General features: G+C 55.6%; 56 protein-coding genes, 3 tRNA genes and 1 other annotated feature (1 of these 60 cut by a window edge). Of the genes, 36 read left to right on the forward strand and 23 right to left on the reverse strand.

Annotated features, from left to right (window positions below; all coding sequences use genetic code 11):
* The 5 genes from dnaT to ABIC80_RS12030 all read right to left on the reverse strand — a co-directional run.
* A protein-coding gene (dnaT, locus tag ABIC80_RS12010) for a primosomal protein DnaT (protein ID WP_094419300.1) crosses the window boundary here: on the reverse strand, positions 1-191 show its beginning. It extends 349 nt beyond the left edge of the window; only the first 191 of its 540 coding nucleotides appear in the window; the start codon lies at positions 189-191; the stop codon falls past the left edge of the window.
* Between the two features lie 165 nt (positions 192-356).
* Complete coding sequence (locus tag ABIC80_RS12015; RefSeq protein WP_042715761.1) at positions 357-785, reverse strand: organic hydroperoxide resistance protein; 429 nt, start codon at positions 783-785, stop codon at positions 357-359.
* Positions 786-865: 80 nt separating this feature from the next.
* Positions 866-1,321, reverse strand: coding sequence for a MarR family winged helix-turn-helix transcriptional regulator (locus ABIC80_RS12020; protein WP_042715760.1), 456 nt, complete (start codon positions 1,319-1,321; stop codon positions 866-868).
* 52 nt (positions 1,322-1,373) lie between these two features.
* The gene (locus tag ABIC80_RS12025; protein ID WP_042715758.1) at positions 1,374-1,847 is read right to left on the reverse strand and encodes a threonine/serine exporter; all 474 of its coding nucleotides are present in this window, start codon (positions 1,845-1,847) and stop codon (positions 1,374-1,376) included.
* Positions 1,838-2,614, reverse strand: a complete 777-nt coding sequence (locus tag ABIC80_RS12030; RefSeq protein ID WP_312604620.1) for a threonine/serine ThrE exporter family protein — start codon at positions 2,612-2,614, stop codon at positions 1,838-1,840. Before ABIC80_RS12030 ends, ABIC80_RS12025 begins: the two co-directional genes overlap by 10 nt.
* 528 nt (positions 2,615-3,142) lie before the next feature.
* Here ABIC80_RS12030 and ABIC80_RS12035 point away from each other — a divergent pair.
* Together ABIC80_RS12035 and bglJ are read left to right on the forward strand one after the other, a co-directional pair.
* Positions 3,143-3,874, forward strand: coding sequence for a LuxR C-terminal-related transcriptional regulator (locus ABIC80_RS12035; RefSeq protein ID WP_429177320.1), 732 nt, complete (start codon positions 3,143-3,145; stop codon positions 3,872-3,874).
* A 20-nt stretch (positions 3,875-3,894) separates the two neighbouring features.
* A complete protein-coding gene (gene bglJ, locus ABIC80_RS12040) occupies positions 3,895-4,515 on the forward strand; it encodes a DNA-binding transcriptional activator BglJ (protein ID WP_076770267.1) in 621 nt (206 codons plus the stop codon).
* Between the two features lie 50 nt (positions 4,516-4,565).
* On the opposite strand, the gene ABIC80_RS12045 is transcribed toward bglJ, so the two are convergent.
* On the reverse strand, positions 4,566-5,024 hold the full coding sequence (locus ABIC80_RS12045) for a YbaK/EbsC family protein (RefSeq protein ID WP_429177322.1): 459 nt from the start codon (positions 5,022-5,024) through the stop codon (positions 4,566-4,568).
* Between the two features lie 336 nt (positions 5,025-5,360).
* On the opposite strand from ABIC80_RS12045, the gene ABIC80_RS12050 reads away from it, so the two are divergent.
* Positions 5,361-6,704 carry a PTS sugar transporter subunit IIC gene (locus tag ABIC80_RS12050; RefSeq protein WP_023480312.1) on the forward strand — a complete coding sequence of 448 codons (1,344 nt, stop codon included), beginning with the start codon at positions 5,361-5,363 and terminating at the stop codon, positions 6,702-6,704.
* A 49-nt stretch (positions 6,705-6,753) separates the two neighbouring features.
* Here the strand turns inward: ABIC80_RS12050 and fhuF are convergent, their stop codons facing one another.
* Entirely contained in the window at positions 6,754-7,542 is a 789-nt protein-coding gene (gene fhuF / locus ABIC80_RS12055; RefSeq protein WP_429177324.1) for a siderophore-iron reductase FhuF, read from the reverse strand.
* 102 nt (positions 7,543-7,644) lie between these two features.
* Positions 7,645-8,709, reverse strand: a complete 1,065-nt coding sequence (locus ABIC80_RS12060) for a GGDEF domain-containing protein (protein WP_429177326.1) — start codon at positions 8,707-8,709, stop codon at positions 7,645-7,647.
* A gap of 246 nt (positions 8,710-8,955) precedes the next feature.
* Here ABIC80_RS12060 and ABIC80_RS12065 point away from each other — a divergent pair, with 246 nt between their 5' ends.
* A complete protein-coding gene (locus tag ABIC80_RS12065) occupies positions 8,956-9,195 on the forward strand; it encodes a DUF1435 domain-containing protein (RefSeq protein WP_128483687.1) in 240 nt (79 codons plus the stop codon).
* A gap of 36 nt (positions 9,196-9,231) precedes the next feature.
* On the opposite strand, the gene ABIC80_RS12070 is transcribed toward ABIC80_RS12065, so the two are convergent.
* The 4 genes from ABIC80_RS12070 to rsmC all read right to left on the reverse strand — a co-directional run bounded on the left by ABIC80_RS12070 (position 9,232) and on the right by rsmC (position 10,748).
* Positions 9,232-9,318 (reverse strand) — tRNA-Leu (locus tag ABIC80_RS12070).
* Between the two features lie 31 nt (positions 9,319-9,349).
* Positions 9,350-9,436, reverse strand: a tRNA-Leu gene (locus ABIC80_RS12075).
* A gap of 28 nt (positions 9,437-9,464) precedes the next feature.
* Positions 9,465-9,551, reverse strand: a tRNA-Leu gene (locus tag ABIC80_RS12080).
* Between the two features lie 165 nt (positions 9,552-9,716).
* The gene (gene rsmC / locus ABIC80_RS12085) at positions 9,717-10,748 is read right to left on the reverse strand and encodes a 16S rRNA (guanine(1207)-N(2))-methyltransferase RsmC (protein ID WP_076768941.1); all 1,032 of its coding nucleotides are present in this window, start codon (positions 10,746-10,748) and stop codon (positions 9,717-9,719) included.
* Between the two features lie 444 nt (positions 10,749-11,192).
* On the opposite strand from rsmC, the gene ABIC80_RS12090 reads away from it, so the two are divergent.
* The 12 genes from ABIC80_RS12090 (at position 11,193) to deoD (ending at position 22,146) form a co-directional block, all read left to right on the forward strand.
* Positions 11,193-11,606 carry a DNA polymerase III subunit psi gene (locus tag ABIC80_RS12090; protein WP_042716030.1) on the forward strand — a complete coding sequence of 138 codons (414 nt, stop codon included), beginning with the start codon at positions 11,193-11,195 and terminating at the stop codon, positions 11,604-11,606.
* Positions 11,575-12,015: a ribosomal protein S18-alanine N-acetyltransferase gene (rimI, locus tag ABIC80_RS12095; protein ID WP_042716028.1), complete on the forward strand. Its 441-nt coding sequence runs from the start codon at positions 11,575-11,577 to the stop codon at positions 12,013-12,015. Before ABIC80_RS12090 ends, rimI begins: the two co-directional genes overlap by 32 nt.
* 18 nt (positions 12,016-12,033) lie before the next feature.
* Complete coding sequence (gene yjjG / locus ABIC80_RS12100; RefSeq protein ID WP_042716026.1) at positions 12,034-12,711, forward strand: pyrimidine 5'-nucleotidase; 678 nt, start codon at positions 12,034-12,036, stop codon at positions 12,709-12,711.
* Between the two features lie 91 nt (positions 12,712-12,802).
* Entirely contained in the window at positions 12,803-14,392 is a 1,590-nt protein-coding gene (prfC, locus tag ABIC80_RS12105; protein WP_429177328.1) for a peptide chain release factor 3, read from the forward strand.
* Between the two features lie 378 nt (positions 14,393-14,770).
* Positions 14,771-15,388 (forward strand): molecular chaperone OsmY, encoded by a 618-nt coding sequence (gene osmY / locus ABIC80_RS12110; RefSeq protein ID WP_023480446.1) that lies wholly within the window; start codon positions 14,771-14,773, stop codon positions 15,386-15,388.
* A 127-nt stretch (positions 15,389-15,515) separates the two neighbouring features.
* The gene (locus ABIC80_RS12115; protein ID WP_023480205.1) at positions 15,516-15,677 is read left to right on the forward strand and encodes a DUF1328 domain-containing protein; all 162 of its coding nucleotides are present in this window, start codon (positions 15,516-15,518) and stop codon (positions 15,675-15,677) included.
* 118 nt (positions 15,678-15,795) lie between these two features.
* Positions 15,796-16,866 carry a patatin-like phospholipase family protein gene (locus ABIC80_RS12120; protein ID WP_094419306.1) on the forward strand — a complete coding sequence of 357 codons (1,071 nt, stop codon included), beginning with the start codon at positions 15,796-15,798 and terminating at the stop codon, positions 16,864-16,866.
* Positions 16,863-17,654, forward strand: coding sequence for a TatD family hydrolase (locus ABIC80_RS12125; RefSeq protein WP_429177330.1), 792 nt, complete (start codon positions 16,863-16,865; stop codon positions 17,652-17,654). Before ABIC80_RS12120 ends, ABIC80_RS12125 begins: the two co-directional genes overlap by 4 nt.
* 250 nt (positions 17,655-17,904) lie before the next feature.
* On the forward strand, positions 17,905-18,684 hold the full coding sequence (gene deoC, locus ABIC80_RS12130; RefSeq protein ID WP_124969957.1) for a deoxyribose-phosphate aldolase: 780 nt from the start codon (positions 17,905-17,907) through the stop codon (positions 18,682-18,684).
* A gap of 86 nt (positions 18,685-18,770) precedes the next feature.
* Complete coding sequence (gene deoA, locus ABIC80_RS12135) at positions 18,771-20,093, forward strand: thymidine phosphorylase (protein ID WP_429177332.1); 1,323 nt, start codon at positions 18,771-18,773, stop codon at positions 20,091-20,093.
* A 51-nt stretch (positions 20,094-20,144) separates the two neighbouring features.
* The gene (gene deoB / locus ABIC80_RS12140; protein ID WP_429177334.1) at positions 20,145-21,368 is read left to right on the forward strand and encodes a phosphopentomutase; all 1,224 of its coding nucleotides are present in this window, start codon (positions 20,145-20,147) and stop codon (positions 21,366-21,368) included.
* A gap of 58 nt (positions 21,369-21,426) precedes the next feature.
* Entirely contained in the window at positions 21,427-22,146 is a 720-nt protein-coding gene (deoD, locus tag ABIC80_RS12145) for a purine-nucleoside phosphorylase (RefSeq protein ID WP_023480392.1), read from the forward strand.
* Positions 22,147-22,314: 168 nt separating this feature from the next.
* Here deoD and lplA read toward each other — a convergent pair whose 3' ends face one another.
* Both lplA and ABIC80_RS12155 read right to left on the reverse strand, forming a co-directional pair.
* Positions 22,315-23,331 (reverse strand): lipoate--protein ligase LplA, encoded by a 1,017-nt coding sequence (lplA, locus tag ABIC80_RS12150; RefSeq protein ID WP_429177336.1) that lies wholly within the window; start codon positions 23,329-23,331, stop codon positions 22,315-22,317.
* A gap of 50 nt (positions 23,332-23,381) precedes the next feature.
* Positions 23,382-24,026, reverse strand: coding sequence for a YtjB family periplasmic protein (locus ABIC80_RS12155; RefSeq protein ID WP_263753301.1), 645 nt, complete (start codon positions 24,024-24,026; stop codon positions 23,382-23,384).
* A gap of 118 nt (positions 24,027-24,144) precedes the next feature.
* On the opposite strand from ABIC80_RS12155, the gene serB reads away from it, so the two are divergent.
* From serB to nadR, 3 genes are read left to right on the forward strand one after another with little or no spacing between them, the layout of a single operon-like run.
* Complete coding sequence (gene serB / locus ABIC80_RS12160) at positions 24,145-25,116, forward strand: phosphoserine phosphatase (protein ID WP_042716000.1); 972 nt, start codon at positions 24,145-24,147, stop codon at positions 25,114-25,116.
* An 8-nt stretch (positions 25,117-25,124) separates the two neighbouring features.
* Positions 25,125-26,507 carry a DNA repair protein RadA gene (radA, locus tag ABIC80_RS12165; protein ID WP_042716040.1) on the forward strand — a complete coding sequence of 461 codons (1,383 nt, stop codon included), beginning with the start codon at positions 25,125-25,127 and terminating at the stop codon, positions 26,505-26,507.
* Positions 26,508-26,536: 29 nt separating this feature from the next.
* The gene (gene nadR / locus ABIC80_RS12170; protein ID WP_023480307.1) at positions 26,537-27,763 is read left to right on the forward strand and encodes a multifunctional transcriptional regulator/nicotinamide-nucleotide adenylyltransferase/ribosylnicotinamide kinase NadR; all 1,227 of its coding nucleotides are present in this window, start codon (positions 26,537-26,539) and stop codon (positions 27,761-27,763) included.
* On the opposite strand, the gene ABIC80_RS12175 is transcribed toward nadR, so the two are convergent.
* Together ABIC80_RS12175 and ettA are read right to left on the reverse strand one after the other, a co-directional pair.
* The gene (locus ABIC80_RS12175) at positions 27,713-28,297 is read right to left on the reverse strand and encodes a LuxR C-terminal-related transcriptional regulator (protein WP_429177337.1); all 585 of its coding nucleotides are present in this window, start codon (positions 28,295-28,297) and stop codon (positions 27,713-27,715) included. The two genes, nadR and ABIC80_RS12175, sit on opposite strands and share 51 nt — an antisense overlap.
* Positions 28,298-28,615: 318 nt before the next feature.
* Complete coding sequence (ettA, locus tag ABIC80_RS12180) at positions 28,616-30,283, reverse strand: energy-dependent translational throttle protein EttA (RefSeq protein ID WP_042715999.1); 1,668 nt, start codon at positions 30,281-30,283, stop codon at positions 28,616-28,618.
* Positions 30,284-30,498: 215 nt separating this feature from the next.
* On the opposite strand from ettA, the gene sltY reads away from it, so the two are divergent.
* On the forward strand, positions 30,499-32,439 hold the full coding sequence (sltY, locus tag ABIC80_RS12185) for a murein transglycosylase (protein WP_429177339.1): 1,941 nt from the start codon (positions 30,499-30,501) through the stop codon (positions 32,437-32,439).
* A gap of 75 nt (positions 32,440-32,514) precedes the next feature.
* A complete protein-coding gene (gene trpR / locus ABIC80_RS12190) occupies positions 32,515-32,844 on the forward strand; it encodes a trp operon repressor (protein ID WP_023480369.1) in 330 nt (109 codons plus the stop codon).
* Here the strand turns inward: trpR and yjjX are convergent.
* Complete coding sequence (gene yjjX, locus ABIC80_RS12195; protein ID WP_200134276.1) at positions 32,835-33,350, reverse strand: inosine/xanthosine triphosphatase; 516 nt, start codon at positions 33,348-33,350, stop codon at positions 32,835-32,837. The genes trpR and yjjX overlap by 10 nt on opposite strands.
* A gap of 99 nt (positions 33,351-33,449) precedes the next feature.
* Here yjjX and gpmB point away from each other — a divergent pair, with 99 nt between their 5' ends.
* A complete protein-coding gene (gene gpmB, locus ABIC80_RS12200; RefSeq protein WP_042715995.1) occupies positions 33,450-34,097 on the forward strand; it encodes a 2,3-diphosphoglycerate-dependent phosphoglycerate mutase GpmB in 648 nt (215 codons plus the stop codon).
* Here gpmB and robA read toward each other — a convergent pair.
* Positions 34,094-34,966, reverse strand: a complete 873-nt coding sequence (gene robA / locus ABIC80_RS12205) for an MDR efflux pump AcrAB transcriptional activator RobA (protein WP_094419316.1) — start codon at positions 34,964-34,966, stop codon at positions 34,094-34,096. The two genes, gpmB and robA, sit on opposite strands and share 4 nt — an antisense overlap.
* 218 nt (positions 34,967-35,184) lie before the next feature.
* On the opposite strand from robA, the gene creA reads away from it, so the two are divergent.
* From creA to creD, 4 genes are read left to right on the forward strand one after another with little or no spacing between them, the layout of a single operon-like run.
* Positions 35,185-35,658 carry a protein CreA gene (gene creA / locus ABIC80_RS12210; RefSeq protein ID WP_288874739.1) on the forward strand — a complete coding sequence of 158 codons (474 nt, stop codon included), beginning with the start codon at positions 35,185-35,187 and terminating at the stop codon, positions 35,656-35,658.
* Between the two features lie 11 nt (positions 35,659-35,669).
* Positions 35,670-36,359, forward strand: a complete 690-nt coding sequence (creB, locus tag ABIC80_RS12215) for a two-component system response regulator CreB (protein WP_042715991.1) — start codon at positions 35,670-35,672, stop codon at positions 36,357-36,359.
* Positions 36,359-37,783: a two-component system sensor histidine kinase CreC gene (gene creC, locus ABIC80_RS12220; RefSeq protein ID WP_429177341.1), complete on the forward strand. Its 1,425-nt coding sequence runs from the start codon at positions 36,359-36,361 to the stop codon at positions 37,781-37,783. The genes creB and creC overlap by 1 nt, the downstream gene beginning before the upstream one ends.
* A 57-nt stretch (positions 37,784-37,840) precedes the next feature.
* Complete coding sequence (gene creD, locus ABIC80_RS12225) at positions 37,841-39,220, forward strand: cell envelope integrity protein CreD (RefSeq protein WP_429177343.1); 1,380 nt, start codon at positions 37,841-37,843, stop codon at positions 39,218-39,220.
* Between the two features lie 42 nt (positions 39,221-39,262).
* Here the strand turns inward: creD and arcA are convergent, their stop codons facing one another.
* Positions 39,263-39,979 carry a two-component system response regulator ArcA gene (gene arcA, locus ABIC80_RS12230; RefSeq protein WP_023480336.1) on the reverse strand — a complete coding sequence of 239 codons (717 nt, stop codon included), beginning with the start codon at positions 39,977-39,979 and terminating at the stop codon, positions 39,263-39,265.
* A 94-nt stretch (positions 39,980-40,073) separates the two neighbouring features.
* Between arcA and yjjY the strand changes: the two genes are divergently transcribed.
* The 6 genes from yjjY to thrC all read left to right on the forward strand — a co-directional run bounded on the left by yjjY (position 40,074) and on the right by thrC (position 46,339).
* Positions 40,074-40,214, forward strand: a complete 141-nt coding sequence (gene yjjY / locus ABIC80_RS12235) for a protein YjjY (protein WP_086870418.1) — start codon at positions 40,074-40,076, stop codon at positions 40,212-40,214.
* 397 nt (positions 40,215-40,611) lie between these two features.
* Entirely contained in the window at positions 40,612-41,298 is a 687-nt protein-coding gene (locus ABIC80_RS12240; protein ID WP_312277818.1) for a tRNA/rRNA methyltransferase, read from the forward strand.
* Positions 41,299-41,507: 209 nt separating this feature from the next.
* Positions 41,508-41,576 carry a thr operon leader peptide gene (gene thrL / locus ABIC80_RS12245; RefSeq protein ID WP_124971581.1) on the forward strand — a complete coding sequence of 23 codons (69 nt, stop codon included), beginning with the start codon at positions 41,508-41,510 and terminating at the stop codon, positions 41,574-41,576.
* Positions 41,515-41,632: a sequence feature (Thr leader region), on the forward strand. (Overlaps the previous gene by 62 nt.)
* 23 nt (positions 41,633-41,655) lie before the next feature.
* Positions 41,656-44,118: a bifunctional aspartate kinase/homoserine dehydrogenase I gene (thrA, locus tag ABIC80_RS12250; protein WP_429177345.1), complete on the forward strand. Its 2,463-nt coding sequence runs from the start codon at positions 41,656-41,658 to the stop codon at positions 44,116-44,118.
* 1 nt (position 44,119) lies between these two features.
* The gene (gene thrB, locus ABIC80_RS12255; RefSeq protein WP_042713418.1) at positions 44,120-45,049 is read left to right on the forward strand and encodes a homoserine kinase; all 930 of its coding nucleotides are present in this window, start codon (positions 44,120-44,122) and stop codon (positions 45,047-45,049) included.
* Between the two features lie 3 nt (positions 45,050-45,052).
* Entirely contained in the window at positions 45,053-46,339 is a 1,287-nt protein-coding gene (thrC, locus tag ABIC80_RS12260; RefSeq protein WP_042713419.1) for a threonine synthase, read from the forward strand.
* A gap of 42 nt (positions 46,340-46,381) precedes the next feature.
* On the opposite strand, the gene yaaA is transcribed toward thrC, so the two are convergent.
* Positions 46,382-47,155: a peroxide stress protein YaaA gene (gene yaaA, locus ABIC80_RS12265; RefSeq protein WP_429177347.1), complete on the reverse strand. Its 774-nt coding sequence runs from the start codon at positions 47,153-47,155 to the stop codon at positions 46,382-46,384.
* 74 nt (positions 47,156-47,229) lie between these two features.
* Positions 47,230-48,666 carry an alanine/glycine:cation symporter family protein gene (locus tag ABIC80_RS12270; protein ID WP_200134210.1) on the reverse strand — a complete coding sequence of 479 codons (1,437 nt, stop codon included), beginning with the start codon at positions 48,664-48,666 and terminating at the stop codon, positions 47,230-47,232.
* Positions 48,667-48,965: 299 nt separating this feature from the next.
* Here ABIC80_RS12270 and tal point away from each other — a divergent pair, with 299 nt between their 5' ends.
* From tal to ABIC80_RS12285, 3 genes are all read left to right on the forward strand, one after another.
* Positions 48,966-49,919, forward strand: coding sequence for a transaldolase (tal, locus tag ABIC80_RS12275; RefSeq protein WP_023480402.1), 954 nt, complete (start codon positions 48,966-48,968; stop codon positions 49,917-49,919).
* A 106-nt stretch (positions 49,920-50,025) separates the two neighbouring features.
* The gene (gene mog / locus ABIC80_RS12280) at positions 50,026-50,613 is read left to right on the forward strand and encodes a molybdopterin adenylyltransferase (RefSeq protein WP_305206888.1); all 588 of its coding nucleotides are present in this window, start codon (positions 50,026-50,028) and stop codon (positions 50,611-50,613) included.
* Positions 50,614-50,735: 122 nt separating this feature from the next.
* A complete protein-coding gene (locus ABIC80_RS12285) occupies positions 50,736-52,043 on the forward strand; it encodes an MFS transporter (RefSeq protein ID WP_263753290.1) in 1,308 nt (435 codons plus the stop codon).
* A gap of 27 nt (positions 52,044-52,070) precedes the next feature.
* Here ABIC80_RS12285 and ABIC80_RS12290 read toward each other — a convergent pair whose 3' ends face one another.
* Together ABIC80_RS12290 and satP are read right to left on the reverse strand one after the other, a co-directional pair.
* Positions 52,071-53,489, reverse strand: coding sequence for a hypothetical protein (locus ABIC80_RS12290; protein WP_429177349.1), 1,419 nt, complete (start codon positions 53,487-53,489; stop codon positions 52,071-52,073).
* Positions 53,490-53,618: 129 nt separating this feature from the next.
* Positions 53,619-54,185, reverse strand: a complete 567-nt coding sequence (gene satP, locus ABIC80_RS12295) for an acetate uptake transporter (protein WP_076768923.1) — start codon at positions 54,183-54,185, stop codon at positions 53,619-53,621.
* 298 nt (positions 54,186-54,483) lie between these two features.
* Between satP and dnaK the strand changes: the two genes are divergently transcribed.
* Positions 54,484-56,409 (forward strand): molecular chaperone DnaK, encoded by a 1,926-nt coding sequence (gene dnaK / locus ABIC80_RS12300; protein ID WP_124969893.1) that lies wholly within the window; start codon positions 54,484-54,486, stop codon positions 56,407-56,409.
* Positions 56,410-56,464: the final 55 nt, after the last annotated feature.

The following is a 56,464-nucleotide window of genomic DNA, read 5'->3' on the forward strand; positions in this document are numbered from 1 at the left end:
GGCGGGCGCGAAAGCTGCGCTTCCAGCGCCAGTAGCTGCTCAAGGCGCTCGGCGGTGAGCGCGTAAAACGCGGGGCTGTTATTTGCAAATACGGCGACGGTACCGCCTTCCGCGCGCGCCAGTATCGCGGCGTTATCACGCATAAATTCATCAATGCCGATAACATTCGACGTCAGGATTCTGGAAGACATAACACGTTCTCAAACAGGGTAACGACAGAAAGAGTGGCGGGCGCAGTAGAGGCCGCCGACAGAAAGGCACATAGTAACACAGCGCGCGGAAAGGGGAGCACAGCACGAAAAAAGCCGGGTTGCCCCGGCTTTGTCATTTCCCAAACGTGCTGGCTAAAAAACGCGCTACGCGATAATGTTCAGCGTAACGTCGATGTTGCCACGGGTGGCATTGGAGTAAGGGCAGACGATGTGCGCGGCGTCGACCAGTTTTTTCGCTTCGTCTGCGTCCATCCCCGGCAGGTGAATGTTCAGTTTGGCTTCAATACCAAAACCGGTCGGCAACGGGCCGATACCCACTTCACCTTCGATAAAAGCCTCTTTCGGCATGCTGATTTTGTCGCGGCCCGCCACGAACTTCATCGCGCCGAGGAAGCAGGCAGAGTAGCCTGCGGCAAACAGCTGCTCCGGGTTGGTGACTTCACCGCCCGCGCCGCCCATCTCTTTTGGCACACCCAGTTTGACGTCGAGGACGCCGTCAGAAGAGGTTGCGCGGCCGTCACGGCCTCCGGTTGCTTTGGCTTTGGCAGTGTAAACCACTTTTTCTAAAGACATGACAGATTCCTTATCATCTTGATTGTTTGCTATAAAATAGCGTGCGATTTATATATCAGCATAAATCCCCGAAAGGGAATTTATGCCTGGTGAAACTGTTGGCGAAACTGCTCCAGCTGCTTTTTGACGTCATTCAGCGTTGCATCATCGCAGGCCACCGCGCAGCGTATCGCTTCCGGGATGGCTTTTGCCTGCTGCTGTAACTCACGACCACTTTCGCTCAGGGTGATAACCACCTGGCGTTCATCATGGCGCGAACGCTGGCGATCGATCAGCCCGGCGCTTTGCAGACGTTTTAACAGCGGCGTCAGCGTGGCGGAGTCGAGGAACAGACGCTCGCCAATCTCCGACACGGTAATATCATCTTTCTCCCACAGCACCAGCATGACCAGATACTGCGGATAGGTCAGGTTCATCGGCGTTAACAACTGCCGATAAAGCTTATGCAGCGCCAGGTTTGTTGAGTAGAGTGCAAAACAAAACTGGTTATCTAGCGCGAGCTGCTCATTCGCGGTGGATGTTGAGCTTTTCTTCATGTTTTTAAATATAGGTAGTGTGCGATTTAATTGCAAGATATTTTTAGGCGACTCAAACACGCGGCCGTCGGCGGTAGATCCATAACCCCGGCAGCGATAATCCAATCGACAGCGCACCGACGATCGAGCAGGCCTTCAGGAAGTTGGTCAACAGCAGGATCATTAATGCTTCACTGTAGCCAACGTGACTAATTTTTACCGCCGAGATCATTGCCGTGTAGGCTGAAATGCCCGGAAACATGGGAATAACCGCTGCCACAGTAAAGACCTTGGGGTGCGCCAGATACCAGCGCGACCAGCGGATGCCGATGCAGCCTACCAGCATTGAGGCGACAAACGTCGACCACTCAATATTAAAACCCCAGTGCATCATGGCAAAACGCGAGCCGTGGCCGATGGCGCCAAGCAGTCCGCACCAGCGCAGCGCGCGGTGAGGGACGTTAAACACCATCGCAAAGCCCACCGCCGGAATCGCGGCCAGCAGCATATCTTGTGCCAGTGCGTAGAAGAACGAGATTATATCCATCCGCGCAGCCCCCAGAGTGTCATCGCCATCACCACGCCGATACAGGTCGCGAGCGTTAACAGGCTGGCAATCGCCCAGCGCGCCAGCCCGGTATTAATATGTCCTTTAAACATGTCGGCCACAGCGTTAATAAGTGGAAAACCCGGCACCAGCAGCAGCACGCTGGCGGCCATCGCCACCGTTGAGGAGTGCAGAAAAACGGGCAGGGTGAGCAGCAGCCCGGAAACGGTGGTGGCGACAAAAGCGGTAATACAGAAGTTGATTTGCGGATGCATATGTCTTCCTGCCAGCAGCAGACGGACATACATCGCGATGCTGCTGGCGCAGAAGGTGATAAACGCACCGTCCCAGCCGCCGCGATTGAGCTTGCAGAAGCAGGCGCAGGAGAGACCGACCATCAGCGTCACCAGCCAGCGCGGATAGCGCAACGGTTTTAGCTGGGTGAAGCGCTTCTCTACATCCTGAAGATCCAGCAGCTTATGCTCAGCGAGAATGACGATATGTTGCACTTCCGTCACCATATGCATGTTGATACCGCGATCGCTGCTTTTACGTGTTGAGGTCAGACAGTGGCCATCTTTAATGGTGGTTAACACGATGGCATTTGAGGAGATGAGGCTCTCGACTGTGTCCATGCCAAGCGCTTTCCCCAGGCGCGTCGACAGCTCCTCCACCAGCGCACTCTCTGCGCCGTGCTGTAACAAAAAAAGGCCGCACTGAATACACAAGCGCGTAATGGTTCGCTGCGTTGAGTGGTCTGTTTGCATGCTTGCCCTGGTTATCTGGTCACGCCGCTCGCAAAGGGGGAACGGAACACCTCTTTTTAGCACAGGTGCGGGGGAGGCTGGCGCTAACGCAGATCAAGAAGTGTGCAATAAATTCGGATAATGATTTCGCTATGATTATTTACCATATCAATATTTCTAGGAATATTATTATAAAGGCCGTGTAAATTACGGCGACATATTACGGATAATCCTGGTAAGCGTTAATATTCCTGGTTTACATCTGCGATTAAATATTTATTAAGGTTATTGATCTTTTATTAACTATATACAATTTGATTATATTCTTTTAATTATTTTATTTTTAATAAGGCACTAAGTATTTGAAGAGTCGTTGTGCTATGTTGTCACGCACGTTGGCAATATTATGATTTTAAATATTTATATTAAATTGCTAATCATAAATTCCAACAATTCTTATAACGGCTGGTTCGGAACATTATTGTTAATTTACGCATTATTGGTACCGATTGAGTAAATACTCATTACGAGGATTGATAGAGAGCGCAAATGGAAGCGGAGGTTTTTATGCTATCACCAGGCGGCAATCACGGGATTATTATTAGCCAGGCTCCCGTACTTAGGGCCGGTATTGGCAGCATATTTGAGCATCATTTTCCTGAGTATCCGGTAACGCATTACGCCACGATAGAGGAGGTCACGCTGCCGCAGTTAGCGGATAGCAGCTTGGTTATCATTGATTTCTCCGGTGGGTTGCGGTCTGCGCAGCAGCGCTGTGAACACTACTACACCTTGATCTCGCAATGCGATAAAACGCGCTGGCTCTTCTTTATTTCCCCGGAATTTTATCCTGATGCGGTGGACTTTTTAATCCAGCCGCAAACCATGCTACTCGCCGATATTGAGCCTATCGACAGTGTGGTTAATGCGCTACGCGGCGGAGAAGAAAACGCTCCTAAAGTGAGCCCAACGCTACTTTCTGCGGTACGGCAGCACTGTGCAGAGACGCCAGCGCCGCGAAAATTACTCACCTTTTCGGAAAGGAAAGTGTTACGCCTTCTTGGAAAGGGGTGGGGAATAAATCAAATCGCCATGTTGCTCAAAAAAAGCAACAAAACCGTCAGCGCGCAGAAAAATAGCGCAATGCGACGATTATCACTGCGCAGTAATGCAGATTTGTACACGTGGATTAGTAGCCATCAGGGTATGAAAGAGCTGAATTTAGGATCAGCATATGGAGACCATAATGAATGGAAAACATTAGCCAAGCGGGACATGTAGCCATCATTGAAAAATGCATGATGAGTCGGGAAGGGTTGCAGAGTTTATTCAGCGAGCCCGTTTTTGCAAACTACTCTTTTCATTTTTTTAAGGATCATATTGCCTTTCGGCAGGCATTAAAAAAGTCTGCCTATTTCTCGGTCATCTATTCGCTTTTTGGTCAGCGTAAAGAGCGGCGCGAATGCCTGATGTGTCTGCATCTGCTCTCGCTCTCCTGCCCGGACGTTCAGCGCATCGTGCTGGCGGGAGATGACAGAGAAGCGCGGCTGGTGGGGCACCTCTCCCCGTCGCGGCTGCACGGCATCTTAAGTAAATCATCAGAGTTGCCGATGCTGCTTGAGCAACTCACCACGCTGCTTGGCGAAACCCGGCGGGTTAACGAGAACATGATCAATCATGGTTACGTCAGCCAGTTTCGTATGCTAAGCCCAACCGAAAGGGAGATTTTGCACTATATGACGCGGGGCTTTTCCATTGCAGAGATCGCCTCGCAGCTGGACCGCAATGTGAAAACCATCCGCGCGCACAAATTTAATGCCATGACAAAATTGGGCGTGACATCCGATGTCGGTTTACTTGATGCCGCGGATATTTTGACCTGGATTCCGCCCAGCACCCGGGCGGCATCAGAGCTGATGTAACGCTCGCTTCATTGCGCGTAAGCGCCAGGACCGGGCCTGGCGCAGCAACACTACAGGCAAACGTCAATCCACTTTGCGGAGGTCAGCGCCGCCATGCGTTCCGGTGAGATACGCACCGCGCTATGAATCGCGCCCGCCGCCGGCAACACTTCCGGATACTGTTTGAGCGAGACATCGCAATAGACCGCCAGCGGAGTTTCCAGCCCAAAAGGGCAGACGCCGCCGACCGGATGACCGGTAATCGTGACCACTTCATCACTGCTCAACATCCGCGCTTTTGCGCCGAAGGTGTTTTTCAGTTTTTTATTATCAAGCCGGGCATCACCTTTTGCGACAACCAGAATGACCTCGTTTTGCACCTTTAACGACAGCGTCTTGGCGATCTGGCCCGGCTCGACACGATGGGCCGCCGCCGCCAGCGCAACGGTTGCCGTACTTTGATTGAGTTCAATAATATCGATATCAGGGGCGTTATCGGCAAAGAATTGCCGCACGGACTGCAAACTCATGATGTTCTCCTGCGAAAGACCGCAGCTAATCTGTCACAAGCGAGTTATCTCTGTAAATAATCCATCATGACAAACCGCTTACATTACGTTTCTCGATCCCCTTCACAATCGCGGAAACCGGTTACATGAACCAGTTGCAGTGTTCTCAGGGCAGGTTAATACTCATTTTGTCACTCCCCCTGACCCTAAAATAAAAAGAGCCTCTTATGAAACCTACCCTACTCAGTTGTAATGCTGGTCCGCTCATCAGCATGGTTTCAACCATCCGAAACCGATCGCGGCACGGCTGCACCGCTGCTGTTGCCATAACCTTGCAACTCTGACAGGAGATCGACGATGTCTGCTAACCATGCTGCGTTTAACCTTATCTTTCGGTTTATTGAAAACTATGTCAGCCCGATAGCCGGGCGTATCTCTTCCCAGCGCCACGTTATGGCCATCCGCGACGGCTTTATCTCCGCGATGCCCTTTATGATCGTCGGTTCGTTTTTACTGGTGTTTGCTTATCCCCCTTTTTCGCCGGATACCACGTGGGGTTTTGCCCGCGGCTGGCTGGATTTGGCGAAGCAGTATGAAGGGCGGATCCTTACACCGTTTGATATGACGATGGGGATCATGTCGATCTACATTTGCGCCGCTATCGCCTACAACCTCGGCAAGCACTACGCGAAGTCATATCAGCTTGATCCCTTTATGTGCGCGATGCTCTCGCTGATGGCGTTTTTACTGGTTGCCGCACCGAAAACCAGCGGTACGCTGCCGGTGGACAGCCTGGGCGGCACGGGGATTTTCACCGCCATCCTTGTGGCAATCTACTGCGTGGAGATGATGCGTTTTCTGAAGGCGCACAACATTGGCATCCGCTTGCCGGACCAGGTGCCGCCGATGATCAAGAACTCCTTCGATCTGCTGATCCCGGTGCTGGTGGTGGTACTGACCCTCTATCCGCTCAGCCTGCTGATTCAGTCCCAGTTCAATATGCTCATCCCGCAGGCGATCATGGCGCTGTTTAAACCGCTGGTGTCGGCGGCAGACTCGCTGCCTGCGATCCTGCTGGCGGTGATCATTGGTCATCTGCTCTGGTTTGCCGGTATCCACGGCGCAGCCATTGTCTCCGGCATGCTGCAGATGTTCTGGCTGACCAACCTGGGTATCAACCAGAGCGCGCTGGCGCAAAGCGCGCCGCTGCCGCACATCTTTATGGAGGCGTTCTGGACCTTCTTTATTGTCATCGGCGGGTCGGGTGCGACGATGGGGCTGGTGTTCTGCTACCTGCGTAGCCGCTCGGTCCATCTACGATCGATTGGCCGTCTCAGCGTTGTGCCGAGCCTGTTTAACATTAATGAACCGGTGATTTTCGGCACACCGATTGTGATGAACCCGGTGTTCTTTATCCCCTTCCTGCTGGCACCGACGCTCAATGCGATCATTGCCTGGGCGGTGATGAAGATGGATCTGATTGGCCGCGTGATTTCGGTTGTACCGTGGACCGCGCCCGCGCCGATTGGTGCCGCGTGGGCATTAGGCTGGGATTTCCGCGCTGCCGTGCTGGTTCTGCTCCTCGCCGCGATCTCGGCGGTTATCTACTACCCCTTCTTCAAGGTGTATGAGAAGCAACTGCTGGAGCAGGAGGCGGAAGAGGCGCGTCGCGCAGAAGAGGAAAATCGGCAGGTTGCCTGATACAACAAAGGGGCGAATCATCGCCCCTTTGCTATTCCAGCGTACGACGCTATTTCAGCGTGCAATCGCCACACTGCTGAACATCCGGCAGGCGATAGCGTTGGCAGCATGTCCGACGAACCAGCGCGCCGTCGCGCAGCACGACCGTGCGCCATAGCGGGTTGTCGCTGCCGTCGGCAAGCGCTTTTTCGAAAAAGCAGATCTGGCGCAGGGCGGCCAGCCGGGCTTCGCCGATAAGCGGCATCATTTCGCCCAGATACCAGTTAATCAGGTAACCGGTGTTGCTCCAGATAAGTTTGCCATTGATGTCGCCCGTCGCTTCCAGCGCCTTTATTACCGGCTGGATGGTATGGATGACCAGGGCGGCAATACGTTCGGCATCATTCTTCAGCGTCAGGCTGTGATCCTGCTGAACATCGATCCAGAAGCAGGCGGCGCGCCCGCTTTCGTGAAATTCAACGTGGAAGTTGTCGGGGTCTAAATCCAGCGCGCTCTTTTGCGTTAGCAGCGTCAGCAACAGCGGCGGCACCATCAGCCCGAGATACCATTGCGCCCACAGCGAGAGCAGCGGTTTGCTTTCACGCGGCTCTGTGGGGTTGTTACGGTAAATATGATCGGAGTAGGTGGCAATCAGCGAGCTTAGCGCCGTCGGGCGCGACCACTCCGCCAGCGTCATTGCCTGATGAGGCGCATCTTCATTAAGGCGCAGGAAATCGAGCAGATGGGCCCGCGTGCTGGCAATGGCGTCCCGCATGGCAGTCGCCAGCGAGTCGCGCTCATCATGAAGCGGGTTTTGCCAGATAACATGTTGCGTAATCGATGCGGTACGGTATGCCATAGCCCCAGCTGGAGAAGGAATCTAAATGATAATGATTGCCAATCCTATCCAGAGGCCAAACCGATAGCAAGTTGTTTATCGTAAAGTTAGCGCCAGCGCACGTCAGGCGAGCTGTAAGTCTCCGCTGACCAGAATACTGTTACGGCCTAAATGCTTGGCTTCATACAGCGCTTTATCCGCCTGCGTCAGCGCGGCATCAATATCGTTATTCTGCAACGGCGCAATGCCGATACTGACGGTGACATTGGTGGCGACGCTTTCATTAAACATATGGGGGATCTTCAGATCGTAAACCCGCTGGCGGATATGCTCTGCGGCCATCCGCGCCTGATCCTGATCGATGTTATTCAACAAAATCATAAACTCTTCGCCACCGAAGCGCGCCACAATGTCCCGCGAGCGCACTGCGTCGCGCAGCTCAGCAGAGACGCGGATAAGCGCCTGGTCGCCCATCATGTGTCCATAATGGTCGTTATAGGCTTTGAAGTGATCGATATCCAACAGCAGAACAAAACGGCTGCTGTCGTCGACGGCAAGCAGGTTATCGAGTTTATGCTGCAATCCGCGGCGGTTATAGAGACCGGTGAGCGGGTCAAGCATGCTCAGGTCGTTAAGCGTCTTGCGCTCCTGCATCAACCGCTGCATCAGGGCGCGGGCAAAACTATCGTTACGCTTCTGAATCGCATGCTGAATGGCAATCCCGATAACGGGCAGAGAGAAGCTATAGATGAGTCGCATGCAGCTCTCAGACTCATTCAGCCATAAGCTGGTTACAAAAAGCGGCAGAGAGTGGAGCAGGAAGGCGATGATATTATTGGAGAAGGCGATAGTGCCGATAAACAGAACGCTAAGCAGCGCGATTAACAGATAGGCCGAAGCATCATCCCCTATCAGTTTCGCTTTAAGAACAACATGCCACGCCCAGAGACAGCCAAACAGGAGTGAGATCAGTGTGATGTTGATTTTGCTTCTGGGGTAAAATTTGTGCCACGCGGGTAACACCGCGCTGAGCGTGAAGATCGCGCAAACCGGCACGGTCACGGCGTGCAGATTATAGAGCGGCACCAGCATAGAAAAGAGTGCTGAAATGGCGTTAAGCAGTAAAAAGAGACGTAGGGACAATCGATATCTCTTATTACAAAGAGATTGCCATGTTTGTGATGTCATACCTATAAGTCGTATTTATCCGCAGTTTTTCAGTGCGTTATGAGTCGTAAAAAAGCGTTGCGCAATGAAATGGTCATCGCGAAATATTAGTAATAAGAATTTTTATTTAAGCGGTGCTTAATTTATCACCTTACTCAATGGCTGTCATTAGAAGATGCAGAATCTTCCGGCACGACGACCTCGCTGACAGATGAGAAATTTTATCATATGATATTGGTTATCATTCGTGATTGAAGAGATGAAACCATGCTGCAGCGCGCGTTGGGAAGTCGTTGGGGGATCGTTTTTCCGGGCATGATTGTGGCCGCATTAGTGCTGGCAGACCTGTCGGTCAACAGCTGGCGCGCGGTGATTTTACTGGGTTTGTTATTGACGCCAGTGATGCTTTACCACAAGCGATTACGCCATTACGTTCTGTTGCCATCAAGCATTGCTCTGATTGGCGGTGTCATTTTGATGCTGCTGAATTTGAAAATGATGGTGTAAAAACAGAGGGGCATTAAGAGGGGTGAGCAAGATATCTGGTGCGAGGGGGGGGACTTGAACCCCCACGTCCGTAAGGACACTAACACCTGAAGCTAGCGCGTCTACCAATTCCGCCACCTTCGCACAGTCATCTTACTTGTAGATATCGCCTCGTTGGTGCGAGGGGGGGGACTTGAACCCCCACGTCCGTAAGAACACTAACACCTGAAGCTAGCGCGTCTACCAATTCCGCCACCTTCGCACAGTGCGAGCGATATCTGCGTGGTTTATGGTGCGAGGGGGGGGACTTGAACCCCCACGTCCGTAAGGACACTAACACCTGAAGCTAGCGCGTCTACCAATTCCGCCACCTTCGCATACCATCGATACCAGAAGTATCGTTACCACGGAGGCGCATTCTAGATGTTTTCAACTTTTCGTCAACAGTTAATTGCGCGCAGAGTCGTCGATTGCTGCAAAAATGGGCGTCGGCTAACAGGTGGGGAAATTCACCCGGCGAGCAGGCCCGCCGGGAAGATGACTTATTTTTTCAGCGCCTGGCGCGTCATCACGGTGCGGTAGACCTTGAAGCGTCCGGTCTGCGCGATAACTTCATGGAAGCCGAAGGTCTGATCGAGCACGTCCGGATAGGGCAGGAAGGCGTTCGCCACAATGCGCAACTCGCCGCCGCTGTTGAGATGACGAACCGCGCCGCGAATCAGCGTTTGCGCCGCTTCGAGGCTGGTTTGCAACCCGTCATGGAACGGCGGATTGGAGATGATCATATCGAAGCGACCAGTCACCTCAGAGAAGACATTACTGGCGAAAACCTCGCCTTCAAGGCCGTTCGCCGCAAGCGTTGCGCGGCTGGCTTCGATCGCCGGGGCCGAAACATCACACAGGGTCAAACGCACTTTCGGCGAATGGCTTGCCAGCGCCGCTGCCAGCACGCCCGTGCCGCAGCCAACATCCAGCACTTTGCCTTTGGTATGCGGCGTCAGCGTGGAGAGCAGCAACTGGCTGCCAACATCCAGCCCATCGCGGCTAAAGACGCCCGGCATGGTTTTAATCGTCAGAGAGTCCAGCGCGTACTCGCCCCAGAAGCCGTCAGGATCAAAGGCAGGGTTTTTATCGAGGCGGCCGTGATAAAGCCCACAGCGACGCGCGCTGTCGATTTTATTCAGCGTGCAATACTCTGCCAGCATCTGCTCGGCGCTGCGCACGCCGCTGCGGTTTTCGCCAACCACAAAAATATCCGTTCCCACCGGCAGCAGCGAGAGCAAATTCATCAGCTGGAACAGCGCTTCCGGCTTATTTTTCGGCCAGTAGTAGATAAGCGTATCGCTCTCGCCAATCATCGCGCTATCCGCCACCAGGCTAAAACTGGCGCGCTCGCCCATCTGCTGGCTCAGGGTTTGCCACTGGTGGAACTGTTGGGTCCAGGCACGGCTCCCGGCACTCTCAAGACGCGCGGGCAGGTCATCCTGCAGATCACCGGCAAAAAGAATATGGTTAGATTCGAAATCATCACTGTGGCGCAGCAAGACTTCACTTGCCGGGGTAAAAGCAGACATTACGTGTTCCTCTTTAAACTGAGCCGGCGATTATACACGTTATCCTTCGCGCTGCCTCTTTGTTGGCTGCGTCTTCATACCCCAGTCACTTACTTTTGTAAGCTCCTGGGGATATTCATCCTTGCCGCCTCGACGCAACACGAATGATTTTGTGTAACACGTTATCCTGCGCGCTGCCTCTTTGTTGGCTGCGTCTTCATACCCCAGTCACTTACTTTTGTAAGCTCCTGGGGATATTCATCCTTGCCGCCTCGACGCAACACGAATGATTTTGTGTAACACGTTATCCTTCGCGCTGCTTCTTTGTTGGCTGCGTCTTCATTATCTTTAAGCAGGCGATTCTGTTCTCTTCCAGTCACTACTTCTGGCTGGATAACCGCGTGTTGATGGCGCATTTTCGACGAGTTTGTTATATTTGCGCGCCTGATACAGGAGTGTTTCACGATGACTTCCCGACGCGACTGGCAATTACAGCAACTGGGTATTACCCAGTGGACCCTGCGCCGCCCGACGGCGTTACAGGGCGAGATCGCCATTTCGCTGCCCGCGCACATTCGTCTGGTAATGGTCTCGCCGGCGCTGCCTGCATTAAACGATCCGCTTGTCACCGACGTGCTGCGTGCCCTGACCGTAACGGCAGATCAGGTACTGCAACTCACTCCGGATCGCGTGGCGATGCTGCCGCCGGAGAGCCATTGCAACAGCTGGCTGCTGGGCATTGATGCGCCGCTGCCGCTGTCGGGCGCGCAAGTCTCGACGCCCGCTGTTGATGAGCTACGCGCAAACCCTGCGGCACGCGCCGCGTTATGGCAACAAATCTGCGAACATGAACACGATTTCTTCCCTCAGCACGACTGATCTGCCCCGCGCTTACGACATAGAGACCCGGGCGCACGCCTTTCCCTGGAGCGAAAAAACGCTCGCCAGTAATCAGGGGGAGCGCTACCTCAACTATCGGCTGATGGTGGGTGACGAGATGGCGGCTTTCGCCATCACGCAGGTGGTGCTTGATGAAGCCACACTGTTCAATATCGCCGTCGATCCCGCCTGGCAGCGCCAGGGGCTGGGCCGCCAGCTGCTTGAACATCTGATCAGCGAGCTGGAAAAGCGCGATGTGTTGACGCTGTGGCTGGAGGTTCGCGCCTCTAACCAGCCCGCCATCGCGCTGTATGAAAGTTTAGGTTTTAACGAAGCGACCATTCGGCGCAACTACTATCCCACGGCCCACGGGCGTGAGGATGCCATCATCATGGCGCTTCCTCTGTAATTGAATAAAGGTGATGTAATGAAATGGGACTGGATACTCTTTGACGCTGACGAAACGCTCTTCACCTTCGACGCGTTTGGCGGCTTACAACGGATGTTTCTTGACTATAGCGTGACATTCACCGACCAGGATTTCGCAGAATATCAGTCCGTTAACAAGCCGTTATGGGTCGATTACCAGAATGGCGCGATCACCGCGTTGCAGTTGCAGCATAAGCGTTTCCAGAGCTGGTCCGAGCGGCTGGATGTGCCGCCGGGCATGCTTAATGAGGCGTTTCTCAATGCGATGGCGGAAATCTGCGCGCCGCTGCCGGGCGCGGTGTCGCTGCTCGACAGCCTGAAGGGCAAAGTGAAAATCGGCATCATCACCAACGGTTTTACCGCCTTGCAGCAAATTCGCCTGGAACGCACCGGCCTGCGCGACTATTTTGATCTGTTAGTGATTTCTGAACAGGTTGGCGTGGCTAAACCGGATCCGCGCATCTTTGAGTACGCACTGAAGCAGGCGGGTAACCCATCCCGCGATCGCGTCTTAATGGTTGGCGACACGGCGGAGTCGGATATTCTGGGCGGCATCAACGCGGGGCTCTCGACCTGCTGGCTCAATGCCCACAACCGCGCGCTGCCTGAAGGTATCAACCCGACCTGGACGGTAACGTCCCTGAACGAACTGGAGCAACTCCTGTGTAAACATTGATTGTCTGCACTCAACCGTTGAGTACAATAGCCGCATTTTTCGTCTTTAACGCGGGGCTCAGTGCCGCGCAATTACACAGAAGATCTCAATTATGACGTTGTCTCCTTATTACCAAGAGGTGGCGAAGCGCCGCACGTTCGCTATCATCTCGCACCCCGATGCCGGTAAAACTACCATTACCGAAAAGGTGCTGCTGTTCGGACAGGCGATCCAGACCGCCGGGACTGTAAAAGGCCGTGGCTCCAACCAGCATGCAAAATCTGACTGGATGGAGATGGAGAAGCAGCGTGGTATCTCCATCACCACCTCCGTGATGCAGTTCCCGTACCGCGAGAACCTGATCAACCTGCTCGACACCCCGGGGCACGAAGACTTCTCCGAAGATACCTACCGCACTCTAACCGCCGTTGACTGCTGTCTGATGGTGATCGATGCGGCGAAGGGCGTCGAAGATCGTACCCGCAAGCTGATGGAAGTGACCCGTCTGCGCGATACGCCGATCCTCACCTTTATGAACAAACTCGACCGTGACATCCGCGATCCGATGGAGCTGCTGGATGAAGTTGAGAGCGAGCTGAAGATCACCTGCGCGCCGATCACCTGGCCGATTGGCTGTGGCAAGCTGTTCAAAGGGGTTTACCATCTCTATAAAGATGAAACCTACCTGTATCAGACCGGTAAAGGCCACACCATCCAGGAAGTGCGCATCGTCAAAGGGCTCGATAACCCGGAGCTGGATGCCGCTGTCGGCGAGGATCTGGCCCAGCAGCTGCGCGATGAGCTGGAGCTGGTGCAGGGTGCCTCCAACGAGTTCGACCAGGAGCTTTTCCTGAGCGGCGCGCTGACGCCGGTCTTCTTCGGCACCGCGCTCGGTAACTTTGGCGTCGATCATATGCTGGATGGCCTGGTTGAATGGGCACCAGCACCGATGCCGCGTAAAACCGACGTGCGCGAAGTGAAAGCGGACGACGAGAAGTTCACCGGCTTTGTCTTTAAGATCCAGGCCAACATGGATCCGAAGCACCGCGACCGCGTTGCCTTTATGCGCGTGGTTTCCGGGCGCTACGAAAAAGGGATGAAGCTGCGCCAGGTGCGTACCGGTAAAGATGTGGTGATCTCCGATGCGCTGACCTTTATGGCGGGCGACCGCTCTCACGTTGAAGAAGCCTACCCGGGCGACATCATCGGTCTGCACAACCACGGCACCATTCAGATTGGTGACACCTTTACGCAGGGTGAAATGATGAAGTTCACCGGCATCCCGAACTTTGCACCTGAACTCTTCCGCCGTATTCGCCTGCGCGACCCGCTGAAGCAGAAACAGCTGCTTAAAGGTCTGGTTCAGCTTTCAGAAGAGGGCGCGGTGCAGGTCTTCCGCCCGATTGCCAACAACGATCTGATTGTCGGCGCGGTCGGCGTACTGCAGTTTGATGTGGTGGTTGCGCGTCTGAAGAGCGAATACAACGTCGAAGCGGTCTATGAGTCCGTCAACGTCGCAACCGCGCGTTGGGTAGAGAGCAGCGATGTGAAGAAGTTCGAAGAGTTTAAGCGTAAGAACGAGATCCAGCTGGCGCTTGATGGCGGCGATAACCTGACTTACATCGCGCCGACCATGGTTAACCTCAACCTCACACAAGAGCGTTACCCGGAAGTGACCTTCCACAAAACCCGCGAACACTAATCCCTCTACGGAGCGCGGCAGACGCTGCGCTCCGGCCTCTTTTCTACCCTGCCGTTTCTTGCGGAAAGTTCTTAAAACCCTCGCTTTTTCTGTCTGTTGCTCGCTTTTTACGCACTCCAACAGGATCTTTGTCGAGAGTGATCTATATTTAACAAAGTGATGACAAGGTGTGTGGCTGAAAGTACTGCTCAATGCGTGTTTAATGGTCTTTTATCCACTCAACTAATCACCAGATAACATTAACAACTGCATCAGCGCAGCGATTTGCCGGAATGTGATCGCAACCATTGACGTTGATACGGTGAGTTTCACCGCAGCAGTTGGCAGCTTCTTGCTGCTTCAGCCCAAATGGTGGGCAAACATACAGGAATAACATCGATGACTATGACAAAGCTGACTCTTTCTAAAACCCTGCTGGCTATTACGCTGGGCTCTGTTCTGACCACGGGTTCTGCCCTGGCGGCGGAAACCACCACTGATAAAGCGCAAAGCACCGCGTCCAGTGCAGGGGACAAAATTGATAGCTCTATGAATAAAGTCGGTGGATTCATGGACGACAGTACCATTACTGCAAAAGTTAAAGCAGCGCTGGTCGATCATGAAAGCATTAAAAGCACCGATATCTCCGTGAAAACGGACAAAAAAGTGGTAACCCTGAGCGGTTTCGTCGAAAGCCAGAAACAGGCTGAAGAGGCGGTTTCCGTGGCGAAAGGTGTAGAGGGTGTGGCTTCTGTAAGCGACAAACTGCACGTTCGCGATGCGAAAGAGAGCACTGCAAAAGGTTACGCGGGTGATACCGCCACCACCAGCGAAATCAAAGCGAAGCTGCTGGCCGATGAAAACGTCCCGTCCCGTATGGTGAAAGTGGAAACCACTGACGGCGTTGTTCAGTTATCCGGTACGGTGGAATCCAAGGCTCAAAGTGAGCGCGCTGAAAGCATCGCCAAAGCAGTTGATGGCGTGAAAAGCGTGAAGAACGACCTGAAAGTTAAATAAGAGTACGTGAAAAAATCCGCGCCTGGCGATGTCCGGGCGCGATAGATACTTAGCAGGAAACATCGCGGATGGGCATCTGAGAGCCCATCGCTTGCGGTCGACATTAACTATGGTTAAGGAGAGTTTTATGTTTCGTTGGGGCATTATTTTTCTGGTTATCGCGTTAATTGCCGCCGCTCTGGGCTTTGGTGGTTTGGCAGGTACAGCAGCCGGTGCGGCGAAAATCGTCTTCATCGTTGGTATCGTTCTGTTCCTGGTCAGCCTGTTCATGGGTCGTCGGCGCCCGTAGCGTTTAATACGCTTAAACTTCGGTTACATTAAAGCCAGTCCTCGTGACTGGCTTTGCTGTTTCAGGGACTTAAATATTGCGCTACTTTGTTGTGACATTTGCTTAAAAGGAAAACGAAGTGGGGCAACATATTCCCATCACGCTCGGCAATATTGCGCCGCTGGCGCTGAAACCGTTTCGACCGGGACGTCTGGCACTGGTGTGCGAAGGCGGCGGTCAGCGCGGCATCTTTACCGCGGGCGTGCTGGATGAGTTTATGCGCGCCGACTTCAACCCTTTCGATCTCTTCTTTGGCACCTCTGCCGGCGCGCAAAACCTGTCGGCGTATGTCTGCAACCAACCGGGTTACGCGCGTAAAGTGATTATGCGCTACACCACGCGACGGGAATTTTTCGACCCGCTGCGCTTCGTGCGCGGCGGCAACCTTATCGATCTTGACTGGCTGGTTAACGCCACTGCGACCGAAATGCCGCTGGCAATGGATCATGGTGTACGCGCCTTCGACGCCGGAAAAGCCTTTTACATGTGCGCCTGCCGCCAGGATGATTATTCGGCGGAGTATTTTTTACCTAATCACCAGACATGGCTCGACCTGATCCGTGCCTCAAGTGCCATTCCAGGCTTTTATCGCACCGGCGTGGCGCTGAGCGGCGTCAACTATCTGGACGGTGGCGTCAGCGACGCCATCCCGGTGCAGGAAGCCGCGCGTCGCGGGGCCGATACCATCGTGGTGATCCGCACCGTCCCGTCGCAGATGTACTACACGCCGCAGTGGTTTAAGCGTATGGAGCGCTGGCTCGGCGAAAGCAGCCTGCAGTCGCTGGTCAACCTGGTGCAGCATCATGAGAAGAGCTATCTCGCCACGCAGCAGTTTATCGAAACGCCGCCGGGCAAGCTGCGCATCATCGAAATCTACCCGCCGAAGCTGTTAAAAAGCATGGCGCTCGGCAGCCGTTTACCGGCGCTGCGGGAAGATTATAAAATTGGCCGCTTATGCGGACGCTACTTCCTGGCGACGGTGGGTAAATTGCTGGCCGAGACGCCGCCGCTGCTGCGCTATACGCCGGTGGTAGCGCCGACAACGCGCGTGGTGCCGCCCGCCGAGGTGGCGAACGACGCGCTTGATCTGCCGCTGGTGACCGCGCCGGAGGCCAATGATATTTCGCTCAATAACGAGGACAGCGCGTGAGTTTTCGCTTTATCGATACCCACTGCCATTTCGATTTCGCACCCTTCAAAGGCGATGAAGCGGCCAGTATCGCCCGCGCGGCAGAGGCGGGCGTTGAGCGCATTATTGTGCCCGCCATCGCCGCCCGCTATTTTGACCGCGTCTGCAACCTGGCGCAGCAGCATCACGCGCTCTATGCCGCGCTGGGCCTGCACCCGATTGTGGTGGAGGAGCATACACAGCAGAGTCTGGACGAGCTGGATGCGCTGCTCGCCACCCGGCCTGAGAAGGTGATCGCCATCGGCGAAATCGGCCTCGACCTCTATCGCGATAATCCGCAGTTTGAGCGCCAGCAGGAACTGCTTGATGCGCAGCTAAAAATGGCGAAGCGCTATGATTTGCCGGTTCTTCTTCACTCCCGCCGCACCCATGACAAGCTGGCGATGCAGCTGAAAAAGCATAACCTGCCGCGAACCGGCGTGGTGCATGGCTTTGCGGGTAGTCTGCAACAGGCACAGCGCTTTATCGATCTGGGCTATTGCATCGGTGTTGGCGGCACGATTACCTATCCGCGCGCCAGTAAAACCCGCGATGTGATGGCACAACTGCCGCTCGCCTCGCTGCTGCTTGAAACCGACGCACCCGATATGCCGCTCAACGGTTTTCAGGGGCAGCCCAACCGTCCGGAGCGGGCGGCAAATGTATTTGCAACCCTCTGCGAACTGCGCCCGGAAAAGCCGGATGTGATTGCTAACGCGCTGTTTCACAATACCCAACGGCTCTTCGCTCTGCCTGATTCACGGCTGTAACGCTTTTTCATCGGCAGGCACACTCTCCTGTGTTAAAATTCTCACATTCAAATGGCGTGGGCTTGCTGCAGCTGCCTCCACGCGTGGTTGCCTTTCTGTACCAGAATAATTTGATCAATGTCGCGTTATGGTTATGCAAGCATGAACAAACTTTTTGCTAACTGTGATGCGTGTCGAAGTGTAATTGTGGGTGAATGTTAGAATACTCACAAAACCGAACTAAAACCGGCATTATGCCGTCGGAGAGAATATGACTGATTTAACTGCCAGCAGCCTGCGCGCGCTGAAACTGATGGACCTGACCACCCTGAATGATGACGACACCAATGAGAAAGTCATTGCGCTGTGCCATCAGGCGAAAACCCCGGTCGGCAATACTGCCGCGATCTGCATCTATCCGCGTTTTATCCCGATTGCGCGTAAAACCCTGAACGAGCAGGGGACGCCGGAGATCCGTATCGCCACCGTCACCAACTTCCCGCACGGTAATGACGATATCGGGATTGCGCTGGCGGAAACCCGCGCGGCTATCGCCTACGGCGCGGATGAAGTGGACGTCGTTTTCCCTTACCGCGCGCTGATTGCCGGTAACGAGCAGGTCGGTTTCGATCTGGTGAAAGCGTGTAAAGAGGCTTGTGCAGCGGCGAATGTGCTGCTGAAAGTGATTATCGAAACCGGTGAGCTGAAAGAGGAAGCATTAATCCGCAAAGCTTCTGAAATCTCTATCAAAGCCGGGGCTGATTTTATTAAAACGTCCACCGGTAAAGTGCCGGTCAACGCCACGCCTGAGAGCGCGCGCATCATGCTGGAAGTGATCCGCGATATGGGCGTGGAAAAAAGCGTTGGTTTTAAACCGGCGGGCGGCGTGCGCACGGCGGAAGATGCGCAGCAGTACCTGGCGATTGCCGATCAGCTGTTTGGCGCCGACTGGGCCGATGCGCGTCACTACCGCTTTGGCGCGTCCAGCCTGCTGGCGAGCCTGTTGAAAGCGCTCGGCCACGGCGACGGCAAAAGCGGCAGCGCTTACTGATGATTGCCTGATGGCGCTGCGCCATCATTAGCCATATTGCCGGGCTGAATCCATTGCCCGGCCCTCTCTATCCTCAGGGGGTTACCTTGTTTCTCGCTCAAGAAATTATTCGTAAAAAACGCGATGGCATCGCGCTGAGTGATGAAGAAATCCGTTTCTTTATCAACGGAATTCGCGATAACACCGTTTCTGAAGGGCAAATCGCCGCGCTGGCGATGACCATTTTCTTCCATGATATGACCATGCCGGAGCGTGTCTCGCTGACCATGGCGATGCGTGATTCCGGTACCGTGCTTGACTGGAAAAGCCTCGATCTTAATGGCCCGGTGGTGGATAAGCACTCCACCGGCGGCGTTGGCGATGTGACATCGTTGATGCTCGGCCCGATGGTGGCGGCCTGCGGCGGCTATATTCCGATGATCTCCGGGCGCGGCCTCGGCCACACGGGCGGCACGCTCGATAAGCTGGAAGCGATTCCGGGCTTTGATATTTTCCCCTCCGACCAGCGTTTTCGCGACATCATCAAAGAGGTTGGCGTGGCGATTATCGGCCAGACCAACTCGCTGGCACCGGCAGATAAGCGCTTCTACGCCACCCGCGATATCACCGCCACCGTTGACTCCATTCCGCTGATCACCGCCTCGATCCTCGCCAAAAAACTGGCGGAAGGGCTTGATGCGCTGGTGATGGATGTGAAGGTGGGCAGCGGGGCGTTTATGCCGACCTATGAGCGTTCAGAACAGCTGGCGGAAGCGATTGTGGGCGTTGCCAACGGTGCAGGCGTGCGTACGACCGCGCTGCTGACCGATATGAATCAGGTGCTGGCATCCAGCGCCGGTAACGCGGTGGAAGTGCGCGAAGCGGTGCAGTTCCTGACGGGCGAATACCGTAATCCGCGTCTGTTTGAGGTGACAATGGCCCTCAGCGCCGAAATGCTCATCTCCGGCAAACTGGCGAAAGACGACGCTGATGCACGCGCGAAATTGCAGGCGGTGCTGGATAACGGCAAAGCGGCCGAGATTTTCGGGCGCATGGTCGCCGCGCAGAAAGGCCCGCAGGATTTTGTTGAGAACTACGATCGCTATTTACCGACGGCGACCCTGAGCAAAGCGGTTTACGCCGACGATGAAGGGTTTATCAGCGCAATGGATACCCGCGAACTGGGTATGGCGGTGGTCTCCTTGGGCGGCGGTCGTCGCCAGGCGTCCGATACTATTGATTACAGCGTTGGCTTAACCGATATGGTGCGCCTCGGCGAGCAGGTTGACGGCCAACGTCCGCTCGCCATTATTCACGCCAAAGATGAAGCCAGCTGGCAGAGTGCCGCACAGGTGGTGAAAGAGGCAATAAGTGTGAGCGACCGCGCACCAAAAGAGACACCGACGGTCTATCGCCGCATAACTGAATAGCGGTATACTGATCTGATCGCTTTTTTTCAAAGCACAAGGTACGGAGAACATATGAAACGTGCATTTATCATGGTGCTGGACTCTTTCGGCATCGGCGCGACAGAAGACGCGGATCGCTTCGGCGACGCGGGTTCCGACACTCTCGGCCACATCGCTGAAGCCTGTGCGAAAGGTGAAGCAGATACCGGGCGCAAAGGTCCGCTTAATCTACCGAATCTCACTCGCCTCGGGCTTGCGAAAGCCCACGAAGGCGCAACCGGCGAGATCCCTGCCGGTATGGACGGCAACGCCGAGATTATTGGCGCGTATGCCTGGGCGCATGAACTCTCTTCCGGGAAAGATACGCCGTCAGGACACTGGGAAATCGCCGGTGTACCAGTACTTTTCGACTGGGGCTACTTCAGCGATACCGATAACAGCTTCCCGCAGGAGCTGCTGGACAAGCTGGTTGAGCGCGCTAACCTGCCGGGTTATCTCGGCAACTGCCACTCCTCCGGGACGGTCATTCTTGACCAGCTCGGCGAAGAGCATATGAAAACCGGTAAGCCGATTTTCTATACCTCTGCCGACTCGGTGTTCCAGATTGCCTGCCACGAAGAGACCTTTGGTCTCGATAAGCTATATGAGCTGTGCGAAATTGCCCGCGAAGAGCTGACCGAAGGCGGCTACAACATTGGCCGCGTTATCGCGCGTCCGTTTGTAGGCGACAAAGCGGGTAACTTCCAGCGTACCGGCAACCGTCACGATCTGGCCGTTGAGCCGCCGTCCGCGACGGTGCTGCAAAAACTGGTCGAGGAGAAGGATGGGCAGGTGGTCTCCGTCGGTAAAATCGCCGATATCTATGCCAACTGCGGTATCACTAAAAAAGTGAAGGCAACCGGCCTTGACGCACTGTTTGATGCCACCATTACCGAGATGAAAGAGGCGGGTGATAAGACCATCGTCTTTACCAACTTCGTCGATTTTGACTCCTCCTGGGGCCACCGCCGCGATGTCGCCGGTTATGCGGGCGGGCTGGAATTGTTCGACCGCCGTCTGCCGGAGCTGATGGAGCTGGTGGGGGAAGATGATATCCTGATCCTTACCGCCGACCACGGCTGCGATCCGACCTGGAAAGGCACCGATCATACCCGCGAACACATTCCGGTACTGATCTACGGCCCGAAAGTAAAAGCAGGCTCGCTGGGACACCGCGAGACCTTCGCTGATATTGGTCAGACGATCGCCCGCTACTTCGGCGTCTCTGATATGGAGTATGGCAAAGCCATGTTCTGATGTTTTTGGGCGGGGTCTTTCCCGCCCTCCATTTTCTAACAAGTCAAAGGAAGCAACGATGGCAACCCCACATATCAATGCAGAAATGGGCGATTTCGCGGACGTCGTACTGATGCCGGGCGACCCGCTGCGCGCAAAGCACATCGCCGAAACGTTCCTCGAAGATTATCGTGAAGTGAACAACGTGCGCGGCATGCTGGGCTACACCGGCACCTACAAAGGCCGCAAAATCTCTGTAATGGGTCACGGTATGGGTATTCCATCCTGCTCCATCTACACCAAAGAGCTGATCACCGATTTTGGCGTCAAAAAGATTATCCGCGTCGGCTCCTGCGGTGCCGTGCGTATGGATGTGAAGCTGCGTGACATCGTCATCGGTATGGGTGCCTGCACCGACTCCAAAGTGAACCGTATGCGTTTCAAGGATCACGACTTCGCAGCGATCGCGGATTTCGACATGGTGCGTAACGCGGTTGACGCGGCGAAAAACCTTGGCGTCGATGCGCGCGTAGGTAACCTCTTCTCTGCCGATCTCTTCTACTCCCCGGATGGCGAGATGTTCGATGTGATGGAGAAGTACGGCATTCTCGGCGTGGAGATGGAAGCGGCGGGTATCTATGGCGTTGCGGCAGAGTTCGGTGCGAAAGCGCTGACAATCTGCACCGTTTCCGACCATATCCGCACCCACGAGCAGACCACCTCCGATGAGCGTCAAACCACGTTCAACGACATGATCAAAATCGCGCTGGAATCTGTCCTGCTGGGCGACAACGCGTAATTTTGCCTGCCGGGCGGCGGTAAGCTTGCCCGGCATTTTACCCCTTACTATCTATTCATCTTTTGCTGCATATCTGCATGCTTTTCTTTTTAAATCAATAGAGTAGTTATTGAGAATCTATTCACGTATCTATTCACACCCGATACGCACAGCGCCAGGCATACTGCTCTATCGCACGGCCTGCACAATCCAGGCCGACAGTTCGCGCAGCTCCTGTTGCTGCTGCGGGAAATCTACCAGTAGCGCGTCGCATGCCTGCGCCAGCATATCGGCGCGATAGAGGCAGCCCTGCAAACGTGCCGCCAGCGCTTCCAGCGGTGCCGGGTTCAGGCTGTCGGTAAAGATCTGCGCGCGGGTGATATGCCCCTTTTCGACATCGAAGTGCAGCTCCACGCCGCCCCAGGTAAAACGCTCATCCAGCAAATGGCTGAAGGCCGGGGCCTGGCCAAAGTTCCACTCCCAGCTGCTCTGGCGGGCAAAAGTTTCGGCAAAGTTCGGCAGGTCCGGGGTTTTGTCCGGCGAGATAACCTCTGCCTCGACACGTTCGCCATAGTGCTCAAAGAAGGCCTCGGTGACGGCGGCGCAAATCTGCTCATGAGTGATGTCCGGCAGCAGATCGACCAGATTCGCCACCCGACCGCGCACGGAGGTGATGCCTTTGGCCTGCAACTTCTTCTTATCCGGGTTGAGATAGTTCGCCAGACGACTGAGATCGGCGCTAAGCAGCAGCGTGCCGTGGTGAAAGCCGCGATCCGGCGTTTCGCGATAGGCCGAGCCGGAGATTTTACGATCCCCCTCGGGGGTTTTGACTACCAGGTCGTTGCGCCCGGAGGCTTCCGCGTTAATGCCCAGCGCCTGTAGCGCACTGAGCACAATGGTGGTGGAGACGGTTTTGTCATACTCCGGCTTGCCGGCCATAAAGGTAAAACAGGTATTACCGAGATCGTGGAACACCGCGCCGCCGCCGCTGCTGCGCCTTGCCAGCCGTACGTTGTCCTCTTCCATGCGGCGAGTGTTGCACTCCTTCCACGGATTCTGCGCCCGGCCAATCACTACCGTATCGGCGTTACGCCAGAGAAACAGCACCCGCTGCGTAGCGGGCATCTGGCGGAAGATCGACTCCTCAACCGCCAGGTTAAACCAGGGATCGTAAGAGTCGGAGATAAGAAGACGAAGCGTCGACATAGGCGATATCCTTGCTAAAAAATCAGGGAGCGTACAGAAAGCCGCTGCGGCTACTCTCGCTTTTCCTGCTCATCCTCTTCCGGCACCGCTTTATTGGCCGTCAGCAGGAAGGGGGACTGTTGCCAGCGGGTGCGTTTGCCCTGCAACAGGGTGCGCGTCAGCACCACGCCGATGGCCAGGGAGAGCAGCAGCATCAGACGCAGAATATTGGTGGTGTTATCCACCTGTTTGGCTTCCGTCGCCAGCGTATGGGTATCCAGCGTCAGGCGCAGATAACCCAGCGGGCCGCTTTTGCCCTGGATTGGCTCAACGATCTGCTGATTGAAGTAGGCACCCGCCTTTTTGCCATCCAGCGCCAGTCGGTCACGCACCTCAATACTTTCACCGGCGCTCGCCACCAGGTCGCCCTGTGCGTCATAAACGCCGGCATCGAGAATGCGGCTCTCTTCCGTCAGCGGGCTTAAGATGGCGGCGATGCGTTTTTCATCGGGCGTTTCGGTGCGCATCAGCGGGGTAAGGTTGATCGTCACCTGGCGTGCGAGGGTTCTCGCCAGCTCTTCAAACTGCGGATTTCGCTGGCGCTGATGCTTCTGGCTGAACCAGGAAGCACCCTGCATCAGCGCGACCAACAGCGCCAGACAGATAAGGACAATCACGGCGCGATGCAGCCGAAATTTAAGTTTTGCGCGACTCATGTGTCACCTGTTGTAAATTTGATGCTTAATGTTGCCAGAAGCGTTGATTACAAGGTAGCCTCTTGCGTTATTTTCCCCTCCGGTGCTTTCTGGCGCGAACGTTTTTACAGGAGCTTTAATGCCTAACAGTCTGACCTGGTGCGACCTGCCCGATGATGTTTCTCAGTGGCCGGGATTGCCGCTCTCTCTCAGTGGTGATGAGGTGATGCCTCTGGATTATCACGCTGGTCGCAGCGGCTGGTTGCTCTATAGCCGGAGCCTTGATAAGCAGCGTCTGACCACCTATCAGCGCAAGCTGGGTGCCGCGATGGTGATTGTTTCCGCCTGGAGCGTGGATGAGTATCAGGTGATTCGCCTGGCAGGCTCGCTGACGCCGCGCGCGACGCGCCTGGCGCACGATGAGGGCATGGATGTCGCGCCGCTCGGTAAAATCCCGCACCTGCGCTCGCCAGGGCTGCTGGTAATGGATATGGACTCCACCGCGATCCAGATTGAGTGCATTGATGAGATCGCCAAACTGGCCGGCACCGGCGAACAGGTCGCTGAAGTGACCGAGCGCGCGATGCGCGGCGAACTCGATTTCACCGCCAGCCTGCGCAGCCGCGTGGCGACCTTAAAAGGCGCGGATGCTGCTATCCTGCATCAGGTGCGCGAAAATCTGCCGCTGATGCCGGGCCTGGTGCAACTGGTGTTAAAACTGGAAACCCTCGGCTGGAAGGTGGCGATTGCCTCCGGCGGCTTTACCTTCTTTGCCGACTACCTGCGCGACAAGCTGCATCTGACGGCAGCGGTGGCGAATCAGCTGGAGATCGTCGACGGCAAATTTACCGGCCAGGTGCTGGGGGATATCGTCGATGCGCAGTACAAGGCGAAAACGCTGAAGCTGCTGGCGGAAGAGTATGAGATCGCCCCGGATCAGACCGTGGCGATTGGTGATGGCGCCAACGATCTTCCGATGATCAAATCCGCCGGGCTTGGTATCGCTTTTCACGCCAAACCGACTGTGAATGAGAAGGCGGAAGTGACTATTCGTCACGCCGACCTGATGGGCGTATTTTGTATCCTTTCCGGCAGTATTAATAAGAAGTAGAGGTGAATGTGGCGAAAGCTCCAAAACGTGCGTTTGTCTGTAATGAGTGCGGCGCTGATTATCCGCGCTGGCAGGGGCAATGCAGCGCCTGTCACGCCTGGAACACCATTACCGAAGTGCGCGTGGCCGCTTCGCCAACCGTTGCGCGCAACGAGCGCCTCTCCGGCTATGCGGGCAGCGCGGGCGTGTCGAAGGTGCAAAAGCTCTCCGACATTAGCCTCGAAGCGCTGCCGCGCTTCTCCACCGGTTTTAAAGAGTTTGACCGCGTCCTCGGCGGCGGCGTAGTGCCTGGCAGCGCCATTCTGATTGGCGGTAACCCGGGTGCGGGTAAATCGACGCTGCTGTTACAGACGCTCTGCAAGCTCGCCGAGCAGATGAAAACCCTTTATGTCACCGGCGAAGAGTCACTGCAGCAGGTGGCGATGCGCGCCCACCGTTTAGGGCTGCCGACCACTAACCTGAATATGCTCTCCGAGACCAGCATCGAGCAGATCTGCATGATTGCTGAAGAGGAGAAGCCGCGTCTGATGGTGATCGACTCCATCCAGGTGATGCACATGGCGGATATCCAGTCCTCGCCCGGCAGCGTCGCGCAGGTGCGCGAAACCGCGGCGTATCTCACCCGCTTTGCCAAAACCCGCGACGTGGCGATTGTAATGGTCGGCCACGTGACGAAAGATGGTTCGCTGGCGGGGCCGAAAGTGCTGGAGCACTGTATTGACTGTTCGGTACTGCTGGACGGCGATGCCGACTCCCGCTTCCGCACGCTGCGCAGCCATAAGAACCGCTTCGGCGCGGTCAACGAACTGGGCGTTTTCGCCATGACCGAGCAAGGGCTGCGCGAAGTGAGCAACCCGTCGGCCATCTTCCTTAGCCGCGGGGATGAAGTGACCTCCGGCAGTTCAGTAATGGTGGTCTGGGAAGGTACGCGCCCGCTGCTGGTGGAGATCCAGGCGCTGGTCGATCACTCCATGATGTCGAACCCGCGCCGCGTGGCGGTAGGGCTTGAGCAGAACCGGCTGGCGATTTTACTGGCCGTGCTGCACCGCCACGGCGGTTTGCAGATGGCGGACCAGGATGTGTTTGTCAATGTGGTCGGCGGGGTGAAAGTGACGGAAACCAGCGCCGACTTAGCGCTGCTGCTGGCGATGGTCTCCAGCCTCCGCGATCGCCCGCTGCCGCAGGATTTGGTGGTGTTCGGCGAAGTCGGCTTGGCCGGTGAGATCCGCCCGGTGCCGAGCGGCCAGGAGCGTATCTCGGAAGCGGCGAAGCACGGTTTTCGCCGGGCGATTGTTCCGGCGGCAAACGTGCCGAAAAAGGTGCCGGAAGGCATGCAGATCTTTGGCGTGAAGAAGCTCGCCGATGCGCTAAGCGTCTTTGACGACTTATAATTGGCTTATCACTTTTGCAGGAGGCAACGATGTCGTCATTCGACTACTTAAAAACCGCCATTCGCCAGAAGGGCTGCACGTTGCAGCAGGTCGCGGATGCCAGCGGCATGACCAAAGGCTACTTAAGCCAGCTGCTGAATGCCAAAATCAAAAGCCCCAGCGCGCAAAAGCTGGAGGCGCTGCACCGTTTCCTCGGGCTGGATTTCCCGCGTCGCGAGAAAAATATCGGCGTGGTGTTCGGCAAGTTTTACCCGCTGCACACCGGTCATATCTACCTGATCCAGCGCGCCTGTAGCCAGGTTGACGAGCTGCATATCATCCTCGGGTATGACGAAACCCGCGATCGCGCGCTGTTTGAAGAGAGCGCGATGTCGCAGCAGCCAACGGTGAGCGACCGTCTGCGCTGGCTGCTGCAAACCTTTAAGTACCAGAAAAATATCCGCATCCATGCGTTCAACGAAGAGGGGATGGAGCCCTATCCTCACGGTTGGGACGTCTGGAGCAATGGCATCAAAGCCTTTATGGCGGAAAAGGGCATTACGCCGAACTGGATCTACACTTCTGAAGCTGCGGATGCGCCGCAATATTTGCAGCATCTCGGCACGGAAGCGGTGCTGGTCGATCCCGAGCGCACCTTTATGAACATTAGCGGTTCACAAATTCGTGAAAACCCGTTCCGCTACTGGGAGTACATTCCGACGGAAGTGAAGCCCTTCTTTGTGCGCACGGTGGCGATCCTTGGCGGTGAGTCGAGCGGGAAGTCGACGCTGGTGAACAAGCTTGCCAATATCTTCAACACCACCAGCGCCTGGGAGTTTGGTCGCGATTACGTCTTCTCCCATCTCGGCGGGGATGAGATTGCGCTGCAATATTCCGACTACGACAAAATTGCTCTAGGCCATGCACAATACATTGATTTCGCGGTGAAATACGCCAATAAAGTCGCCTTTATCGATACCGACTTTGTGACCACCCAGGCTTTCTGTAAAAAGTATGAGGGGCGCGAGCACCCCTTTGTGCAGGCGCTGATCGATGAGTATCGTTTCGATCTGGTGATCCTGCTGGAAAACAACACGCCGTGGATCAACGACGGTTTGCGTAGCCTCGGCAGCTCTGTCGATCGCCGTGAGTTTCAGGACCTGCTGGTCTCGATGCTGGAAGCGAATAATATCGACTATGTTCGCGTTGAAGAGGCCGATTACGACTCACGCTTCCTGCAGTGTGTTGACCTGGTAAAACAGCTGATGGGCGCGTAGCGCGCGCTCTCTGGCCGGTCTGGCGCATGCGCCCTCCGGCCAGAAACAGCGCAGATGAGAGAGCGTTTTCCAGCGCATATGCACCTGCGCCAGCGCGGCAATCGATCGCAGGTTCACTTTGCGCAGCAGATTGTATTTGTGGGTACTCAGGGTTTTGCTGCCCAGCTCGCCATAATCAAAAATCCCGTTTTGATACTCGCTGTTCATCACATACGTCAGCAGCGCCCGCTCTTTGCGCGTGAGGGGCGGTGATGGCGGGGTATATTTACGCTGCCGCCAGGGGCGGTATTTCAGCTGAAGCGGTAACGCTTTTATAGCGATGCGCTTTTCGATTTTAAAAAAGGGCTGTAATAAAAAACGCTCAAAAGATTGGTCGCCAGACATAATCGTTTTTAATGTCGGTAGCGTAGTAATAATCAGAAAGTGATTATCGAAATCGACGATAACGTCCTCTTCGGCAAGATTAAAGATTCCCTGATCAAACAGCGCCCGCAGCCCGCACGCCAGGAAGCGATCGTCTGTAATGATGTGCATAAGAGGGCTCCGTTTACTGCCTGTTACGAGGAAGCAAAATGGTAGCGACTGGGTGTAGCGTTATTCAAGATGCGGCTTTTTTAGCGAAAGCTAAAACAGATATTCTGCCGATAGACATTGCGCAGTGATATCTGCTTTGGATTAGCGTCGTCTGATGCGGTTTATTTTTATTTTATTTCCATGGCGAATATAACGAGGTGGCTTATTCGTCCTGAATAACAGAAAAACAAAAATACTTTTTTAGTGCGGGAAAGAAGAGGAATTTGCTGAGGGTTTGCGGGAAAAAAAGCGAATGGGTCTCCCCATTCGCTCTGCTTATTACTTGGTAATACGTTTGTACTTGATACGCTTCGGCTCCAGCGCATCGGCGCCCAGCGTGCGTTTCTTGTACTCTTCGTATTCGGTGAAGTTACCTTCGAAGAACTCCACTTTACCCTCATCCTGGTAATCCAGAATGTGGGTGGCGATACGGTCAAGGAACCAGCGGTCATGCGAGATAACCATCGCGCAGCCCGGGAACTCCAGCAGGGCGTTTTCCAGCGCGCGCAGGGTTTCGATATCCAGGTCGTTGGTTGGTTCATCGAGCAGCAGCATGTTGCCGCCAACCTGCAGCAGCTTCGCCAGGTGCAGACGACCGCGCTCACCACCGGAGAGTTCGCCAACGCGTTTGCCCTGGTCGGTGCCTTTAAAGTTAAAGCGGCCAACGTAGGCGCGGCTTGGCATCTCGGTGTTGCCGATACGCATGATATCCAGCCCGCCGGAGACTTCTTCCCAGACGGTCTTGTTGTTATCCATCGCGTCACGGAACTGGTCAACAGAGGCCAGTTTCACCGTTTCACCGAGCGTGATGGTACCGGCATCAGGCTGCTCCTGACCGGACATCATGCGGAACAGCGTCGATTTACCGGCGCCGTTCGGGCCGATAATGCCGACGATGGCTCCCTTCGGTACGGAGAAGGAGAGGTTATCGATCAGCTGGCGGTCGCCGTAGGCTTTGCACAGGTTGCTGACTTCGACCACTTTATCGCCCAGACGCGCGCCTGGCGGAATAAAGAGTTCGTTGGTTTCGTTACGTTTCTGGTACTCGGTGCTGTTAAGTTCTTCAAAGCGTGCCAGGCGGGCTTTGCCCTTCGACTGACGGCCTTTCGCGCCCTGGCGAACCCACTCCAGCTCTTTCTCAATGGATTTACGGCGAGCCGCTTCCTGAGAGGCTTCCTGCGCCAGACGCTGATCTTTCTGCTCCAGCCACGAGGAGTAGTTGCCTTCCCATGGAATACCTTCACCGCGGTCAAGCTCCAGGATCCAGCCCGCAACGTTATCGAGGAAGTAACGGTCGTGGGTAATCGCCACTACGGTACCTTCAAAGTCGTGCAGGAAGCGTTCCAGCCAGGCAACGGATTCGGCATCCAGGTGGTTGGTTGGTTCGTCGAGCAGCAGCATGTCCGGCTTTTCCAGCAGCAGACGGCACAGCGCGACGCGGCGGCGTTCACCCCCGGAGAGAGTGGCGATTTTCGCATCCCACTCCGGCAGACGCAGCGCATCGGCGGCGCGCTCAAGCTGCACGTTCAGGTTGTGACCGTCGTGCGCCTGGATAATCTCTTCCAGCTTGCCCTGTTCGGCGGCGAGCTTGTCGAAATCCGCCTCCGGCTCAGCGTAGAGTGCGTAAACTTCATCCAGACGTTTCAGCGCGTTAACCACTTCAGAAAGGGCTTCTTCAACCGATTCACGAACCGTCTGCTCAGGATTGAGCTGCGGCTCCTGCGGCAGGTAACCGATTTTAATACCCGGTTGCGCGCGCGCTTCCCCTTCGATGTCGGTATCAATACCGGCCATGATGCGCAGCAGCGTCGATTTACCGGCACCGTTAAGGCCGAGTACGCCGATCTTTGCGCCAGGGAAGAAACTGAGGGAGATATTTTTCAGAATATGACGTTTCGGCGGAACAACTTTGCCGACACGGTGCATGGTATATACGAATTGAGCCACGGTGGACTTCGCCTCTTTGTTATGAGTAGTGCATTTAACAGCGGAGTGTAGCCGTTTTCGCGCGCTAATCCCAGCCAGCGACGCTCACACTGTTAAATCACACCAGAAAGGTAAAAAAGTGTGCGTAACGTGGCGCGTTACGGCATGCCCGGTTAGCATTAACCCCTGTATGCGGCATGATGCTGTAAAAATGTGACAGATAAGAGGAAAGAGCTGTGCAGAGAGCTAAACATGCCGCCTGGCGGTTAGCGGCGGCCTGCGTGTGTTTGCTGTCCTTCAGCAATGCGGCGCGGGCGGACTCACTGGATGAACAACGCGATCGGTATGCGCAAATCAAAAGCGCCTGGGACAACAACCAGATGGACGTTGTGCAGCAGCTAATGCCGACGCTGCAAACCTATCCCCTTTACCCCTACCTGCAATACCGGCAGATCACCGACGATTTGATGAGCGAACCGGCGCTCACTGTCACCCAGTTTGTGCAGCAGTATCCGACGCTGCCCGCCGCGCGGACGCTGAAAAACCGCTTTGTGAATGAGCTGGCGCGGCGTCAGGACTGGCAGGGTTTGTTGGCCTTTAGCCCGGACAAACCCACGACCACCGAGGCGCAGTGCAACTACTACTTCGCCAAATGGAACAGCGGCCAGGCGGATGAAGCCTGGGCGGGCGCGAAAGATCTCTGGCTGAGCGGTAAAAGCCAGCCCAACGCCTGCGATCAGCTGTTTGGCGCCTGGCGCGCGTCGGGCAAACAGGATCCGCTCGCTTACCTGGAGCGGATCCGCCTGGCGATGAAAGCCGGTAATACGCGGCTTGTTACGCTGCTGGCGAGCCAGATGCCGCCCGATTACCAGACCATCTCGTCGGCGATTGTGACGCTGGCCAACGATCCGATGACGGTGATGAGCTTCGCTACTACCACCGGGGCGACGGACTTTACGCGCCAGATGGCGGCTGAAGCGTTTGAAAGCGTGGCGCGCCAGGATATGGAGAATGCCCGGCTGATGATCCCGTCACTGGCCCAGGCGCAAAAACTCAACGAAGAGCAGACGCAGCAGCTGCGTGAGACGGTCGCGTGGCGGCTGATGGGCAATGATGTTACCAGCGAGCAGGCGCGCTGGCGCGACGATACGATTATGCGTTCGCAATCCGTTTCACTGCTGGAGCGGCGTGTTCGTATGGCGCTCAGTAATGGCGATCGCCGCGGGCTGAATACCTGGCTCTCGCGCCTGCCGATGGAGGCGAAAGAGAAAGATGAGTGGCGCTACTGGCAGGCCGATCTGCTGCTGGAACGCGGGCGTGAAAACGACGCCAAAGAGATCCTCCATGCGCTGATGCAGCAACGCGGCTTCTACCCGATGGCCGCCGCACAGCGTCTCGGCGAAGCGTATCAGTTGAAGATAGATAAGGCTGATGGCAACGTCGATCCGACCCTGTTGCAGAGTACAGAGATGGCGCGCGTGCGCGAGCTGATGTACTGGAAGATGGATAACACCGCGCGCGGCGAGTGGGCGAATCTGGTCTCCAGCCGCAGCCAGCAACAGCAGGCGCAGCTGGCGCGCTATGCTTTTGAGCAGCAGTGGTGGGATCTGAGCGTGCAGGCGACGATCAGCGGCAAGCTGTGGGATCAGTTAGAGGAGCGCTTCCCGCTGGCGTATCGCGATCTCTATACGCGCTATACCAGCGATAAGCAGATTTCGTCGAGTTATGCGATGGCTATCTCTCGCCAGGAGAGTGCGTGGAACCCGACGGCGCGCTCGCCGGTCGGCGCGAGCGGGCTGATGCAAATTATGCCTGCCACCGCCACGCATACGGTGAAGATGTTTTCGATCCCGGGCTACAGTAACTCCAGCCAGCTCTTCGATCCGGAAACTAACATCAAGATCGGCACCAGCTACCTGCAGTATGTCTACCAGCAGTTTGGCGATAACCGTATTTTCGCCTCGGCGGCTTATAACGCCGGGCCGGGAAGGGTGCGTAGCTGGCTGAATAACAGCGGCGGCAAGCTGGATGCGGTGGCGTTTATCGAGAGCATTCCTTTCTCGGAAACGCGCGGTTATGTGAAAAACGTGCTGGCTTATGATGCCTACTACCGTTACTTCCTGCAGGACGAGAAAGCGACCATCCTCAGTGACGCTGAATGGCAGCGCCGTTACTGATTAGTGTGGTTTATGCTATGCTGCGTACTCATGCACGAGTACGCAGCATAAAAATCCCTAACACGGCGACAAACTATGACTCAGCAATCCCCCTATTCAGCGGCGATGGCCGAACAGCGCGAGCAGGAGTGGCAACGCTTTGTTGATCTGCTCAGGCAGGCGTACGACAACGAACTGCATATCCCATTGCTTAACCTGATGCTTACGCCGGACGAGCGTGAAGCGCTGGGCACGCGGGTGCGTATTATCGAAGAGCTGTTGCGCGGCGAGATGAGCCAGCGCGAGCTGAAAAACGAGCTTGGCGCGGGCATTGCGACCATCACGCGCGGCTCCAACAGTCTGAAAGCCGCGCCGACGGATTTGCGTCTGTGGCTGGAAAAAGCGTTACTTAACGCTCAACGATAAACGGCGTTATGGAACGGGCTGAGCGCTAAAATCACCGCCTGGTGATAGACGCTTTCGCGGGTCAGCGCCCCGGCGGTAAAGACGCCAATGGCTCCCTCTTTGCGGCCAATCTCATCAATGCCGGTATAGCGTGACATCACCGGTCCCAGCGCTTCGCCAGCGTTCACATCGCGCAGAATCACCTCCGGCAGCGGCAGCGTTGCCGAGCGGGATTCGCCGGTTAACTCGCCACTCTCAATCACCACCCAACTGAAGGTGCTCCCTTCATCAATACCCGCTTCGATCGCCACCCAAAAATCCGCGTTCGGCTGCGCCGCACGCGCGTTTCGCACGCGGTTTCGTGCGCCAGCTCGCGTTTCTTCACTGCCGAAGGGTTGTTCCGGGACGCCGCTCTCGACGGAAATAGCGTCAATATGGCAGCATCCTTCGCCGAAAATCTGGTTAAAAGCGTGCAGAATCGCCCGAATTTTGGCGGGATTGGTGGTAGCGCAGACAACTTGGTGCATAATCATCTAAGGCATGTCCGAGAGGAAACTGCTTTTCCCATGCGGACTTGAGCCTTCCTCAGAGAAATAAATTCATCGCAGTATAATGGATAACAATACATGTTACAGGTATACCTTGTTCGCCACGGTGAAACCCTTTGGAACGCCGAGCGTCGTATTCAAGGCCAGTCTGACAGTCCGTTAACCGACAAGGGCGAAACACAGGCCCGTCAGGTGGCGGAACGCGCGAAAGCACTGGGCATCACCCACATTATCACCAGCGACCTGGGGCGTACGCGCCGCACGGCGGAGATTATCGCGGACATTTGCGGCTGCGACGTAACGCTGGAACCGCGCCTGCGCGAGCTCAATATGGGCGTGCTGGAGCGACGCCCCCTTGACTCTTTAACCGAAGAGGAAGAGGGCTGGCGTCGTCAACTGGTCAACGGCACCGCAGATGGCCGCATTCCTGAAGGGGAGTCGATGCAGGAGCTGAGCGAGCGTATGCACGCCGCGCTGGCAGCCTGTCTCGAATTGCCAGAAGGCAGCCGTCCGTTGCTGGTAAGCCACGGCATGGCGCTGGGGTGTCTGGTGAGCACGATTCTTGGCCTGCCGGCCTACGCCGAGCGCCGTTTGCGCTTGCGCAACTGTTCCATCTCCCGCATCGACTATCAGCAGAGCCCATGGCTGGCGTCAGGCTGGGTGGTGGAAACCGCAGGCGACGTCTCACATCTGGACGCCCCTGCGCTCGATGAGATGCAGCGCTAACGGCGGATAGGGATCAGATACTCGCAGCGAATGTGCGTCGGCGGTTCACGATCGTTGGTGGCGTTACGCTGCGGGTAGAAGTGTTCGATATCCTGGCCTTTACGGCGCGTCAACTGCAGCATCGGCATGCAGGTGCCGTAGACGGTCAGGATAAACTCCTGCAACCCTTCCGGTGCGCCATCATAGGAGAAGGCAACATAGTCTCCCCCTTCCAGCGCGACCGGCTGAGCGTTGCTCAGGTAACCATTCGCCTGCTCCGGCGTCAGGGCGGTGGTGTAAAAGACTTCCTGCTCGTCATCTTTTTCCTGGCTTGGCCGCGGCTCGTGCAGGCCGTACAGCTCATCCGGGATGGTAGGCGCATTGCTTAAAAACTCGCGCCAGAACTGGATACGCATCTGGTTACGAAAATCGGAGATCTCCTCCAGCGCGCAGGTGTAACTTTGCGTGGTGCCGATAAGTTTCATCGGCGGCAGCGTGACAAAGCTGTGCGTCGGTAAGGCGAACTCGCCCAGACGCAGCGGCGGCCGGATGCCAAACGAGTTCCAGTCCGGTGAACGGCGATAGAGCGCTGGGGTAACGGCAAACTGTTTTTTAAACGCGCGGGTGAACGTTTGTTGGGAATCGAAGCGATACTGTAGCGCGATATCAAGAATCGGGCGGGCGGTGAGACGCAGCGCAACGGCGGATTTCGACAAACGGCGGGCGCGGATATAGGCGCCGATAGCGTGGCCTGTGACATCCTTGAACATCCTTTGCAAATGCCACTTGGAATAACCCGCTTTTGCCGCCACATTATCTAACGACAGCGGCTGATCGAGATGGCCTTCCAGCCAGGCAAGTAAGTCGCGAATGATGCCAGCCTGATCCATAAAATATCCTCTTCCATAGCACAGCAGCGGTGAACGCTTGATATCAGGGGAGGGATAATAGCGGGTTTTAAGGGGTTTAGCATGCAGTGTTTTTTTTGCGCTGACCCGCGCATTGTGACTGATTTTAATCATAAATTTTGTAAATGGGTGATCTGCAAACAGTTTCTCATATGAAAACTGAATAGTTGCGTAACGTAATATTCAAAAATGGTAACAATATGAAATATACAAAGTTTGTTATTCCTGCTCTCCTGTTGACCTCGCTAGCTTCCGCACAGGCGGAGCAGATTGGATCGGTGGATACGGTGTTTAAGATTTTCGGCCCTGATCACAAAATCGTGGTGGAAGCGTTCGACGATCCCGATGTGAAAAACGTTACCTGTTATATCAGCCGGGCGAAAACCGGCGGTATCAAAGGCGGTCTTGGTTTAGCAGAGGATACCTCCGATGCGGCAATCTCTTGCCAGCAGGTAGGGCCGGTTGAGCTGAGCGATAAAATCAAGAACGGCAAAGCGCAGGGCGACGTCGTGTTCCAGAAGCGCACCTCGTTAGTTTTCAAAAAGTTACAGGTGGTTCGTTTCTACGATGCCAAACGTAACGCGCTGACCTATTTAGCCTATTCCGATAAAGTGGTCGAAGGTTCACCGAAGAACGCCATCAGCGCGGTGCCGATCATGCCGTGGGGTAAATAAGCAACGTGTCTATGCCGCAACCGCTGATTTGGCTGGTGGAAGATGAAGCCAGCATCGCTGAAACCTTACTCTATATGCTGCAACAGGATGGGTTTGCCGTCACCGCGTTTGAGCGGGGATTACCGGTACTGGATGCAGCGGCGCAGCGGTTGCCCGAATTGGTCATCCTTGATGTTGGCCTGCCGGATATCAGCGGCTTTGAGCTGTGCCGGCGTCTGCTGGCGCGCGCACCCGCGCTGCCAGTGCTGTTTCTGACCGCGCGCAGCGAAGAGGTCGACAAACTGCTGGGGCTGGAGATGGGCGCGGATGACTATATTGCCAAACCCTTCTCGCCGCGCGAAGTGTGCGCCCGCGTGCGCACCGTGTTGCGTAGGTTGCAGAAAGCATCGCTGCATAGCGACCGTATCCGCGTCGGCGAGTTTGAACTGGATGAAACCGCGGCGATTATCCTCTGGTGCGGCGAAACGCTGAATCTGACGCGGTATGAATTCCTGTTAATGAAAACACTATTGCAGGCGCCGGGGAGGATCTTTTCGCGCCAGCAGTTGATGGACCAGGTGTGGTGCGATGGGCAAGAGAGCTTCGATCGTACCGTCGACACCCATATCAAAACGCTGCGCGCCAAGCTGCGCGCAATCAATCCTCAACTGACGCCGATCAATACCCATCGCGGCATGGGTTACAGCCTGGGGCTGCGCTGATGCGTATCGGCATGCGCCTGCTGCTGGGCTACTTCCTGATTGTGGCGGTGGCCGCCTGGTTTGTGCTGTTTATCTTCGTGCAGGAGATCAAACCCGGCGTGCGGCGAGCAACGGAAGGCACGCTGATTGATACCGCGACATTGCTGGCAGAGTTTGCCCGCGAGGATCTGCGCAGCGGGCATGCACAGGATGGGCGGCTGGCGCAGGCCTTTGCCACCCTTCATCAGCACCCGATTAACGCCCATATCAACGGCATTCACAAAGTGCGCAATGAGTACCATGTCTATATGACGGATGCGAGCGGGCGCGTGGTATTTGATTCGACGGGCAAGGCGCTGGGCGAGGACTATTCGCGCTGGAATGATGTCTGGTTAACGCTGCGCGGGCAGTATGGCGCGCGTAGCTCACCCTTGGTTGCGGGCGATCCGCAAAGTACGGTGATGTATGTCGCTGCGCCGGTGACGGATGCGGGGCGGATCATTGGCGTGGTAAGTGTCGGTAAACCCAACAGTGCCATGGAACCGGTGATAAAACGCAGCGAACGGCGCATTTTGTGGGCTGGTGGCGCACTGCTCGGCATTGCGCTGCTGATTGGCGGGGCGATGGTCTGGTGGATCAACCGCGCGATCGGCAAGCTCGCTCGTTATGCGGATTCGGTAACCGAAGACCGCCCGGTGCCACTGCCCGAGCTGGGCAGCAGCGAGCTGCGCAAACTGGCGCAGGCGCTGGAGAGCATGCGCGTCAAGCTGGAGGGGAAAAACTATATTGAGCAGTATGTTTATGCCCTGACCCATGAGCTGAAAAGCCCGCTGGCGGCGATCCGCGGCGCGGCAGAGATCCTGCGTGAACATCCTCCCCAGCCAGTCGCGACCCGCTTCACGGAGAATATTCTCGCGCAGAATAGCCGTATGCAGCGCCTGGTTGAGAAGTTGCTGCATCAAGCGAAGCTGGAGAACCGTCTGGAGATCGCCTTTGCGCCTGTTGAGATGAGTGCGCTGTTTCAGCAATTGCAGGAGGAGCGAAGCGCGGTGGCAGCGGCAAAGGCGCTAAACCTTGTTTTTGAAGCCAATGATGCGGTGGTGGCAGGTGACAAAGAGCTGCTGGCGCAGGCGGTGGGAAACCTGCTGGATAACGCCATCGCCTTTACACCTGCTGGCGGCAATATTGTGCTGCGCGCCGCAGAGGAAGGCGACAAGGTGGTGATTACGGTGAGCGACAGCGGCGCCGGTATTCCTGATTACGCGCTGCCGCGCATCTTTGAGCGCTTCTACTCCCTGCCGCGCGGAAACGGGCAGAAGAGCAGCGGATTAGGGCTGGCATTTGTCCAGGAGGTCGCGCGCTTGCATCACGGCGCTATCACTGTTTACAACCGTGCGGAAGGCGGTTGCGAAGCCCGTCTGACACTTCACCCTCACTTCACATAACTTCAAATGCTTCACACATAGCCTCGTTATGCTGCGCGCATCACTAAGGAGAAGGCTATGTTGAAATCCCCCCTGTTCTGGAAAATGGTTACGCTGGCAAGTTGCCTGTGTGTGTTACTTATCCCGCTGACAATGCTCAGCAGCCTGATTGGCGAGCGCGCCGATTATCGACATGACGTGACCGATACGCTGCGCCAGAGCAGCGCCGGCTCGCAAAAATTGATTGGCCCGCTGATCGCCATTCCGGTGACGGAAACCACCGTATCGCTGGAGAGCAGCGGCGAAAACGAACCGCCGAAAGAGATACGCCGCAAGCAGAGTTTCATCCGCTTATGGTTGCCGGAATCGCTGATGGTCAACGGTAATCAGCAGGTTGAAACGCGCAAAATCGGTATCTATGACGGGCAGATCTGGCACAACAACATTGATATTAACGCCGAGTTCGACCCGAAGCGGCTGGATATCAAACCGAGTGAAAATGTGACGCTTGGCGAACCGTTTATCGTGCTGGCGGTAAGCGACTCACGCGGTATTGGCCTGGTGCGCAGCACAAGCGTGAATGGCGAAGCGCTGCGCGTCGAGCCGGGGACCGGGTTGACGAGCGATCTGCAGGGCGTGCATATGCCGCTGGCGATGGAGAGCCTGCAAAAACCGCTCAAGCTGGCGATGTCGTTCAATCTGAGTGGAACCGGTGAATTTTCCGTGGTGCCGCTTGGCCGTAATAGCGAGATGGCGCTAAAGGGCGACTGGCCGCACCCGGGTTTTATGGGCGATTTCCTGCCGGAAAAACGTGAAGTGAGCGGGAGCGGATTTCAGGCGCACTGGCAGAGCAGCTGGTTTGCCAACAATCTGGACAGTAAAGTGCGCGATATGACCGTGCTCTCCAGTAAGAACAACTGGGAACTGCCGGCGTTCAGCGTCAATATCGTCACCCAGGCGGATCAGTATCAGCTGACTGACAGAGCGATAAAGTACGCCATCTTGCTGATCGTGCTGACTTTCCTGGCCTTCTTCGTGTTTGAAAGCCTTACCGCGCGGCAGATGCACCCGATGCAATATCTGCTGGTTGGTCTGTCGCTGGTAATGTTTTACCTGGTATTACTGGCGCTCTCTGAACATACCGGATTTACCGTCGCGTGGATTATTGCCAGCCTGCTCGGTGCGCTGTTGAACGGCTTCTATCTGCAGGGCGTAATGAAAAGCTGGCGTGCCAGTCTGGGCTTTACCGCCGCGCTACTGCTGCTTGATGGGGTGATGTGGGGGCTGCTCAACTCTGAGGATAATGCGCTCTTACTGGGAACCGGCGTGCTGTTTGTGGCGCTAACTGCGGTGATGTTCCTGACACGTAAATTTGACTGGTACGCACTGTCAGCGGCAGGGATAAAACGGATCGCAGCAGAGCCTGCGAAGGAAGATGAGTTAAGGATCTGGAAATAAAAAAAGCGGCGCACTGTGCGCCGCTTTTTCGTTTGCGTTCGTTTATTCCTGCAGATCGCCGCAGAAGCGGTAACCTTCGCCATGAATGGTGGCGATAATTTCTGGCGTATCCGGCGTTGATTCAAAGTGCTTACGGATACGGCGGATGGTGACATCCACGGTACGATCGTGCGGTTTCAACTCACGCCCGGTCATTTTTTTCAGTAGCTCAGCACGCGACTGAATCTTGCCCGGGTTTTCGCAGAAGTGCAGCATCGCGCGGAACTCGCTGCGCGGCAGCTTATACTGCTCGCCGTTCGGGCTAATCAGCGAACGACTGTTGATATCCAGCTCCCAGCCATTGAATTTGTAGCTATCGACGCTGCGGCGCTCTTCGCTGATGGTACCGAGATTCATGGTACGGGACAGCAGGTTGCGCGCGCGGATAGTCAATTCACGCGGGTTAAAGGGTTTGGTGATGTAATCGTCAGCGCCAATTTCAAGACCGAGGATCTTATCGACCTCATTGTCGCGACCGGTCAGAAACATCAGCGCGACATTTGCTTGCTCACGCAGCTCACGCGCCAGTAAAAGACCGTTTTTACCCGGCAGATTGATATCCATAATCACCAGGTTTACATCGTGTTCAGAAAGGATCTGATGCATTTCAGCGCCATCAGTCGCTTCAAAGACATCGTAGCCTTCTGCTTCGAAAATGCTTTTCAACGTGTTGCGTGTTACCAACTCGTCTTCAACAATAAGAATGTGCGGGATCTGCATGTTTGCTACCTAAATTGCCAACTAAATCGAAACAGGAAGTACAAAAGTCCCTGACCAGCCTGGTGCATGTCGAAAATTAACATGACGGCATAACATGACTAAAGTACGTAATTGCGTTCTTGATGCACTTTCCATCAACGTCAACAACATCATTAGCTTGGTCGTGGGCACTTTCCCTCTGAACCCGACAGTGTCAAAAACGGCTGTCATCCTAACCATTTTAACAGCAACATAACAGGCTAAGACGCAAATGACACCCAATAAAACTACGCTTCGTTGACATATATCAAGTTCAATTGTAGCACGTTAACACTTTAGCGAAATTCTGATAGCCAGCTGCTAGCTTCTATTACAAATTTTCAATAAACCAAGTAGTTGCGTGCGCTAATTGATAAATAGCCTGAATCCAACACAGGCAGACATTTCTGTATTAAAATGCCAAGAAGAAACAGAGGGATATGCCCGTTCTGTTAACATCTTAACAGGTAATATTGCTGATAAACAGTTTAGCTTTTTTTAAGCGTAGAGATGGGTCCGATCGGCGATTAGTGTTATGTAATTGTAAATTCGCTCCGCGTAATATGTTGATTGATGTCACATTTTTTCAGCGGGCATGAAAAAAGAAGGTTTCGATGGAACTGGCAATTGTTCTTGTCTCCCCCGCGCGAGCGGAAAACGTCGGCGCAGCGGCGCGTGCCATGAAAACGATGGGCTTTACTGATTTACGTATTGTCGACAGCGATGCCCATTTACAGGAAGCCGCACGGCGTGTTGCGCACGGTTCAGGAGAGATCCTGGATAACGCGAAACATTACGCGACGCTCGCCGACGCGCTGGCCGATATTCCTTTCACCATTGCCACCACTGCGCGTAGCCGGGCGAAATTTCACTATTACGCGACGCCTGAGCAGCTCGTGCCGTTATTAGAGGAAAAAAGCGCCTGGCTTAGCGGCGCGGCGCTGGTTTTTGGGCGTGAGGATTCCGGGCTGACCAACGATGAGCTGGCGCTGGCAGATATTTTAACCGGCGTGCCGATGGCGGCAGATTACCCTTCGCTTAATCTCGGCCAGGCGGTAATGGTATTTTGCTATCAATTATCTGCGTTAATGCAAAGTGCGCCGCAAACCATTTCTCAGGTTGATAATAACCAGTTAAGCGCACTGCGTTTACGGGCACATAATTTACTCAAAAAATTAGACGTGGTTGACGATATGAAAATGGTCGACTGGCTGGACCAGCGGCTGGGCTTACTTGAGCAGCGCGATACCGCCATGTTGCACCGTTTGCTTCACGATATCGAAAAAAAGCTTATCGAGTAACGCGCTGTAATAAGATTCTTTTATAGCTGAAGATGCTGCGATATCGATTTCCCATCGCCCTGATCGGGCTGTAAACGGCTCCGCTTTTAGCGCAGACGGGAATTGAATAAATTCTGCATAAATAAAAAATAAATTGACTTAAGCAGGCAGATACTTTAACCAATATAGGCATACAGCACAGACAGATAATAATACAGAGCACAACATCCATGGCACGCATCTGCACGATTACCACTATTACAACCATCACCATTACCACAGGTAACGGTGCGGGCTGACGCGTACAGGAAATACTGAAAAAAGCCCGCACCTGAACAGTGCGGGCTTTTTTTTCGAGCAAAAATCAAGGGGTAAAGCATGAGAGTGTTGAAGTTCGGCGGTACATCAGTGGCAAATGCGGAGCGTTTTCTGCGTGTTGCCGATATTTTGGAAAGTAATGCCAGGCAGGGGCAAGTCGCAACCGTACTCTCTGCTCCCGCAAAAATTACCAACCATCTTGTCGCGATGATTGAAAAAACCATCTCCGGACAGGATGCCATTCCCAACATTAGCGATGCGGAGCGTATTTTCTCCGAGCTGCTGCAGGGGCTTTCAGATGCCCAGCCCGGCTTTCCGCTCGCACAACTCAAAACCGTGGTCGATGCCGAGTTCGCGCAGATCAAACATGTTCTGCACGGCATCAGTCTGCTGGGCCAGTGCCCGGACAGCATCAACGCTGCGCTTATCTGCCGCGGTGAAAAACTCTCTATCGCGATTATGGCCGGGCTGCTGGAAGCGCGCGGCCATAAAGTGACGGTTATCGATCCGGTCGAAAAACTGCTCGCGGTCGGGCACTATCTCGAATCGACGGTCGATATCGCTGAATCCACGCGCCGTATCGAAGCGAGCCGTATTCCGCAGGATCATATGGTGCTGATGGCCGGTTTCACCGCCGGGAATGAGAAGGGCGAACTGGTGGTGCTTGGGCGTAATGGCTCCGATTACTCCGCCGCCGTGCTGGCCGCATGTTTACGCGCCGACTGTTGTGAAATCTGGACGGATGTTGACGGCGTATATACCTGCGACCCGCGCCAGGTGCCGGACGCCAGGCTGCTGAAGTCGATGTCCTACCAGGAAGCCATGGAGCTCTCCTACTTCGGCGCTAAAGTTCTTCACCCCCGCACCATTACCCCCATCGCCCAGTTCCAAATCCCATGCCTGATTAAAAACACCGGCAACCCGCAAGCACCAGGTACGCTGATTGGCGCCACCTCGGATGACGACGCACTGCCGGTTAAGGGCATCTCCAATCTTAACAATATGGCGATGTTCAGCGTTTCCGGCCCGGGAATGAAAGGGATGGTCGGCATGGCTGCCCGCGTCTTCGCCACCATGTCGCGCAATGGCATCTCCGTTGTGCTTATCACCCAATCTTCATCCGAGTACAGCATCAGCTTCTGCGTGCCGCAGTCCGACTGCGCCCGTGCGCAGCGCGCGATGAGTGAAGAGTTCTATCTTGAACTGAAAGAGGGATTACTGGAGCCGCTCGCCGTGATGGAGCGTCTGGCGATCATCTCCGTTGTCGGTGACGGCATGCGCACCTTACGCGGCATCTCGGCGAAATTCTTTGCCGCACTCGCACGCGCCAATATCAATATCGTGGCAATTGCCCAGGGCTCCTCTGAGCGCTCCATCTCTGTTGTGGTCAGTAATGACGATGCCACCACCGGCGTGCGTGTTACCCACCAGATGCTGTTCAACACCGATCAGGTGATTGAAGTCTTTGTGATCGGCGTTGGCGGCGTTGGCGGTGCATTGCTGGAACAGCTGAAGCGCCAGCAAACGTGGCTGAAGAGTAAGCATATCGATCTGCGCGTCTGCGGCGTCGCTAACTCAAGAGCGCTGCTGACCAATGTTCATGGGCTGAACCTGGATAACTGGCAGGCAGAACTTGCCGACGCGAAGGAGCCGTTTAACCTTGGCCGACTGATTCGTCTGGTGAAGGAGTATCACCTGCTGAACCCGGTGATCGTCGATTGCACCTCCAACCAGGCGGTCGCCGATCAGTATGCCGACTTCCTGCGCGAAGGTTTCCACGTCGTCACGCCGAACAAAAAAGCGAACACCTCGTCGATGGATTACTACCATCAGCTGCGCCGCGCCGCAGAGAAATCGCGCCGCAAATTCCTCTATGACACCAACGTTGGCGCGGGTCTGCCGGTGATTGAAAACCTGCAAAACCTGCTTAACGCCGGTGATGAACTGCAACGCTTCTCCGGCATTCTCTCCGGCTCTTTATCCTTTATTTTCGGTAAGCTCGACGAAGGGATGAGCCTGTCGGAAGCGACAAAAGTGGCGCGCGAAATGGGCTACACCGAGCCGGATCCGCGTGACGATCTCTCCGGCATGGATGTCGCACGTAAGCTATTGATCCTTGCGCGTGAAACCGGGCGTGAGCTGGAACTGACGGATATCGTAATCGAGCCAGTATTGCCAACTAGTTTCAATGATTCTGGCGATGTCGACAGCTTTATGGCGCGTCTGCCATCGCTGGATGATGAGTTTGCCAGCCGCGTGGCGAAGGCCCGTGACGCCGGCAATGTGCTGCGTTATGTTGGCAACATTGAAGAGGATGGCACCTGCCGGGTGAAGATCGCTGAAGTCGACGGCAACGATCCGTTGTATAAGGTGAAAAACGGCGAGAACGCGCTGGCGTTTTACAGCCACTATTACCAGCCGTTGCCGCTGGTGCTGCGCGGTTACGGCGCGGGTAATGATGTCACGGCGGCGGGCGTGTTTGCCGACCTGCTGCGTACGCTTTCGTGGAAGTTAGGGGTCTGAGATGGTGAAGGTGTATGCGCCGGCGTCTAGCGCCAATATGAGCGTAGGGTTTGATGTCCTCGGCGCGGCGGTCACGCCGGTCGACGGCACGCTGTTAGGCGATACGGTGTCGGTGGAGGCCGCTGAACACTTTAGTCTGCAAAACAGAGGGCGTTTCGCCAGTAAGTTACCGAGCGAAGCGCGGGAGAATATCGTCTATCAATGCTGGGAGCTCTTCTGCCAGGAGATTGGCAAGCAGGTGCCGGTAGCGATGACGCTGGAAAAAAACATGCCGATCGGCTCCGGTCTCGGCTCCAGCGCCTGTTCGGTCGTCGCGGCGCTGGTGGCGATGAACGAGTTTTGCGGTAAACCGCTTGATGAGACACGCATGCTGGCGCTGATGGGCGAGCTGGAAGGGCGCATCTCCGGCAGCGTGCATTACGACAACGTCGCGCCTTGCTACCTCGGCGGCATGCAGTTGATGATCGAGGAAAGCGGCATTATCAGCCAGCAGGTGCCATGCTTTGATGAGTGGTTATGGGTGCTTGCCTACCCGGGTATTAAAGTCTCGACGGCAGAAGCGCGCGCCATTTTACCGGCGCAGTATCGCCGTCAGGAGTGTATTGCTCACGGGCGTCACCTGGCTGGATTTATTCATGCCTGTTACTCCCGCCAGCCCGCGCTGGCGGCGAAATTGATGAAAGATGTGATTGCCGAACCCTATCGCATGAAGTTGCTGCCAGGCTTTGAGCAGGCGCGTCAGGCGGTGGCAGATATCGGCGCGCAGGCCTGCGGCATCTCTGGTTCTGGCCCAACGCTGTTTGCGTTGTGCGACAAGCCGGATACCGCACAGCGCGTGGCCGACTGGCTCGGCAAACACTATCTGCAAAATCAGGAAGGCTTCGTTCATATTTGCCGGCTGGACACGGCGGGCGCAAGGGTAGTGGGATAACCAATGAAACTCTACAACTTAAAAGATCACAACGAGCAGGTCAGCTTCGCGCAGGCCGTCACACAAGGGCTTGGCAAAAATCAGGGGCTCTTCTTCCCGCACGATCTGCCGGAATTCAACCTGACGGAAATCGACGAGATGCTGGAGCAGGATTTCGTCAGCCGCAGCGCGAAGATCCTCTCCGCTTTTATCGGCGATGAGATCCCGCAGGAAGCGCTGGAAGCCCGCGTGCGTGCTGCGTTTGCCTTTCCGGCACCGGTAAAACCGGTCGAAAACGACATCGGCTGCCTCGAGCTGTTCCACGGGCCGACGCTGGCGTTTAAAGATTTCGGCGGGCGCTTTATGGCGCAGATGCTGAGCGCCATCAGCGGCGACAAACCGGTCACCATTCTGACTGCGACCTCTGGCGACACCGGCGCGGCCGTTGCTCATGCCTTCTACGGCATGAAGAATGTTCGCGTGGTGATCCTCTATCCGCAGGGCAAAATCAGCCCGCTGCAGGAGAAGCTCTTCTGTACGCTGGGTGGGAATATCGAAACGGTTGCCATTGATGCTGACTTCGACGCCTGCCAGGCGCTGGTCAAACAGGCTTTTGACGATGAAGAGCTGAAGAGCGCGCTGGGCCTCAACTCCGCCAACTCGATTAACATCAGCCGCCTGCTGGCGCAGGTGTGCTACTACTTCGAAGCGGTGGCGCAGCTGCCGCAAGAGGCGCGCAATCAGCTGGTGGTGTCGGTGCCAAGCGGCAACTTCGGCGATCTGACAGCGGGTCTGCTGGCGAAGTCACTCGGCCTGCCGGTGAAGCGTTTTATCGCCGCCACCAACGCCAACGACACTGTTCCGCGTTTTCTGAAAGAGGGCGAGTGGCAGCCAAAAGCGACGCAGGCGACGCTGTCAAACGCGATGGATGTCAGCCAGCCGAACAACTGGCCGCGCGTGGAGGAGCTGTTCCGCCGTAAAATCTGGCGTCTGAACGAGCTGGGTTACGCGGCGGTGGATGATGAAACCACCAAAGCGACGATCGTTGAGCTGAAAGAGAAGGGCTACGTCTCAGAGCCTCACGCCGCAATTGCTTACCGCGCCCTGCGCGATCAGCTCCATCCGGGGGAATATGGCCTGTTCCTCGGCACTGCGCATCCGGCGAAGTTCAAAGAGAGCGTGGAAGCTATCCTTGGCGAAACGCTGCCGCTGCCGAAAGAGCTGGCGGACCGTGCGGATCTGCCGCTGCTCTCCCACTCCCTGCCTGCGGATTTTGCGGCGTTACGCCAGCTGATGATGCAAAAAGCGTAATCTTAAGCGTCCTCCACCTGCGGGTGGGGGACGCTTTTCCGCTTACTGTTCGTGGCGCTTAAACACCAGTTCGTCTGGCGTCGAGGCCGCCTCATCAAAGAAGTACCCTTCGCGGTCAAAGCCCGTTAGCTGCTCCGGCTTCGTCAGACGCTGCTCGATGATGTAGCGGCTCATCAGGCCACGCGCTTTCTTGGCGTAGAAACTGATGACCTTAAAAGTGCCGTTTTTCTCGTCGAGGAACACCGGTTTGATGATGCGCGCATTGAGCTTCTTCGGCTTCACGGCGCGGAAATACTCATCGGATGCCAGATTAACTACAATCTCATCGCCCTGTTCGGTCAGCGCTTCATTCAGCGTATCGGTGATGATATCGCCCCAGAACTGGTAGAGATCTTTGCCTCTCTCATTCTCAAAACGAATACCCATCTCCAGACGATAGGGCTGCATTAAATCGAGCGGACGCAGCACGCCATACAGGCCGGATAACATACGCAGGTGCCGCTGGGCGAAGTCAAAATCCGCGTCGCTGAAGGTTTCCGCCTGCAGGCCGGTATAAACATCACCTTTAAATGCGAGCAGCGCCTGGCGCGCGTTTTCCGGCGTGAAGTCGGGCTGCCAGTCGTGAAAACGGGTGGCGTTGAGGTCGGCGAGTTTGTCGCTTATCCCCATCAGCTTTTTAATCTGCGGCGCGGAAAGCGTGCGGGCGGTCTTAATCAGCTGTTGAGAGTGCTCCAGCAGTGCTGGCTGGGTGTAGCGCTCGGTTGCCAGCGGGCTCTGGTAATCGAGCGTCTTGGCAGGTGAAATCAAAATCAGCATGCTCACTCCTTGCTGTGTGAGAAATTTCCGCTGACTTTAACAAAAAAATCACCTGGCTTGATCGATAGTTGCGATTAGCGAGACGAAGGGGGCAGGGAGTCCCAACTGCCTGGCGCAAGCTGGCGCTGAATCTCCGGGTAACGCTGCGGGTTAAACACCGGCTCGACGCCGAGTTTACGCTGGCGCAGATAGTCCCCCGCCAGCAGCTTAACGACTGGCGACAGCAGCAGGATGGCGGTCAGGTTAATCATCGCCATCAGCGCCATTACCACATCGGCAATATGCCAAATCAGCGGTACGCTGACCAAGGAACCGCACAGCACCATTACCACCACGACGCCCCGCAGCAGCAGCAGGTTGCCCCGGCTGTTGCGGCCTAAAAAGATCAGGTTGTTCTCGGCATAGAGGTAGTTTGCAAGGATTGAGGTAAAGGCGAACAGCAGCACCACCAGCGCGATAAACCCGGCGCTCCAGCCGCCAGCAAGAGAGACCATCGCCTGTTGCATCAACTGGATGCCGATAAGGCTGCTCTCTGCCGGTCCGTTACCTGCCAGCAGCAGCATCATCGCGCTGGCGGTGCAGACCAGAAAGGTATCCGTCAGCACACCAATCATCTGCACAATGCCCTGCGCAACCGGATGGGGCGGGGAGGAGGCTGCCATCGCCGCGGCATTCGGCGAGGAGCCCATTCCCGCTTCGTTAGTTGAAACACTGCGCTGAAACCCGCTGGTCATGGCCTGGCTCAGCGTCCAGGCCATGGTGCCGGTCGCCGCCTCTTGCCAGCCGAAGGCACTTTTAAAAATGGTCTCGAAGACCTCGGGCAAAAGGCTGGCATGCCAGAGGCTAATGCTGAAGCTCACCACAATCCATGCCAGCGCAATCAGTGGCACCATCCACTGCATCAGACGGGAAAGCACCGCCAGACCACGAGTCATAAACAGCAGGCAGCCCACCGCCAGCACCAGACCGGTCAGCGTGCCCGGCACCTGCCAGGCGAAGTGAACGGCGCGCGTCACCACGCTGGATTGTATGGTGTTAAACACCAGCCCATAAGCGAGGAGCAGGAAAACGGAGAAGAGCACGCCCATCCAGCGCATGCCGAGGCCGCGCGCCATATACCAGGCCGGGCCACCGCGCAGTTGATTATTGGCATCGCGCTCTTTATAGAGCTGGGCCAGCGCGCACTCGGCGAAACTGGTCGCCATGCTGATAAGCGCCGCGATCCACATCCAGAAGATCGCGCCAGGTCCGCCAGCGGTGAGCGCAAACGCCACGCCCGCCAGGTTGCCGCTGCCTAAGCGCGTCGCCAGGCTCAGGCAGAGCGCCTGCCACGAGGTGAGGGCTCCGGGCGGCACGCTGCGGCCGCTTTTCAGACTTTTGCCAAAGTCGCGGAAAAAACGAAAGGGAACAAACAGGCTGCGAAATGCAAACCAGATACCCGCCGCTGCCAGCAGATATACCATCAGCGATCCCCACAGGATCTCACTGATAAAAGAGAAGAATTCTGGCATTAACGACCCTCTTGTCGATGCCGGGGAAGGTAACCTGCAATGGCGCGTTTACAACGGGCTTATCCCTTCGCAGGCAATTAATCAGGGAGTTTATCATACAATGCCACCTGCATTGTCTGCGGTTGCGCTGACAGGGCGTCGTGTTATCATCTTGCCAGACCGGTTACATCCCCCTAACAAGTATACTCGTCATACTTCTCGTTCAGGTGCGCTGGCAGCCTTTGCGCCCGACAAGCCATAAAGGCGTCATCGGTCTCGACGTGATTTATTCAGGGTATCGTTTAAAGAGAAACATTATCATGACGGATAAATTGACCTCCCTGCGTCAGTACACAACAGTCGTGGCTGATACCGGAGATATCGCGGCAATGAAGCTCTATCAGCCGCAGGATGCTACAACCAACCCTTCTCTGATCCTTGGGGCAGCCCAAATCCCGGAATACCGTAAACTGATTGACGAAGCTGTGACCTGGGCGCGCAGCCAGAGCAGCGATCGCGCGCAGCAAGTGGTTGATGCGTCTGACCGCCTGGCCGTTAACATCGGTCTGGAAATCCTCAAACTGATCCCGGGCCGTATCTCTACTGAAGTTGACGCGCGCCTCTCTTACGACACCGAAGGCTCCATCGCCAAAGCCAAACGCCTGATCAAAATGTATAACGATGCGGGCATCAGCAACGATCGTATCCTGATCAAGCTGGCTTCCACCTGGCAGGGCATTCGCGCAGCAGAACAGCTGGAAAAAGAGGGTATCAACTGTAACCTGACGCTGCTCTTCTCCTTCGCCCAGGCGCGTGCCTGTGCCGAAGCGGGCGTCTACCTGATCTCCCCGTTCGTGGGTCGTATTCTTGACTGGTACAAAGCTAATACCGACAAGAAAGAGTACGCACCGGCAGAAGATCCGGGCGTGGTTTCCGTGAGCGAAATCTACCAGTACTACAAAGAGCACGGGTATGAAACCGTGGTGATGGGCGCAAGCTTCCGTAACACCGGCGAAATCATTGAGCTGGCTGGCTGTGACCGTCTGACCATCGCCCCGGCGCTGCTGAAAGAGCTTTCAGAAAGCGAAGGCGCGCTGGAGCGCAAACTGTCGTACACCGGCGAAGTAAAAGCGCGTCCGGAGCGCATCAGCGAAGCGGAATTCCTGTGGCAGCACAACCAGGATCCGATGGCGGTTGATAAACTGGCGGACGGTATCCGCAAGTTTGCCGTTGACCAGGAAAAACTGGAAAAAATGATCGGCGATCTGCTGTAATCATCAGGCGTGGCCGGGCTCCCGGTCACGCTTCTTCTCTCCACTCTGTTTGCCTCTCCCCTCAGCGTGTATCATTCCGTAAACGGTTTTATGCAACGGAATAATTATGGATACCTTACGCATTGGTTTAGTTTCGATTTCCGATCGCGCCTCCAGCGGCGTTTATGAAGACAAAGGCTTACCCGCGCTCGAAGCGTGGCTGGCATCGGCCTTAACCACCCCGTTTCATATCGAAACGCGCCTGATCCCTGACGAGCAGACCATCATCGAGCAGACCCTGTGTGAGCTGGTGGATGAGATGAGCTGTCATCTGGTGTTGACCACTGGTGGAACCGGCCCGGCGCGACGCGATGTGACCCCCGATGCCACCCTCGCCGTTGCCGATCGCGAGATGCCGGGCTTTGGCGAGCAGATGCGCCAGATCAGCCTCAATTTTGTGCCGACGGCCATTCTTTCGCGCCAGGTGGGCGTGATCCGTAAACAGGCGCTGATCCTCAACCTGCCGGGCCAGCCGAAATCGATTAAAGAGACCCTTGAAGGGCTGAAAAGCGAGAGCGGTGAAGTGAAAGTTGCGGGAATTTTTGCCAGTGTACCGTATTGTGTACAGCTTCTTGATGGCCCCTATGTAGAAACGGATCCGCAGGTCGTAGTAGCTTTTCGTCCTAAAAGTGCAAGGCGCGAAACTTTATCCTGAAAGCAGCGCTTTTCTGACATATGCGATCCCGGCAGTGGCGTATTGATATTTTTACGGTATAGTCATTTTTAGTTTACATAACTCGTAAAAATATAATCGTTCACTCTTATCAACGGTTCGCTATGTCACATTACACACGCCCTCTGAATAAACAGGATTATAAAACCCTGACCCTCGCCGCCCTCGGCGGGGCGCTGGAGTTTTACGATTTCATCATCTTCGTCTTTTTCGCCGCCGTGGTCGGGGAACTCTTCTTCCCGGCCGATATCCCCGAGTGGCTGCGTCAGGTGCAGACCTTTGGTATTTTCGCCGCCGGTTATCTGGCGCGCCCGCTGGGCGGCATTGTGATGGCGCACTTCGGCGATCTGGTCGGGCGCAAGAAGATGTTCACCCTCAGCATTCTGCTGATGGCGCTGCCAACGCTGGCGATTGGCCTGCTGCCGACCTATGCCTCAATGGGCATAGTCGCGCCGTTGCTGCTGCTATTTATGCGCGTGTTACAGGGCGCTGCGATTGGTGGCGAAGTGCCTGGCGCATGGGTGTTTGTCGCTGAGCATGTCCCGGCGCGCCGCATTGGTATCGCCTGCGGCACGCTGACGGCGGGCTTAACGGTTGGCATCCTGCTGGGATCGGTGGTTGCCACGCTGGTCAATACCAGCATGACGCAGCAGGCGATCCACGATGGCGGCTGGCGTATCCCCTTCCTGCTTGGCGGCGCGTTCGGGCTGGTGGCAATGTATTTACGCCGTTGGCTGCGTGAAACCCCTATTTTTCTTGAGATGCAGCAGCGCAAAGCGCTGGCGCAGGAGCTGCCGGTAAAAGCGGTGGTGCTGAAGCACAAAAAGGCAGTGGTGGTCTCAATGCTGCTGACCTGGCTGCTCTCAGCCGGGATTGTGGTGGTCATTCTGATGTCACCGGTCTGGCTGCAAAAGCAGTTTGGCTTCGCGCCCGCCCTGACCTTACAGGCAAACAGCATTGCCACGATCATGCTCTGCTTTGGTTGCCTGGCGGCGGGGCTGTTAGTCGATCGCTTTGGTGCCAGCCGCACCTTTATCGTCGGCAGTCTGCTGCTCGCCGCTTCGAGCTGGCTCTTCTATCACCGCGTTGGCAGCCACCCGGAACAACTCTTTCTGCTGTATGGCCTGGTTGGGCTGTGCGTGGGCGTTGTGGGCGCAGTGCCTTATGTGATGGTGCGCGCCTTTCCGGCGGAGGTGCGTTTTACCGGCATCTCTTTCTCTTACAACGTCTCCTATGCCATCTTCGGCGGGCTGACGCCGATTGCGGTGACGATGCTGATGAGCGTCTCGCCGATGGCACCGGCCTGGTATGTGCTGGCGCTCTCCCTGATGGGGTTTGGCTTAGGTATTTGGCTGCGCCAGGATCTGCATCACGCCGATAGCGTGGCTGATACCCCGCTCGAATCCTTATAAAAAAACGGAGCCTGAAGGCTCCGTTTTTTATTGCTCAATCTCCACGTCGCTTAGCGCGAAGCGGACTTTCTTACCCTCTTCGTGATAACCGATACGAATAAATATCCGTAATGCCTCCAGCCAGGCATAGTCGCTGCTCATCGCTCTCCCGTCACCGCGATCGTCGGTACAGGTAAACTCCAGCAGGCGGCCGCTGAACCGCGGGTTAAGGGTGGTGGCCTCTTGCCACTGCGCGTCAGCTTTACAGGTCTGGCTCTTTGTCACCTGTTGCGCTTTTTTCGCAACCTGTTGCTGCACGCGCCACTGAAAATGCCCACCGGCTACGGGCGGCAGCGCAATATCGCTCTCAAGGGTTTGCGTCACAGCAGGCGTTACTGCCATCGACTCCACGCTTTTCAACTCGACAAGGTTAAACAGACTCTGATCCTGAAAATAGAAGGCGATATTAGCCAACGGTGCCGTTTTGAGCGTTAAGGTCGTACCGTCCGGCTGCGTATCGATACGGAAAATCGTCGGCATAGAACTATCGGCATTCTGTTTGTAGCGCAAATGGCGAAAAGCAGGGCGCTGCTCAGGAGAGCCAACCGCCAGTTGTACACGCTTTTCGACCTCTTGCGGCAAGGTTGCCTCGCCCAATAGCGAAGGATCGTTACCGGAGAAATCGGGCGGCGTGGGCTGATTTGCCGCTAATGTTTTCTTCCGTGTCGTTAACGGACCTTGGCCGGTGAACTGGCGAATATCCTTCACGGCGCAAAGCGCTTTGCCCGCAGCCAGCTGATCTTCAGTAAGCGGCGTGACGTCAGAGGAGGGCGCTTGCTGGAGGGTTAACCGATCGTGCTCATCCAGCCAGTAAGCGTTGAGCGGCGTGCCGTTTCCGCTCTGGCAATAGAAGCGAATATCCTGAATTTTCATGGCGTAAGGCGCACCATATTTGGCGTCACGATGAATCTGTCCATAATCGGTGCCGAACCGCAGCCGAAGTATGTCGCCATCGCGAATGCTGTTGTTAACGTCCACGGCCTGCCAGTCGCCCTCTTTATCTGCCGCAGATAAGAGCCGCCACGCCGGTGGCGGTAGCTTTAGCCCGCAGACATCCAGCTTCGCATTACCGCTGAACATCGCTTCCCCCTCGGCTGAAAGGGCGACGCCAGGCACATAGCGGTTGATAGAGCCTGCACCAAAGGCGCGTACTTCATGAGGCGTGCCGGTGGCAACTTCGGTAATTAACAGGTTTTTGGCGTGCGTGGTGCAATCCACATTCAGCCATATCCTGGTGTTCTGTGGCGTTGATGCAGTGGTGGCGCGATAAAGAGCCGTAATATTCTGACCATCATGTGGGCCAAAGGCATTAGCCGATTGCAGCGTGATATCCGTAACGGGGCCAGGTGAAGCAAGCGTCTGGAGCGGTAAAAGCAGCGCCAGCGAAAGGGTGGTGAGGCGAGTCATGGTGAATTCTTCACAGTAGCAGGGGTGGGCGCTACGTTAACGGAAAATGGCCAGGCGGGATAACGCCAGAATGGGTAGTAACGCGAAAAAAATGCGAAGCCCGGCTTCGCATTTTAGGGGAGCAAGGAATCAGGCTTTTTCGCCAATCGGCAGCACGGTGCGGCCAAACTGCTCGTTCAGCACCTCGCCCATCGCCAGGTAGATCGCGCTGGCACCGCAGACGAGGCCAATCCAGCCCGCGATATGAACGATGTTTTCGTTATCCGCCAGATGTCCCACCGCCAGCAGCGCAAACAGCACCGTCAGGCTCAGGAAGACAAACTGCAGCATGCGCGCGCTTTTCAGCGTGCCGAAGAACATAAACAGGGTAAAGACGCCCCAGATGGCTAAATAGACGCCGAGGAAGTGGCCGTTGGTCGCCTCTGTCAGCCCCATTTTCGGGAACAGCAGAATCGCTACCAGCGTCAACCAGAAAGAACCGTAAGAGGTAAAAGCCGTTAAGCCGAAGGTGTTGCCTTTTTTATACTCAAGCAGGCCGGCAAAAATTTGTGCGATACCACCATAGAAAATGCCCATGGCCAGGATAATGACATCCATCGGGAATAGACCAATATTGTGCAGGTTAAGCAGAATAGTGGTCATGCCGAAGCCCATTAAGCCCAGCGGAGCCGGATTAGCCAACTTAGTGTTGCCCATAATTCCTCAAAAGAATCAATTGATAAAGGGGAGAAATAATTACCCCGCGGGCGTTTTCTGCAAGCGGGGCGCGGCATCATAAATAGCGCCATCCGGCCTGTCTATGATCTGAACAGGTGGAAATTAAAAATTTTTTTATTGTCTCCCCCTTGATGCGCGGCGCGGCGACCCCATCTTGTAGTCAACCGCATTTTGTGGGCTTGCAAAAAAATCAATACAGGGCAGTTGAAACCGTGAGGTTTGCCCTTATTACAGGTTCACAACCAGCTGATGACGAATTTTTAGTGGAGACGTTTAGATGGGTAAAATTATTGGTATCGACCTTGGGACAACCAACTCTTGTGTAGCCATCATGGATGGGGCTCAGGCGCGCGTGCTTGAGAACGCTGAGGGCGATCGCACCACGCCTTCCGTAATTGCGTACACACAGGATGGCGAGACTCTGGTAGGTCAGCCGGCTAAACGTCAGGCAGTGACGAACCCGCAAAACACGCTGTTTGCGATCAAGCGCCTGATTGGCCGTCGCTTCCAGGACGAAGAAGTCCAGCGTGACGTATCTATCATGCCTTACAAAATCATGGCAGCCGACAACGGCGACGCCTGGATTGATGTGAAAGGCAACAAAATGGCACCGCCGCAGATCTCTGCTGAAGTGCTGAAAAAAATGAAGAAAACGGCGGAAGATTACCTGGGTGAACCGGTAACTGAAGCGGTTATCACCGTTCCGGCTTACTTTAACGATGCGCAGCGTCAGGCGACCAAAGACGCCGGCCGTATCGCGGGCCTGGAAGTAAAACGTATTATCAACGAACCGACAGCGGCTGCGCTGGCTTACGGTCTGGATAAAGAGACCGGCAACCGCACTATCGCGGTATACGACCTGGGCGGCGGTACCTTCGATATCTCCATCATCGAAATCGACGATGTTGACGGCGAAAAAACCTTCGAAGTACTGGCGACCAACGGTGACACCCACCTCGGTGGTGAAGACTTCGACAGCCGTCTGATCAACTACCTGGTGGAAGAGTTCAAGAAAGATCAGGGTATCGATCTGCGCAACGATCCGCTGGCGATGCAGCGCCTGAAAGAAGCGGCAGAGAAGGCGAAAATCGAGCTCTCTTCTGCACAGCAGACCGACGTGAACCTGCCGTACATCACCGCAGACGCGACCGGTCCGAAACACATGAACATCAAAGTGACTCGCGCGAAACTGGAAAGCCTGGTTGAAGACCTGGTAAGCCGTTCTATCGAGCCGCTGAAAGTTGCGCTGCAGGATGCGGGCCTCTCCGTTTCTGACATCAACGACGTGATCCTGGTCGGTGGCCAGACCCGTATGCCGATGGTGCAGAAAAAAGTGGCTGAGTTCTTCGGCAAAGATCCGCGTAAAGATGTGAACCCGGATGAAGCAGTAGCTATCGGTGCTGCGGTTCAGGGCGGCGTTCTGACCGGTGAAGTTAAAGACGTTCTGCTGCTGGACGTTACCCCGCTGTCGCTGGGTATCGAAACCATGGGCGGCGTGATGACTCCGCTGATCAACAAAAACACCACTATCCCGACCAAGCACAGTCAGGTGTTCTCTACTGCGGAAGACAACCAGTCTGCGGTAACCATCCACGTGCTGCAGGGTGAGCGTAAACGCGCCTCCGATAACAAATCGCTGGGCCAGTTCAACCTCGACGGTATCAACCCGGCACCGCGCGGCATGCCGCAGATCGAAGTCACCTTCGATATCGACGCCGATGGTATTCTGCACGTCTCTGCGAAAGACAAGAATACCAACCGTGAGCAGAAGATCACCATCAAGGCTTCATCTGGTCTGAACGAGGATGAAATCCAGAAAATGGTGCGTGACGCGGAAGCGAACGCCGAGTCTGACCGTAAGTTCGAAGAGCTGGTACAGACCCGTAACCAGGGCGATCATCTGCTGCACAGCACCCGTAAGCAGGTTGAAGAAGCAGGCGACCAACTGCCGGCTGAAGACAAAACTGCAATCGAGTCCGCGCTGAGCGAGCTGGAAACCGCGCTGAAAGGCGAAGACAAAGCGGCCATCGACGCGAAAATGCAGGCGCTGGCACAGGTTTCCCAGAAACTGATGGAAATCGCCCAGCAGCAGCACGCACAGCAGCAGGCAGGCGGCGCTGATGCTTCTGCGAACAACGCCAACGCGGCGAAAGATGACGACGTGGTTGACGCCGAGTTCGAAGAAGTTAAAGACAAAAAGTAATCGCCCTTATGCAGGGTAGATAACCAGCACGGGCGTCGGAGTTTTCTCCACGCCC

Source organism: Kosakonia sp. 1610, assembly GCF_050435845.1.
Classification (GTDB): Bacteria; Pseudomonadota; Gammaproteobacteria; order Enterobacterales; family Enterobacteriaceae; genus Kosakonia; species Kosakonia cowanii.

Bases quoted from the DNA above. Each gene is read 5' to 3' on its own strand.
- mog (WP_305206888.1), top strand. From the start codon at position 50,026: ATGGATACCTTACGCATTGGTTTAGTTTCGATTTCCGATCGCGCCTCC.
- ABIC80_RS12030 (WP_312604620.1), bottom strand. From the start codon at position 2,614: ATGCAAACAGACCACTCAACGCAGCGAACCATTACGCGCTTGTGTATT.
- deoC (WP_124969957.1), top strand. From the start codon at position 17,905: ATGACTGATTTAACTGCCAGCAGCCTGCGCGCGCTGAAACTGATGGAC.
- ABIC80_RS12025 (WP_042715758.1), bottom strand. From the start codon at position 1,847: ATGGATATAATCTCGTTCTTCTACGCACTGGCACAAGATATGCTGCTG.
- ABIC80_RS12115 (WP_023480205.1), top strand. From the start codon at position 15,516: ATGTTTCGTTGGGGCATTATTTTTCTGGTTATCGCGTTAATTGCCGCC.
- arcA (WP_023480336.1), bottom strand. From the start codon at position 39,979: ATGCAGATCCCGCACATTCTTATTGTTGAAGACGAGTTGGTAACACGC.
- ABIC80_RS12175 (WP_429177337.1), bottom strand. From the start codon at position 28,297: ATGCACATCATTACAGACGATCGCTTCCTGGCGTGCGGGCTGCGGGCG.
- ABIC80_RS12045 (WP_429177322.1), bottom strand. From the start codon at position 5,024: ATGAGTTTGCAGTCCGTGCGGCAATTCTTTGCCGATAACGCCCCTGAT.
- tal (WP_023480402.1), top strand. From the start codon at position 48,966: ATGACGGATAAATTGACCTCCCTGCGTCAGTACACAACAGTCGTGGCT.
- yaaA (WP_429177347.1), bottom strand. From the start codon at position 47,155: ATGCTGATTTTGATTTCACCTGCCAAGACGCTCGATTACCAGAGCCCG.
- gpmB (WP_042715995.1), top strand. From the start codon at position 33,450: ATGTTACAGGTATACCTTGTTCGCCACGGTGAAACCCTTTGGAACGCC.
- creB (WP_042715991.1), top strand. From the start codon at position 35,670: ATGCCGCAACCGCTGATTTGGCTGGTGGAAGATGAAGCCAGCATCGCT.
- deoB (WP_429177334.1), top strand. From the start codon at position 20,145: ATGAAACGTGCATTTATCATGGTGCTGGACTCTTTCGGCATCGGCGCG.
- thrC (WP_042713419.1), top strand. From the start codon at position 45,053: ATGAAACTCTACAACTTAAAAGATCACAACGAGCAGGTCAGCTTCGCG.
- creD (WP_429177343.1), top strand. From the start codon at position 37,841: ATGTTGAAATCCCCCCTGTTCTGGAAAATGGTTACGCTGGCAAGTTGC.
- ABIC80_RS12285 (WP_263753290.1), top strand. From the start codon at position 50,736: ATGTCACATTACACACGCCCTCTGAATAAACAGGATTATAAAACCCTG.
- ABIC80_RS12090 (WP_042716030.1), top strand. From the start codon at position 11,193: ATGACTTCCCGACGCGACTGGCAATTACAGCAACTGGGTATTACCCAG.
- nadR (WP_023480307.1), top strand. From the start codon at position 26,537: ATGTCGTCATTCGACTACTTAAAAACCGCCATTCGCCAGAAGGGCTGC.
- fhuF (WP_429177324.1), bottom strand. From the start codon at position 7,542: ATGGCATACCGTACCGCATCGATTACGCAACATGTTATCTGGCAAAAC.
- ABIC80_RS12240 (WP_312277818.1), top strand. From the start codon at position 40,612: ATGGAACTGGCAATTGTTCTTGTCTCCCCCGCGCGAGCGGAAAACGTC.
- creC (WP_429177341.1), top strand. From the start codon at position 36,359: ATGCGTATCGGCATGCGCCTGCTGCTGGGCTACTTCCTGATTGTGGCG.
- prfC (WP_429177328.1), top strand. From the start codon at position 12,803: ATGACGTTGTCTCCTTATTACCAAGAGGTGGCGAAGCGCCGCACGTTC.
- yjjX (WP_200134276.1), bottom strand. From the start codon at position 33,350: ATGCACCAAGTTGTCTGCGCTACCACCAATCCCGCCAAAATTCGGGCG.
- rsmC (WP_076768941.1), bottom strand. From the start codon at position 10,748: ATGTCTGCTTTTACCCCGGCAAGTGAAGTCTTGCTGCGCCACAGTGAT.
- thrA (WP_429177345.1), top strand. From the start codon at position 41,656: ATGAGAGTGTTGAAGTTCGGCGGTACATCAGTGGCAAATGCGGAGCGT.
- trpR (WP_023480369.1), top strand. From the start codon at position 32,515: ATGACTCAGCAATCCCCCTATTCAGCGGCGATGGCCGAACAGCGCGAG.
- ABIC80_RS12060 (WP_429177326.1), bottom strand. From the start codon at position 8,709: ATGACATCACAAACATGGCAATCTCTTTGTAATAAGAGATATCGATTG.
- ABIC80_RS12290 (WP_429177349.1), bottom strand. From the start codon at position 53,489: ATGACTCGCCTCACCACCCTTTCGCTGGCGCTGCTTTTACCGCTCCAG.
- osmY (WP_023480446.1), top strand. From the start codon at position 14,771: ATGACTATGACAAAGCTGACTCTTTCTAAAACCCTGCTGGCTATTACG.
- creA (WP_288874739.1), top strand. From the start codon at position 35,185: ATGAAATATACAAAGTTTGTTATTCCTGCTCTCCTGTTGACCTCGCTA.
- ABIC80_RS12020 (WP_042715760.1), bottom strand. From the start codon at position 1,321: ATGAAGAAAAGCTCAACATCCACCGCGAATGAGCAGCTCGCGCTAGAT.
- satP (WP_076768923.1), bottom strand. From the start codon at position 54,185: ATGGGCAACACTAAGTTGGCTAATCCGGCTCCGCTGGGCTTAATGGGC.
- ABIC80_RS12015 (WP_042715761.1), bottom strand. From the start codon at position 785: ATGTCTTTAGAAAAAGTGGTTTACACTGCCAAAGCCAAAGCAACCGGA.
- yjjG (WP_042716026.1), top strand. From the start codon at position 12,034: ATGAAATGGGACTGGATACTCTTTGACGCTGACGAAACGCTCTTCACC.
- deoD (WP_023480392.1), top strand. From the start codon at position 21,427: ATGGCAACCCCACATATCAATGCAGAAATGGGCGATTTCGCGGACGTC.
- lplA (WP_429177336.1), bottom strand. From the start codon at position 23,331: ATGTCGACGCTTCGTCTTCTTATCTCCGACTCTTACGATCCCTGGTTT.
- bglJ (WP_076770267.1), top strand. From the start codon at position 3,895: ATGAGTCGGGAAGGGTTGCAGAGTTTATTCAGCGAGCCCGTTTTTGCA.
- ABIC80_RS12050 (WP_023480312.1), top strand. From the start codon at position 5,361: ATGTCTGCTAACCATGCTGCGTTTAACCTTATCTTTCGGTTTATTGAA.
- ABIC80_RS12270 (WP_200134210.1), bottom strand. From the start codon at position 48,666: ATGCCAGAATTCTTCTCTTTTATCAGTGAGATCCTGTGGGGATCGCTG.
- serB (WP_042716000.1), top strand. From the start codon at position 24,145: ATGCCTAACAGTCTGACCTGGTGCGACCTGCCCGATGATGTTTCTCAG.
- ABIC80_RS12155 (WP_263753301.1), bottom strand. From the start codon at position 24,026: ATGAGTCGCGCAAAACTTAAATTTCGGCTGCATCGCGCCGTGATTGTC.
- ABIC80_RS12035 (WP_429177320.1), top strand. From the start codon at position 3,143: ATGGAAGCGGAGGTTTTTATGCTATCACCAGGCGGCAATCACGGGATT.
- dnaK (WP_124969893.1), top strand. From the start codon at position 54,484: ATGGGTAAAATTATTGGTATCGACCTTGGGACAACCAACTCTTGTGTA.
- rimI (WP_042716028.1), top strand. From the start codon at position 11,575: ATGAACACGATTTCTTCCCTCAGCACGACTGATCTGCCCCGCGCTTAC.
- robA (WP_094419316.1), bottom strand. From the start codon at position 34,966: ATGGATCAGGCTGGCATCATTCGCGACTTACTTGCCTGGCTGGAAGGC.
- ABIC80_RS12065 (WP_128483687.1), top strand. From the start codon at position 8,956: ATGCTGCAGCGCGCGTTGGGAAGTCGTTGGGGGATCGTTTTTCCGGGC.
- thrB (WP_042713418.1), top strand. From the start codon at position 44,120: ATGGTGAAGGTGTATGCGCCGGCGTCTAGCGCCAATATGAGCGTAGGG.
- yjjY (WP_086870418.1), top strand. From the start codon at position 40,074: ATGACTAAAGTACGTAATTGCGTTCTTGATGCACTTTCCATCAACGTC.